The 57,671-nt window shown below is 65.5% G+C and carries 53 protein-coding genes and 1 tRNA gene (1 of these 54 running past the window's edge); 37 read left to right on the plus strand and 17 right to left on the minus strand.

Features of this window, described 5'->3' with window-relative positions; translation table 11 throughout:
- Positions 1 to 188 precede the first annotated feature (188 nt).
- Genes ACIA48_RS11115 through recN form a run of 6 tightly spaced genes read left to right on the plus strand, consistent with a single transcriptional unit; the run spans position 189 to position 5,673 of the window.
- Positions 189 to 974: a tetratricopeptide repeat protein gene (locus ACIA48_RS11115; RefSeq protein WP_396730793.1), complete on the plus strand. Its 786-nt coding sequence runs from the start codon at positions 189 to 191 to the stop codon at positions 972 to 974.
- 1 nt (position 975) lies between these two features.
- Positions 976 to 1,998, plus strand: a complete 1,023-nt coding sequence (locus tag ACIA48_RS11120; protein ID WP_396730795.1) for an HAD-IIA family hydrolase — start codon at positions 976 to 978, stop codon at positions 1,996 to 1,998.
- A gap of 8 nt (positions 1,999 to 2,006) precedes the next feature.
- The gene (locus tag ACIA48_RS11125) at positions 2,007 to 2,183 is read left to right on the plus strand and encodes a hypothetical protein (RefSeq protein WP_278221043.1); all 177 of its coding nucleotides are present in this window, start codon (positions 2,007 to 2,009) and stop codon (positions 2,181 to 2,183) included.
- A gap of 6 nt (positions 2,184 to 2,189) precedes the next feature.
- Positions 2,190 to 2,999: a TlyA family RNA methyltransferase gene (locus tag ACIA48_RS11130; RefSeq protein ID WP_396730797.1), complete on the plus strand. Its 810-nt coding sequence runs from the start codon at positions 2,190 to 2,192 to the stop codon at positions 2,997 to 2,999.
- Complete coding sequence (locus ACIA48_RS11135) at positions 2,996 to 3,919, plus strand: NAD kinase (protein ID WP_396730799.1); 924 nt, start codon at positions 2,996 to 2,998, stop codon at positions 3,917 to 3,919. Before ACIA48_RS11130 ends, ACIA48_RS11135 begins: the two co-directional genes overlap by 4 nt.
- Positions 3,919 to 5,673, plus strand: coding sequence for a DNA repair protein RecN (gene recN / locus ACIA48_RS11140; RefSeq protein WP_396732713.1), 1,755 nt, complete (start codon positions 3,919 to 3,921; stop codon positions 5,671 to 5,673). Before ACIA48_RS11135 ends, recN begins: the two co-directional genes overlap by 1 nt.
- Positions 5,674 to 5,677: 4 nt before the next feature.
- Here the strand turns inward: recN and ACIA48_RS11145 are convergent, their stop codons facing one another.
- Positions 5,678 to 6,253, minus strand: coding sequence for a TetR/AcrR family transcriptional regulator (locus ACIA48_RS11145; RefSeq protein WP_396730801.1), 576 nt, complete (start codon positions 6,251 to 6,253; stop codon positions 5,678 to 5,680).
- 31 nt (positions 6,254 to 6,284) lie between these two features.
- Here ACIA48_RS11145 and ACIA48_RS11150 point away from each other — a divergent pair, with 31 nt between their 5' ends.
- The 6 genes from ACIA48_RS11150 (at position 6,285) to xerD (ending at position 12,376) form a co-directional block, all read left to right on the plus strand.
- Complete coding sequence (locus ACIA48_RS11150; protein WP_396730803.1) at positions 6,285 to 6,665, plus strand: VOC family protein; 381 nt, start codon at positions 6,285 to 6,287, stop codon at positions 6,663 to 6,665.
- Positions 6,666 to 6,757: 92 nt separating this feature from the next.
- Positions 6,758 to 7,942, plus strand: coding sequence for a putative cytokinetic ring protein SteA (gene steA / locus ACIA48_RS11155; RefSeq protein ID WP_396730805.1), 1,185 nt, complete (start codon positions 6,758 to 6,760; stop codon positions 7,940 to 7,942).
- A 41-nt stretch (positions 7,943 to 7,983) separates the two neighbouring features.
- Positions 7,984 to 8,925, plus strand: a complete 942-nt coding sequence (locus ACIA48_RS11160) for a copper transporter (protein WP_396730807.1) — start codon at positions 7,984 to 7,986, stop codon at positions 8,923 to 8,925.
- A 160-nt stretch (positions 8,926 to 9,085) separates the two neighbouring features.
- A complete protein-coding gene (locus tag ACIA48_RS11165; RefSeq protein ID WP_396732716.1) occupies positions 9,086 to 10,819 on the plus strand; it encodes a CTP synthase in 1,734 nt (577 codons plus the stop codon).
- Positions 10,812 to 11,432 (plus strand): NUDIX domain-containing protein, encoded by a 621-nt coding sequence (locus tag ACIA48_RS11170; protein WP_396730809.1) that lies wholly within the window; start codon positions 10,812 to 10,814, stop codon positions 11,430 to 11,432. The genes ACIA48_RS11165 and ACIA48_RS11170 overlap by 8 nt, the downstream gene beginning before the upstream one ends.
- The gene (gene xerD / locus ACIA48_RS11175; RefSeq protein ID WP_396730811.1) at positions 11,429 to 12,376 is read left to right on the plus strand and encodes a site-specific tyrosine recombinase XerD; all 948 of its coding nucleotides are present in this window, start codon (positions 11,429 to 11,431) and stop codon (positions 12,374 to 12,376) included. The genes ACIA48_RS11170 and xerD overlap by 4 nt, the downstream gene beginning before the upstream one ends.
- A gap of 108 nt (positions 12,377 to 12,484) precedes the next feature.
- On the opposite strand, the gene ACIA48_RS11180 is transcribed toward xerD, so the two are convergent.
- On the minus strand, positions 12,485 to 13,240 hold the full coding sequence (locus tag ACIA48_RS11180; RefSeq protein WP_396730813.1) for an O-methyltransferase: 756 nt from the start codon (positions 13,238 to 13,240) through the stop codon (positions 12,485 to 12,487).
- A 129-nt stretch (positions 13,241 to 13,369) separates the two neighbouring features.
- Between ACIA48_RS11180 and ACIA48_RS11185 the strand changes: the two genes are divergently transcribed.
- From ACIA48_RS11185 to ACIA48_RS11220, 8 genes are all read left to right on the plus strand, one after another.
- Positions 13,370 to 14,230: a ParA family protein gene (locus ACIA48_RS11185; RefSeq protein WP_396730815.1), complete on the plus strand. Its 861-nt coding sequence runs from the start codon at positions 13,370 to 13,372 to the stop codon at positions 14,228 to 14,230.
- A complete protein-coding gene (locus ACIA48_RS11190; RefSeq protein ID WP_396730817.1) occupies positions 14,227 to 15,048 on the plus strand; it encodes a segregation/condensation protein A in 822 nt (273 codons plus the stop codon). The genes ACIA48_RS11185 and ACIA48_RS11190 overlap by 4 nt, the downstream gene beginning before the upstream one ends.
- Positions 15,038 to 15,778, plus strand: coding sequence for an SMC-Scp complex subunit ScpB (scpB, locus tag ACIA48_RS11195; protein WP_396730818.1), 741 nt, complete (start codon positions 15,038 to 15,040; stop codon positions 15,776 to 15,778). The genes ACIA48_RS11190 and scpB overlap by 11 nt, the downstream gene beginning before the upstream one ends.
- Complete coding sequence (locus ACIA48_RS11200; protein WP_396730820.1) at positions 15,771 to 16,514, plus strand: pseudouridine synthase; 744 nt, start codon at positions 15,771 to 15,773, stop codon at positions 16,512 to 16,514. The genes scpB and ACIA48_RS11200 overlap by 8 nt, the downstream gene beginning before the upstream one ends.
- Entirely contained in the window at positions 16,511 to 17,197 is a 687-nt protein-coding gene (gene cmk / locus ACIA48_RS11205) for a (d)CMP kinase (protein ID WP_396730821.1), read from the plus strand. Before ACIA48_RS11200 ends, cmk begins: the two co-directional genes overlap by 4 nt.
- Positions 17,194 to 18,615 (plus strand): ribosome biogenesis GTPase Der, encoded by a 1,422-nt coding sequence (gene der, locus ACIA48_RS11210; RefSeq protein ID WP_396730823.1) that lies wholly within the window; start codon positions 17,194 to 17,196, stop codon positions 18,613 to 18,615. The genes cmk and der overlap by 4 nt, the downstream gene beginning before the upstream one ends.
- 160 nt (positions 18,616 to 18,775) lie before the next feature.
- Entirely contained in the window at positions 18,776 to 19,705 is a 930-nt protein-coding gene (locus tag ACIA48_RS11215) for a sulfite exporter TauE/SafE family protein (RefSeq protein WP_396730825.1), read from the plus strand.
- Positions 19,706 to 19,755: 50 nt separating this feature from the next.
- Complete coding sequence (locus tag ACIA48_RS11220; RefSeq protein WP_396732718.1) at positions 19,756 to 20,523, plus strand: sulfite exporter TauE/SafE family protein; 768 nt, start codon at positions 19,756 to 19,758, stop codon at positions 20,521 to 20,523.
- Here the strand turns inward: ACIA48_RS11220 and ACIA48_RS11225 are convergent.
- Positions 20,520 to 22,007, minus strand: coding sequence for a cryptochrome/photolyase family protein (locus tag ACIA48_RS11225; protein ID WP_396730827.1), 1,488 nt, complete (start codon positions 22,005 to 22,007; stop codon positions 20,520 to 20,522). The two genes, ACIA48_RS11220 and ACIA48_RS11225, sit on opposite strands and share 4 nt — an antisense overlap.
- Positions 22,008 to 22,097: 90 nt before the next feature.
- Here ACIA48_RS11225 and ACIA48_RS11230 point away from each other — a divergent pair.
- Both ACIA48_RS11230 and ACIA48_RS11235 read left to right on the plus strand, forming a co-directional pair.
- A tRNA-Pro gene (locus tag ACIA48_RS11230) sits at positions 22,098 to 22,171 on the plus strand.
- A 662-nt stretch (positions 22,172 to 22,833) separates the two neighbouring features.
- Entirely contained in the window at positions 22,834 to 23,535 is a 702-nt protein-coding gene (locus tag ACIA48_RS11235) for a cell division protein DivIVA (RefSeq protein WP_396730829.1), read from the plus strand.
- A gap of 781 nt (positions 23,536 to 24,316) precedes the next feature.
- On the opposite strand, the gene ACIA48_RS11240 is transcribed toward ACIA48_RS11235, so the two are convergent.
- The 3 genes from ACIA48_RS11240 to ACIA48_RS11250 form a co-directional block, all read right to left on the minus strand.
- Positions 24,317 to 25,225: a DMT family transporter gene (locus ACIA48_RS11240; protein ID WP_396730831.1), complete on the minus strand. Its 909-nt coding sequence runs from the start codon at positions 25,223 to 25,225 to the stop codon at positions 24,317 to 24,319.
- Positions 25,215 to 26,084, minus strand: a complete 870-nt coding sequence (locus ACIA48_RS11245) for an SDR family oxidoreductase (RefSeq protein WP_396730833.1) — start codon at positions 26,082 to 26,084, stop codon at positions 25,215 to 25,217. Before ACIA48_RS11245 ends, ACIA48_RS11240 begins: the two co-directional genes overlap by 11 nt.
- Positions 26,085 to 26,211: 127 nt before the next feature.
- The gene (locus ACIA48_RS11250; RefSeq protein WP_396730835.1) at positions 26,212 to 27,114 is read right to left on the minus strand and encodes an IclR family transcriptional regulator; all 903 of its coding nucleotides are present in this window, start codon (positions 27,112 to 27,114) and stop codon (positions 26,212 to 26,214) included.
- 64 nt (positions 27,115 to 27,178) lie between these two features.
- Between ACIA48_RS11250 and ACIA48_RS11255 the strand changes: the two genes are divergently transcribed.
- Genes ACIA48_RS11255 through ACIA48_RS11280 form a run of 6 tightly spaced genes read left to right on the plus strand, consistent with a single transcriptional unit; the run spans position 27,179 to position 33,445 of the window.
- A complete protein-coding gene (locus tag ACIA48_RS11255; RefSeq protein ID WP_396732720.1) occupies positions 27,179 to 28,105 on the plus strand; it encodes an SDR family NAD(P)-dependent oxidoreductase in 927 nt (308 codons plus the stop codon).
- Positions 28,106 to 28,133: 28 nt separating this feature from the next.
- Positions 28,134 to 28,937 (plus strand): acetoacetate decarboxylase family protein, encoded by an 804-nt coding sequence (locus ACIA48_RS11260; protein WP_396732723.1) that lies wholly within the window; start codon positions 28,134 to 28,136, stop codon positions 28,935 to 28,937.
- 3 nt (positions 28,938 to 28,940) lie between these two features.
- Positions 28,941 to 30,155, plus strand: coding sequence for an amidohydrolase family protein (locus ACIA48_RS11265; protein WP_396730836.1), 1,215 nt, complete (start codon positions 28,941 to 28,943; stop codon positions 30,153 to 30,155).
- A 15-nt stretch (positions 30,156 to 30,170) separates the two neighbouring features.
- Entirely contained in the window at positions 30,171 to 31,439 is a 1,269-nt protein-coding gene (locus ACIA48_RS11270) for an amidohydrolase family protein (RefSeq protein WP_396730838.1), read from the plus strand.
- Between the two features lie 9 nt (positions 31,440 to 31,448).
- Positions 31,449 to 32,249, plus strand: coding sequence for an enoyl-CoA hydratase-related protein (locus ACIA48_RS11275; RefSeq protein WP_396732726.1), 801 nt, complete (start codon positions 31,449 to 31,451; stop codon positions 32,247 to 32,249).
- A gap of 2 nt (positions 32,250 to 32,251) precedes the next feature.
- On the plus strand, positions 32,252 to 33,445 hold the full coding sequence (locus ACIA48_RS11280) for a CaiB/BaiF CoA transferase family protein (RefSeq protein WP_396730840.1): 1,194 nt from the start codon (positions 32,252 to 32,254) through the stop codon (positions 33,443 to 33,445).
- Between the two features lie 10 nt (positions 33,446 to 33,455).
- Here the strand turns inward: ACIA48_RS11280 and ACIA48_RS11285 are convergent, their stop codons facing one another.
- The 4 genes from ACIA48_RS11285 to ACIA48_RS11300 all read right to left on the minus strand — a co-directional run bounded on the left by ACIA48_RS11285 (position 33,456) and on the right by ACIA48_RS11300 (position 36,834).
- Positions 33,456 to 34,676, minus strand: coding sequence for an amidohydrolase family protein (locus ACIA48_RS11285; RefSeq protein WP_396730841.1), 1,221 nt, complete (start codon positions 34,674 to 34,676; stop codon positions 33,456 to 33,458).
- A 71-nt stretch (positions 34,677 to 34,747) separates the two neighbouring features.
- A complete protein-coding gene (locus ACIA48_RS11290; protein ID WP_396730843.1) occupies positions 34,748 to 35,458 on the minus strand; it encodes a hypothetical protein in 711 nt (236 codons plus the stop codon).
- Between the two features lie 18 nt (positions 35,459 to 35,476).
- Positions 35,477 to 36,085 carry a class I SAM-dependent methyltransferase gene (locus tag ACIA48_RS11295; protein WP_396730844.1) on the minus strand — a complete coding sequence of 203 codons (609 nt, stop codon included), beginning with the start codon at positions 36,083 to 36,085 and terminating at the stop codon, positions 35,477 to 35,479.
- An 8-nt stretch (positions 36,086 to 36,093) separates the two neighbouring features.
- Positions 36,094 to 36,834: a glycosyltransferase family 2 protein gene (locus ACIA48_RS11300; protein ID WP_396730846.1), complete on the minus strand. Its 741-nt coding sequence runs from the start codon at positions 36,832 to 36,834 to the stop codon at positions 36,094 to 36,096.
- 313 nt (positions 36,835 to 37,147) lie between these two features.
- On the opposite strand from ACIA48_RS11300, the gene ACIA48_RS11305 reads away from it, so the two are divergent.
- From ACIA48_RS11305 to ACIA48_RS11330, 6 genes are all read left to right on the plus strand, one after another.
- The gene (locus ACIA48_RS11305; RefSeq protein WP_396730848.1) at positions 37,148 to 38,284 is read left to right on the plus strand and encodes an NAD(P)-dependent oxidoreductase; all 1,137 of its coding nucleotides are present in this window, start codon (positions 37,148 to 37,150) and stop codon (positions 38,282 to 38,284) included.
- 21 nt (positions 38,285 to 38,305) lie between these two features.
- Positions 38,306 to 38,962: an HD domain-containing protein gene (locus ACIA48_RS11310; protein ID WP_396730850.1), complete on the plus strand. Its 657-nt coding sequence runs from the start codon at positions 38,306 to 38,308 to the stop codon at positions 38,960 to 38,962.
- Between the two features lie 10 nt (positions 38,963 to 38,972).
- Complete coding sequence (locus tag ACIA48_RS11315) at positions 38,973 to 39,911, plus strand: phosphoribosyltransferase family protein (RefSeq protein ID WP_396730852.1); 939 nt, start codon at positions 38,973 to 38,975, stop codon at positions 39,909 to 39,911.
- Positions 39,912 to 39,914: 3 nt separating this feature from the next.
- On the plus strand, positions 39,915 to 41,009 hold the full coding sequence (locus ACIA48_RS11320; protein ID WP_396730854.1) for a fatty acid desaturase family protein: 1,095 nt from the start codon (positions 39,915 to 39,917) through the stop codon (positions 41,007 to 41,009).
- Between the two features lie 7 nt (positions 41,010 to 41,016).
- A complete protein-coding gene (locus ACIA48_RS11325) occupies positions 41,017 to 41,334 on the plus strand; it encodes a non-heme iron oxygenase ferredoxin subunit (protein ID WP_396730856.1) in 318 nt (105 codons plus the stop codon).
- Positions 41,335 to 41,417: 83 nt separating this feature from the next.
- On the plus strand, positions 41,418 to 42,779 hold the full coding sequence (locus ACIA48_RS11330; protein WP_396730858.1) for a GMC oxidoreductase: 1,362 nt from the start codon (positions 41,418 to 41,420) through the stop codon (positions 42,777 to 42,779).
- On the opposite strand, the gene ACIA48_RS11335 is transcribed toward ACIA48_RS11330, so the two are convergent.
- The 7 genes from ACIA48_RS11335 to ACIA48_RS11365 form a co-directional block, all read right to left on the minus strand.
- On the minus strand, positions 42,776 to 43,894 hold the full coding sequence (locus ACIA48_RS11335) for a class I SAM-dependent methyltransferase (protein ID WP_396730860.1): 1,119 nt from the start codon (positions 43,892 to 43,894) through the stop codon (positions 42,776 to 42,778). The two genes, ACIA48_RS11330 and ACIA48_RS11335, sit on opposite strands and share 4 nt — an antisense overlap.
- Positions 43,891 to 46,608 carry a sugar porter family MFS transporter gene (locus tag ACIA48_RS11340; RefSeq protein WP_396730862.1) on the minus strand — a complete coding sequence of 906 codons (2,718 nt, stop codon included), beginning with the start codon at positions 46,606 to 46,608 and terminating at the stop codon, positions 43,891 to 43,893. The genes ACIA48_RS11335 and ACIA48_RS11340 overlap by 4 nt, the downstream gene beginning before the upstream one ends.
- A gap of 123 nt (positions 46,609 to 46,731) precedes the next feature.
- The gene (locus ACIA48_RS11345; protein WP_396730864.1) at positions 46,732 to 49,167 is read right to left on the minus strand and encodes an FHA domain-containing protein; all 2,436 of its coding nucleotides are present in this window, start codon (positions 49,165 to 49,167) and stop codon (positions 46,732 to 46,734) included.
- Positions 49,164 to 49,808, minus strand: a complete 645-nt coding sequence (locus tag ACIA48_RS11350; RefSeq protein ID WP_396730865.1) for a LysE family translocator — start codon at positions 49,806 to 49,808, stop codon at positions 49,164 to 49,166. Before ACIA48_RS11350 ends, ACIA48_RS11345 begins: the two co-directional genes overlap by 4 nt.
- 18 nt (positions 49,809 to 49,826) lie before the next feature.
- Positions 49,827 to 52,775, minus strand: a complete 2,949-nt coding sequence (locus tag ACIA48_RS11355) for an aminotransferase class III-fold pyridoxal phosphate-dependent enzyme (RefSeq protein ID WP_396730867.1) — start codon at positions 52,773 to 52,775, stop codon at positions 49,827 to 49,829.
- Positions 52,772 to 54,343 (minus strand): sulfotransferase, encoded by a 1,572-nt coding sequence (locus ACIA48_RS11360; protein ID WP_396730869.1) that lies wholly within the window; start codon positions 54,341 to 54,343, stop codon positions 52,772 to 52,774. Before ACIA48_RS11360 ends, ACIA48_RS11355 begins: the two co-directional genes overlap by 4 nt.
- Before the next feature lie 158 nt (positions 54,344 to 54,501).
- The gene (locus ACIA48_RS11365) at positions 54,502 to 55,881 is read right to left on the minus strand and encodes a cytochrome P450 (RefSeq protein WP_396730871.1); all 1,380 of its coding nucleotides are present in this window, start codon (positions 55,879 to 55,881) and stop codon (positions 54,502 to 54,504) included.
- Between the two features lie 124 nt (positions 55,882 to 56,005).
- Between ACIA48_RS11365 and ACIA48_RS11370 the strand changes: the two genes are divergently transcribed.
- The 3 genes in view from ACIA48_RS11370 to ACIA48_RS11380 are tightly spaced (at most 13 nt apart) and all read left to right on the plus strand, a layout consistent with a single transcriptional unit that may run on beyond the window.
- On the plus strand, positions 56,006 to 56,410 hold the full coding sequence (locus ACIA48_RS11370; RefSeq protein ID WP_396732729.1) for a YciI family protein: 405 nt from the start codon (positions 56,006 to 56,008) through the stop codon (positions 56,408 to 56,410).
- Complete coding sequence (locus ACIA48_RS11375; protein WP_396730873.1) at positions 56,407 to 57,555, plus strand: RNA polymerase sigma factor; 1,149 nt, start codon at positions 56,407 to 56,409, stop codon at positions 57,553 to 57,555. Before ACIA48_RS11370 ends, ACIA48_RS11375 begins: the two co-directional genes overlap by 4 nt.
- Before the next feature lie 13 nt (positions 57,556 to 57,568).
- On the plus strand, positions 57,569 to 57,671 hold the 5' portion of the coding sequence (locus ACIA48_RS11380; RefSeq protein ID WP_396730874.1) for a Bug family tripartite tricarboxylate transporter substrate binding protein. The gene runs 860 nt beyond the window's last position; the window shows 103 of its 963 coding nt (coding positions 1-103); it begins with the start codon at positions 57,569 to 57,571; its stop codon lies off the right edge, out of view.

Here is a 57,671-nt window from a genome sequence, read left to right on the forward strand (position 1 = left end):
CCGGACCCATCCCGAACCCGGAAGCTAAGCCTGCCAGCGCCGATGATACTACCCAACACGGGTGGAAAAGTAGGACACCGCCGAACACAAATTAAGGATCACCCCCCACAATTGCGTGGGGGGTGATTCTATTTGCGACAATTGTTTTCTAATTCTCAATAGTCGCGCGATCGGGTAGAAAGGCATATGTGGCTCACGACGGAAACGGCGACAACCGCGGGCGCGGGCCCCGGCGTTCGGCGCCGCGCTCATCGGGCCCCAACCGGGCCCGCCGCGCCCAACCGCGGTCTGAGGAGCGTGCGACACCGCAGCACGACGGACCGCCCATCCCCGCTGACATCGAAGCCAAACAATTGGCACCCGAAATCCGCGGTGAGCTCACGACTTTGGACAAGACCACCGCCGATACTGTCGCACGACATCTAGTCGCGGCCGGCTTACTCCTCGATGAGGATCCCGAAACCGCACTGGCTCACGCACGCGCGGCACGCGCCCGGTCGGGCCGCATCGCCGCGGTCCGGGAAGCCGTCGGAATCGCCGCCTACCAATGCGGAGACTGGGCTCAGGCGCTGGCGGAACTACGCGCCGCCCGCCGGATGGGCAGCAAGTCCGCCCTGCTCCCGCTCATCGCTGACTGTGAACGCGGCGTGGGACGTCCCGAAAAGGCGATCGAGCTGTCCCGCAGCCCCGAAGCCGCCGAGCTCACCGGCGACGACGCCGACGAGATGCGCATCGTCGCCGCCGGCGCCCGCTCAGACCTCGGTCAGCACGAGCAGGCCATCGCCATACTGTCTACGCCCCAACTGGATAAGACGCGAACGGGTCAGACCGCCGTGCGGCTCTTCTACGTTTACGCCGAGACGCTGCTGGCGCTCGGTCGCGACGAGGAGGCGCTGCAGTGGTTCATCAGCGCTGCCGCCGCGGATGTCGAGGGGCTGACCGACGCCGAGGACCGGATCACGGAGCTGAGCTGACGTGAGCGCTCTTGTGCAGGAACATGATTGCCTGCTGCTTGACCTCGACGGCACCGTGTTTCGCGGGCATGAAGCCACCGAGGGCGCGGTCGAAACCTTATCGACCGTCAGCTCTCGCACGCTCTATGTCACCAACAACGCGTCCCGCAGCCCGGCCGAGGTCGCCCAGCACCTCAAGGACCTTGGTTTCTCCGCCACACCGGACGATGTCGTCACCAGTGCGCAGAGCGCGGCGAATCTACTCGTGGCCCAATTGCCGCCCGGCTCAGCGGTTCTCATCGTCGGCACCGATGCGTTGGCCGACGAGGTGCGAGAAGCCGGACTCAAGCCAGTACGGCAGTTCTCCGACGATCCGGTCGGCGTCGTCCAGGGCCATTCTCCGCAGACCGGTTGGTCCGACCTTTCCGAAGCGGCGTTGGCCATCCGTAACGGCGCACTCTGGGTCGCGGCCAACGTAGATCTGACGTTGCCGTCTGAGCGAGGTCTGTTGCCTGGCAACGGTTCGATGGTCGCAGCGCTGCGTGCGGCGACCAATCAGGAGCCGCAGGTCGCGGGTAAGCCCCACCCGACGTTGATGAACGATGCGCTGGCCCGCGGCACGTTCAATACGCCGCTGGTCGTGGGTGACCGCCTCGACACCGACATCGCCGGGGCCAGCGCGGCCAACCTGCCGAGTCTCATGGTCCTCACCGGTGTCAGCACGGCTGAGGACATGATCCGGGCGGAAGCCTCGGAGCGGCCCGACTATCTGGCGGCCGACCTCCGCTCGCTGTACGCCCGCGCCGACATCCTTCGCGTCGAATCGCACCCTGCCTGGCGCATCGACATCAGCTCATCCGACGTGGTCGTCCACGCCACGGGCAGGGACCGCGGTGACGCACTCTCGGTTGTACGCGCCACCGCCAGCGCGGTCTGGGGTGCGGACCTCGACGGGCGCCCGTTCACGATTTCCGCGGGCGACGACACCGCGCGACAGGCCCTGGAGCCATGGTCCGTGCTCACCCCCGCTGATCGGCTAGCGTGAACATCGACATGAGTACCGACCCGGACCAGATTCGCGCCCAGATCGCGGAGTTACTGGCAGATCTGCCGGACCCCGCACAGGAGGGTGTCGAAATCGCCGACTCCGAGATCGACGTCATCGCCGCGCGGCTCGAGGAGGCGCACGAGCTGCTGGTCCGAGCGCTCGAATCGGTCGAGAAGGGCTGAGCGCACGTGGCACGGCGGGCACGTGTTGACGCCGAGCTGGTGCGTCGCGGCCTGGCCCGCTCCCGCCAGCAGGCCGCCGAACTGATCGGTGCGGGCCGCGTCAGCATCGACGGCATGCGCGCCGCCAAACCCGCCACCGCCATCGCGATCAGCGCCGCACTCACCGTCGAAGACGCCGGTGAACGCTCCTGGGTTTCGCGCGGTGCGCACAAACTGATCGGCGCACTCGACACGTTCGGCATCGATGTCGACGGCCGGCGGTGCATGGACGCCGGAGCGTCCACGGGTGGCTTCACCGAAGTCTTACTCGATCGTGGCGCCCGCGAGGTCGTCGGAGTCGACGTCGGCTACGGCCAGTTGGCCTGGTCGCTGCGCAACGATCCGCGCGTCACTGTCATGGAGCGCACCAACGTGCGTGAACTCACGGCTGAGGCGATCGGCGGTCAGGTTGACCTGGTCGTCGCCGACCTGTCGTTCATCTCACTGTCCACAGTGCTACCGGCACTGACGTCGTGTGCCAATCCCAACGCCGATATCGTTCCCATGGTGAAGCCGCAATTCGAGGTCGGCAAGGATCGCGTGGGCGCTGGCGGCGTCGTCGCGGATCCTCAGTTGCGCGCCGAAGCGGTACTCACCGTCGCCGGCCGCGCTGCCGCACTGCAATGGCACACCGTCGCCGTCACCGCCAGCCCGCTGCCCGGTCCGTCTGGCAATGTCGAGTACTTCTTGCGGCTGCGATCGCGGACCGACAATCCGCTAGAGGGAGAATCACTCGACGAGGCGGTACGCCGAGCCGTGGCAGAGGGCCCGCAATGAGCATCGAACGCGACATCCTGCTGGTCGTCCACACCGGCCGCGACGACGCCGCCGACGTTGCACGCCGCGTCCATAAAGTGCTCGGCGACAATGGGATTCGACTGAGGGTGTTATCAGCGGAGGCCGTCGACCGCGCTCCAGAACATCTATCACCCGACGATGTGCGCGCGCTGGGATCCGGAATTGAGGTCGTCGACGCCGAAGAGAATGTCGCTGAAGGCTGCGAACTGGTACTTGTCCTCGGTGGCGACGGCAGTTTCCTGCGCGGGGCCGAGTTGGCTCGCAACGTCGAAATCCCGGTCCTAGGCGTGAATTTGGGCCGCATCGGCTTCCTCGCCGAGGCGGAAGCCGAGAACATCGACTCTGTGCTCGACCATCTCGTCAACCGTGACTACCGCGTCGAGGAGCGGATGACGCTCGACGTCGTCGTTCGCGCCGAAGGCGAGATCATCGACCGCGGTTGGGCGCTCAACGAAGCCAGCCTCGAGAAGGGGCCGCGCCTGGGAGTGCTCGGTGCCGTCCTCGAAGTCGACGGACGTCCGGTCTCCGCCTTCGGGTGCGATGGCGTGCTCGTGGCGACACCCACCGGTTCGACTGCGTGGGCGTTCTCGGCGGGCGGGCCGATCGTATGGCCCGATCTAGAGGCAATCCTGGTGGTGCCCAACAACGCTCACGCGCTGTTCGCCCGCCCGATGGTCACCAGCCCCGACGCATCCATCGCGATCGAGGTCGAGTCGACGGGTCACGACGCGCTGGTGTTCTGCGATGGTCGTCGCGAAATGGTGGTGCCCGCCGGTGGTCGCCTGGAAGTGACCCGGTGCGGCACACCGCTGAAATGGGTGCGGCTGGACAGCGCGCCGTTCACGGACCGCCTGGTGCGCAAGTTCCGGTTGCCGGTCACAGGGTGGCGCGGGCAGTAGTGCTATCCGAGATCCGTATCGAGTCGCTCGGCGCGATCAGCACCGCGACCGCCGAGTTCGACCGCGGTCTCACCGTGCTCACCGGCGAAACCGGCACCGGCAAGACGATGGTGGTCACGGGTCTGCACTTGCTCGGGGGTTCGCGCGCCGACGCTACGCGGGTGCGGTCGGGTGCCGCGCGTGCTGTCGTCGAAGGCCGGTTCACGACAAGTGAACTGGGAGAAGACGTCACGGCCCAGATCGACGAGATCCTCGATTCGTCGGGAGCGGAGCGCGACGACGACGGCAGCGTCATCGCTGCCCGGTCCGTCGCCCGCGACGGCCCCTCGCGGGCCTATCTCGGCGGACGCAGCGTGCCTGCGAAGTCGCTGGGTACGTTCACCACCGAACTGCTCACGCTGCACGGTCAGAACGATCAGCTGCGGTTGATGCGTCCCGATGAGCAGCGCGGAGCGCTGGACCGTTTCGTCGACATCGAGAAGCAACTCAAGCGGTACCGGAAGGTGCGGGAGGAATGGCTGTCCGCGCGCCGTGACCTCGTCGACCGCACCCAGCGAGCGCGTGAGCTCGCCCAGGAGGCAGACCAGCTCAAGTTCGCCCTGAACGAGATCGACACGGTCGCACCGCAACCCGGCGAGGACCACGAACTCGTCGGCGACATCCAACGGCTGTCGGAACTGGACGCGGTACGCGAAGCCGCCCAGACCGCACGGGCCGCGCTCTCTGGTGACGACGATCCGTCGCCCGAAATCCTGTCAGCATTCGGCGCTGCGGGGCAGGCGAAGTCGGCGCTGGAGGCGACCGACGATGCCGCGCTGCGCGCGCTGGCCGCACAACTCGACAGTGCACTCGCGGTGATCGGCGATGTGGCAAGTGAACTCGGCGATTATCTGGCGGCGTTGCCCAGCGATGCCAGCACGCTCGAGGCCAAGCTGTTGCGGCAGAGCGAGTTGCGCACGCTGACACGCAAGTACGCCGCCGACATCGACGGTGTGCTGCAGTGGGCGAAACAGTCAGGGGACCGGTTGACGCAGCTCGACGTGTCCGAGGAAGCGCTGGCCGAACTGGAGCGTCAGGTCGTGGCCTTGCACGACGAGGTCGTCGTCGCGGCCGACGAGCTCACCAAAGCGCGGACGAAGGCGGCCAAGGGATTGTCGAAGGCGGTGACCGCCGAACTGTCAGGCCTGGCGATGGCCGATGCCGGCTTCAGCGTGACGGTCGCGCCCATGGCCGCGCGCGTCGACGACACCGCGCCACTGACCGTCTCCCCGGGTGTGACGGCCCACGCCGGCCAATACGGAGTCGACGCGGTCGAGTTCGGCTTCGCGGCGCACCGCGGCATGGACGTGCTGCCACTCAACAAGAGCGCATCGGGCGGCGAGTTGTCGCGCGTGATGCTCGCGCTCGAGGTCGTGCTAGCAGCGTCGACCGAGGGCACGACGATGGTCTTCGACGAGGTCGACGCCGGCGTCGGTGGCCGCGCGGCGGTGCAGATCGGCCGCCGGCTGGCGAGGTTGGCCAGGACGCATCAGGTCATTGTCGTCACCCATCTGCCGCAGGTGGCCGCCTATGCCGACGTCCATCTGGTGGTCGACGGCGGCGGGAAGGGCAAGGCCAGCGGGGTGAGCCGGCTCGACGACGACGATCGCGTGGCCGAGCTGGCCCGCATGCTGGCTGGGCTCGGAGAGTCCGACAGCGGGCGAGCGCATGCCCGTGAGCTGCTCGAGGCCGCGCAACAAGAACGAGACACCTAGGGCGTCATTCCCCGAGCACGGTGTCGATCAGCTCAGCGATGAAATCGGCGTCGAGGGTGTCGGCCGTCATCAGTCGGCTATAGAACACCGCACCGGACAGTGCCTTCGAGGCCGCCTCGGCATCGACGCGCGCTGGAAACTGACCGTCGGCAACGCCGGCGGCAATGGTGTCGGTCAGGCGCTGGCGCCGCCCCGCCGAGTAGCGGTGGAAGAAGTCGCGAACGACCGTTTCGTTTGCCGTTGCATGGATCAGCGCCGGAATGCACGCCGCCACCGGCGAGTCGGTGAGCGCGCGCACGAGGTGGCTCAGCAGCAACTCGACGCGCTCCCGGGCCGTCCCGGCGACCAGCTCGCGGTTCGGGTTCGGCTGCACATTGAGGGTCTCGAGCGCATCGGCGATCAGTGCCGCCTTATCCGGCCAGTGCCGGTACAGAGTGCTGCGTCCGACGCCGGCCCGCGCGGCGACCGACTCCATCCGAAAGCCCGCATATCCGGCGGCCGCGAACTCGTCGAGCGCGGCGCGGCATATAGCCCTTCGGGAATGGCCCACCCGGGGATCGACCTGTCGTCTTTGGGACATTTATGTATCATAAAGGCTAGGAGGTGCAAAGATGACTAACATCAGCGTTCGCTACATCGTCGACGATGTCGATGCTGCAGTGGACTTCTACACATCCCTTTTGCAGTTCGAGGTGGCGATGCGACCGGGGCCGGGCTTCGCGATGCTGCGCCGTGGGGAGTTGCGGCTGCTGCTGAACTCGCCGGGCGGCGGTGGCGGCGCCGGCCAGACGCTCGCCGACGGCGGTCGACCAGAACCCGGCGGCTGGAACCGATTTCAGCTTCAGGTCGATGATCTGGACGAGGTCGTGACCGGCCTCCGAAAGTTCGGCGCGGATATCCGGGGCGACGTCATCGACGGCCGGGGTGGACGGCAGGCGCTCGTGCCGGACCCGGCGGGCAACCTGGTCGAGCTGTTCGAGCCCTACTCATAGTTGTGTTGCAGTTGTGACAAAAGTTGACTTCTGAGGCGGATGTTACGGCGCGCCTCCGACAGATACCGCGCGCCCATCGACAGAATCGCCGCATGAAGATGTCAGCGCTGCTATCTCGTAATGCCAGCTCACGCCCGGGCATCACCGGCACCGCGCGTGTAGACCGCGACATCGATCGACTGCTGAGGCGCATCAACCCCGGGGACATCGTCGTCCTCGACGCCCTGGATCTGGATCGGATCACCGCGGATGCGCTCGTCGAAGCCGGCGTCACCGCGGTCGTCAACGCGTCGCCGTCGATCTCGGGTCGCTACCCCAACTTGGGGCCTGAGGTTCTGGTCGCCAACGGGGTCACCCTGATCGACGACACCGGCGACGAGGTGTTCAAGAAGGTCAAGGACGGCTCGCGGGTGCGCCTGCATGAGGGCGGTGTCTACTCCGGTGACCGTCGCCTGATCCTCGGCGCCGAGCGCACCGACCACGAGATCCACGAGCTGATGCATGAGGCCAAGAGCGGGCTGGTCGCACATCTGGAAGCCTTCGCGGGCAACACCATCGAGTTCATCCGCAGCGAGAGCCCGCTGCTGATCGACGGCATCGGCATCCCTGACGTCGACGTCGACATGAACCGCCGCCACGTCGTCATCGTGGCCGAGGAGCCGAGTTCGGCCGCCGACCTCAAGGCCCTCAAACCGTTCATCAAGGAGTACCAACCAGTGCTCGTGGGCGTCGGCACCGGAGCCGACGTGCTTCGTAAGGCCGGCTATCGGCCGCAGCTGATCGTGGGCGACCCGGACCGGATCAGCGCCGACGCGCTGCGCTGCGGTGCGCAGGTCGTGCTGCCCGCCGACGCCGACGGTCACGCCGCGGGCCTGGAGCGCATTCAAGACCTCGGTGTCGGGGCGATGACGTTCCCGGCCGCCGGATCGGCCGCCGATCTTTCGCTGCTGCTGTGCGATCACCACGGAGCCTCGTTGATCGTGACCGCGGGACACTCCGCGAGCATCGAGGAGTTCTTCGACCGGTCGCGCCAGCAGAGCAACCCGTCGACCTTCCTCACCCGGTTGAAGGTCGGGGAGAAGCTGGTCGACGCCAAAGCCGTCGCCACGTTGTATCGCAGCCGGGTTTCCGGCGGTGCCATCGCACTGCTCGTGCTCGCGATGTTGGTTGCGGTGATCGTCGCGCTGTGGGTGTCTCGCGCAGATACGGCGCTAGTGGATTGGGTCGTTGATTACTGGAATCGGTTTGCGCTCTGGGTACAGGGCTGGGTCACATAGGTGGTGGCCGATGAGCGCCTGCGTGAAGAGGAGAATATGAAGTGATTTCCCTGCGCTCACACGCGATTTCGCTCGCGGCGGTTTTTCTTGCGTTGGCAATCGGGGTCGCGCTGGGTTCCGGTGTGCTCTCTGACACGGTCTTGTCGAGCCTGCGTGCCGACAAGACCGAACTCCAAGACCAGATCAACACGCTCACCGATGACAAGAACGCCATCAACGAAAAGCTGAGTGCCGCAGGGGAGTTCGACTCTCAGATGGCGCCCCGGATCTTGCGTGACTCCCTCAAGGGGAAGTCCGTCGTGATCTTCAGGACGCCAGATGCGGCACAAGACGACGTCGAGGGATTGACGCGCTTGGTGTCCGAGGCCGGCGGAACGGTGACCGGGACCGTGGGGCTCACGCCGGAGTTCATCAACGCCAATTCGGCCGAGAAGCTGCTGTCGGTGGTGAACTCGCCAATCGTGCCCGCCGGAAAACAGCTGAGCACCACATCGGTGGACCAGGGCTCACAGGCCGGTGACCTGCTGGGCATCAGCCTGCTGATCGACAGAGATCCGAAGGTGGCGGTCGTCGACGACACGCAGCGCGACACCGTGCTGGCGACGCTGCGCGACACCGGCTTCATCACGTATGGCAACGAGCGCATCGGCGCGGCCAACACCGCACTAATCGTGACGGGCGGCGCACTGCCCGACAACGCCGGGAACCAGGGGTCCACGGTCGCCAGGTTCGCGGCCGGGATGGCTCCGCATGGCGCAGGCACGGCGCTGGTCGGGCGTGACGGGTCTGCCTCCGGTACCGCTGCGGTGGCCGTGGTGCGGTCCGATGCCTCGCTGAGCACGGTCGTCACCACGGTCGACGACATCGACTCGGAGTCCGGTCGGATCACCTCGGTGATGGCTCTGGGTGACTTGGCCGGCGGCGGCAAGCCCGGTCAGTACGGCATCGGCCAGGGCGCCGCATCGGTAACCATCCCGCAATAATCAAACGGCGGCGCGCCAGCGACGGCTTGTCGGCGTCGGTGTTAGGGTTGGGTTCCGTGGGTCGGCAGGCCCCAGCTACTCACAGCGAGCCCCTGCCGCGTCGTCACGGAGGTTGCTCTTGCCAGCACTACGCAAGCACCCGCAAGCCCCCACCAAGCACATGTTCGTCACGGGTGGCGTCGTTTCCTCCCTCGGGAAGGGCCTCACCGCCTCCAGCCTCGGACAGTTGCTGACGGCCCGCGGCCTGCAGGTGACGATGCAGAAGCTGGACCCCTACCTCAACGTCGACCCCGGCACCATGAACCCGTTCCAGCACGGCGAGGTCTTCGTGACCGAGGACGGTGCCGAGACCGACCTCGACGTCGGCCACTACGAGCGGTTCCTCGATCGCAATCTGTACGGATCGGCGAATGTCACGACCGGACAGGTGTATTCGTCCGTGATCGCCAAGGAGCGTCGCGGCGAGTACCTCGGCGATACCGTCCAGGTCATCCCGCACATCACCGATGAGATCAAGCGGCGCATCCTGGAGATGGCCAACCCGGATCCCGCCGGAAACCGTCCCGACGTGGTGATCACCGAGATCGGGGGCACAGTCGGTGACATCGAATCGCTGCCGTTCCTGGAGGCCGCCCGGCAGGTGCGACACGAGGTCGGCCGCGAGAATTGTTTCTTCCTGCACTGCTCGCTGGTGCCCTACATGGCGCCGTCCGGCGAGTTGAAGACCAAGCCGACGCAGCACTCGGTGGCCGCCTTGCGCAGCATCGGCATCAGCCCCGACGCGCTGATCCTGCGGTGTGACCGCGACGTGCCCGAACCGCTGAAGAACAAGATCGCGCTGATGTGCGACGTGGACATCGATGGCGTGATCTCCACGCCTGACGCACCGTCGATCTACGACATCCCCAAGGTGTTGCACCGTGAGGAACTCGACGCTTACGTGGTGCGCCGGCTCAACCTGCCGTTCCGCGATGTCGACTGGACGCAGTGGAACGACCTGCTGCACCGCGTGCACGAGCCCCGCGAAACGGTGCGAATCGCGTTGGTGGGCAAGTACATCGATCTGTCCGATGCCTATCTCTCGGTCGCCGAGGCGTTGCGCGCCGGCGGCTTCGCCCACCACGCCAAGGTGGAGATGCGATGGGTCGCCTCCGACGATTGCGCAACCGACAACGGCGCGGCCGCCGCGCTCGGTGACGTCCACGGCATCTTGATTCCCGGTGGCTTCGGCATCCGCGGCATCGAGGGCAAGATCGGCGCCATCCGATACGCACGCAAACGGAACCTTCCGGTCCTGGGCCTGTGTCTGGGATTGCAGTGCATCGTCATCGAGGCGGCGCGCTCGGTTGGCATCACCGAGGCCAACTCCGCGGAGTTCGACGAGAAGACCCCAGACCCCGTGATTTCGACGATGGCCGACCAGCGCGACGCGGTGGCCGGAGATGCGGACCTCGGCGGCACCATGCGGCTGGGTGCCTACCCGGCGGTGCTGGAGGCGAATTCGATTGTGGCGCAGGCCTACGGTGCGCGGGAGGTGTCCGAGCGGCACCGGCACCGCTACGAGGTGAACAACTCCTACCGTGACCGAATCGCCGAGAGTGGGCTGCGGTTCAGCGGGACGTCGCCGGACGGCCACCTTGTCGAGTTCGTCGAGTACGGCGCCGATGTGCATCCGTTCATCGTCGGCACCCAGGCGCACCCGGAGCTGAAGAGCAGGCCGACGCGGCCGCATCCGCTGTTCGTGGCGTTCGTCGGCGCGGCGCTGAACTACAAGGCCGAGGAGCGACTCCCCGGGATGGACATTCCGGAGCACGCGAACGGATCGGAGCACGCCGACGAGCTCGGGCAACAGTTGCGCGACCCCGAGTTGCAAAAAACGGAAGCCCGTGGCTGAACACGATTTCGAGACCGTCAAATCCGAAATCCTTCATGTCGGAAGCATTTTCGCACTACGCGCCGATGAGGTGCGCATGCCGGGCGGCAACATCGCCAAGCGTGAAGTCGTCGAGCACTACGGCGCGGTGGGGATCCTTGCGCTCGATGACGAGAACAACGTCGCGATGGTCTACCAGTACCGGCATCCGATCGGCCGCCGGCTGTGGGAGCTCCCGGCCGGTCTGCTGGATTCGGACGGCGAAGCGCCTCACCTCACCGCGGCCCGCGAACTGGAAGAGGAGGCCGGCCTCGCCGCGTCGGACTGGCGCGTTCTCGCCGACCTCGTCTCGACACCGGGCTTCACCGACGAGAGCGTACGGGTCTACCTGGCGACGGGGCTGACCGACATCGGACGGCCCGACGCCCACGACGAAGAAGCCGATCTGCAACTGAAGTGGTTCCCGCTGGACGAGGCGGTGCGGATGGTGTTCGCCGGCGAGATCGTCAATTCGCTTGCGGTGGCGGGCATCCTGGCCGCGCACAGCATGGGTGATCGATCCTCGTTGCGGTCGGTGGACGCGCCGTGGACCGACCGGCCGCATGCGCTGGCGCAACGTAAGGCCGACAAATGACAACCTTTCGGTCTGCCCTCGACGGCCAGCTCCAGGGTTACCTCGATCACCTGACCATCGAGCGCGGCGTCGCGGCCAACACCTTGAGCTCCTACCGCCGGGATCTGCGGCGCTACTCCGAGCACCTCGCTCCACGCGGCATCGACGACCTCGCCAAGGTGACCGAGTCCGACGTCAGTGACTTCCTCGTCGCGCTGCGCCGCGGTGATCCCGACGCTGGGGTTGTCCCGTTGTCGGCGGTGTCGGCCGCGCGTGCGCTGATCGCGGTCCGAGGGCTGCACCGCTTCGCGGAGGCGGAAGGTCTCACCGCGCTCAATGTCGCGTCGGCCGTCAAACCGCCGACGCCGAGCCGGCGGTTGCCCAAGAGCCTGTCGATCGACGAGGTGCTCGCGCTTCTGGACGGCGCCGGCGGTGACAATGAGGCCGACGGGCCGCTCACGCTTCGCAACCGGGCCCTACTCGAACTGCTCTACTCGACCGGGGCGCGGATCTCGGAAGCCGTCGGCCTCGATGTCGACGACGTCGACACCCACGCACGCTCGGTGCTGCTGCGGGGCAAGGGCGGCAAGCAGCGGCTTGTGCCTGTCGGAAGGCCCGCGGTCACCGCGCTGGATGCGTACTTTGTGCGTGGGCGCCCCGAGCTGGCGCGCCGCGGGCGCGGGACCCCGGCGATCTTCCTCAACGCCAGGGGCGGCCGGCTCTCGCGCCAGAGTGCGTGGCAGGTGCTGCAGGACTCCGCCGAACGCGCCGGGATCACGTCGGCGGTGTCGCCGCACGTCCTGCGGCACTCGTTCGCCACGCATCTGCTCGACGGCGGCGCCGATGTTCGCGTCGTCCAGGAACTGCTCGGCCACGCGTCGGTCACCACGACGCAGATCTACACGATGGTGACGGTGACGGCCCTGCGAGAGGTGTGGGCCGGAGCGCATCCGCGGGCGCAGTGAGGTTGGCGCGGGAAAGCTGGCAGCAGGGGGTCGCGCCTCCTTGGAGCACATCGCTCAGAGCTTGGCACCAACTCACTATGGTTTGGCTGGCGCGCGTCGACCCGCGACCTAGCCGCCGAGGTATTCCGACTCGAGCACGAGGTCGGGCGCCAGCGTCTGGTACTCGCCGTGCGTCTTGTGCTCGGCGGTGGCGAACAGCTTGCCTTCCTGCTCGCGCATGTACTCGCGGTACTTGGGGGAGCCCGGAATCAGCATGTTGTCAGCGACCACGATGGACCCCTTGTGCAGCCAGCCGCGGTCCAGAATGGCGCGCAGGTCGGGCAGATAGGCAGCCTTGTCGTGGTCGACGAACAGCAGGTCCAGCGTGCCGGTGGCGAAGCCGTGCTCGGTGGCGAGCGCATCGAGGGTCGTTCCGCCGTCGCCGATCGTGCCGACTACACACGTCACCCGGTCCGCGATGCCGGCGTGCTCCCAGATACGTTGCGCTACTGCAGCGTTGGCGGCGGACAACTCGACGGAGTACACCTTGGCGGTCGGCGCGGCGCGGGCGATCCGCAGCGAGCCGTAGCCGCAGTAGGTGCCCAACTCGAGCACCAATTTGGCGTTCGCGCGGCGCACCGCGGCATCGAGCAGTTCACCTTTCTCGTCGCCGATGTTGATCAGGAAAGACTTTTCGTAAGCGAACTCGTCAACCTTAGCGATCACGTCGTCGACGTCGCCGCGGCGGGCATTGGCCACCACGTAGTCGGCCGCGGCCGCTTCTCGGCCGTCGCCGATCTGACCGGTCTTCGTGATGTTGCGGGACCCGATCGCCAGCCGCCAGAACGACCAACGCAGGAACGGAATGCGGCGCTTGAGGCTCACGTGCGCCAGCCTAGGCGGGATTACCGGAAAAAAGTTGCCCGCGGGTCTGGCAGACCAGGCAGTCACCTCCCGTTAAACTTGCCCGGATGTCTGCCATGCCTACGTCTTGCCTGACCAGCGACGGTCGGCGTGGCTGACGACGACGAAGACGGCGGCGTCGGCTTGACCGGTCGCCCACCGCGAGCCATCCCGACGCCCGAACCGAAGACTTCGCACGGTCCGGCCAAGGTCATTGCGATGTGCAACCAGAAGGGTGGGGTCGGCAAGACCACGTCGACCATCAACCTCGGTGCGAGCCTGGCGGAATACGGACGCCGGGTGCTGCTGGTCGACCTCGATCCGCAGGGTGCGCTGTCGGCGGGCCTGGGCGTGCCGCACTACGAACTCGAGCACACCGTCCACAACCTGCTGGTCGAACCGCGCGCGTCGATCGACGACGTGCTGATCAGCACCCGCGTCAAGAACCTCGACCTGGTGCCGAGCAACATCGACCTGTCGGCCGCCGAGATCCAGCTGGTCAACGAGGTGGGCCGCGAACAATCGCTGTCGCGCGCGCTGTACCCGGTACTGGACCGCTACGACTACGTCCTGATCGACTGCCAGCCGTCGCTGGGCTTGCTCACCGTCAACGGTTTGGCCTGCAGTGACGTGGTGATCATCCCGACCGAGTGCGAGTTCTTCTCGCTGCGCGGCCTGGCGCTGCTGACCGATACCGTCGACAAGGTGCACGACCGGCTGAACCCGAGGCTGTCCATCGGCGGCATCCTGATCACCCGGTACGACCCGCGCACCGTAAACTCCCGCGAAGTGATGGCCCGAGTTCTCGAGCGATTCGGCGACCTGGTGTTCGACACCGTCATCACCCGGACGGTGCGCTTCCCCGAGACCAGCGTCGCCGGTGAGCCGATCACCTCGTGGGCGCCGAAATCTGTTGGTGCCGAAGCGTATAGGTCATTGGCGCGCGAGGTCATTGACCGGTTCGGCGCGTGACTGAAGCGGTGACCGAAGAGTCGCAGCAGGCGGGGTTCCAGGTTCGGCTGAGCAACTTCGAGGGCCCGTTCGATCTTCTGTTGCAGCTGATCTTCGCGCATCGCCTCGACGTCACCGAGGTGGCGCTGCACCAGGTGACCGACGACTTCATCGCCTACACCAAGGAGATCGGCCGCCAACTAGAACTCGAAGAGACGACCACGTTCCTGGTGATCGCGGCCACACTGCTGGATCTCAAAGCAGCCCGGCTGCTGCCGGCCGGGGAGGTGCACGACGAGGACGATCTGGCGCTGCTCGAGGTGCGCGACCTGCTGTTCGCGCGACTGCTCCAATACCGGGCGTTCAAGCACGTCGCGGAGATGTTCGCTGAACTCGAGGCTGCCGCGCTGCGCAGCTACCCGCGGGCCGTGGCGCTCGAAGAGAACTATCAGGAGCTGCTGCCCGAGGTCATGATCGGCGTCGACGCCGAGACGTTCGCGCAGATCGCGGCGGCGGCGTTCACACCGCGTCCGGCGCCGACCGTCGGCCTGGAGCACCTGCACCAGGTGACGGTCTCGGTGCCCGAGCAGGTCAGTAATCTGATGGCGCTGTTGGAAGGGCGCGGCATCGGCCAGTGGGCGTCGTTCCGTGACCTGGTGGCCGACTGTGCGGCACCGATCGAGATCGTCGGCCGCTTCCTGGCGCTGCTCGAGTTGTACCGGGCCAGAGCAGTAGCATTCGAACAACCAGAACCGCTTGGTGCGCTCCAGATTTCGTGGACAGGCGAACGGCCTACCCATCAACACCTGGCGGTGGAAGAAGACCACTATGACGGATAACACTCCGACCGACGTTTCGACAGAGACGCCACCGGAGACCGAGCTCGACGAAGGGCTCGACCTCGGCATCGATGTTGCCGAGGCACCCGAGATGGGGGACTCCGAACTCGGGGCGGTATTGGAGGCGCTGCTGTTGGTGGTGGACACCCCCGCGACCGTTGAGCAGCTGGCCGCCGCGACTGGACAACCCGCCTACCGGGTCGGGGCCCGGCTGCAGACGATGGCCGCTGAACTGCGCGACCGCGACAGCGGCATCGATCTTCGCGAGGCCGGCGGCGGCTGGCGGATGTACACCCGCGCGCGGTTCGCCCCGTACGTGGAGCGGCTCCTGCTCGACGGTGCGCGATCCAAGCTGACGCGGGCGGCGCTCGAGACGCTGGCGGTGGTGGCGTACCGTCAGCCCGTCACGCGGGCGCGGGTCAGTGCCGTGCGCGGCGTCAACGTCGACGCGGTCATCCGGACGCTGCTCGCGCGCGGACTGGTCACCGAGGCGGGCGTCGACCCAGACTCGGGTGCGGTCACGTTCTCGACCACCGAACTCTTTCTGGAGCGGCTCGGACTGACATCGCTGGCGGACCTGCCGGACATCGCGCCGCTACTGCCGGATGTCGACGTGATTGACGATCTGAGCGAAACACTTGACGAGGAGCCACGTTTCATGAAGTTAAGCGGTGCGCCTGCCGCTGATGCGCCGATGTCTTTCGATGTGGACAAAGACGCCGATGGCTGAAGCGGAGGGCGTGCGCTTACAGAAAGTGTTGTCGCAGGCCGGAATTGCGTCACGGCGGGTCGCTGAGAAGATGATCCTCGACGGCCGCGTGGAGGTCGATGACCGCATCGTGACCGAGCTGGGCACCCGGGTGGATCCCGACGTTTCCGTGATCCGGGTCGACGGCGCGCGGATCACCGTCGACGACACACTGGTGCACCTGGCCATCAACAAGCCCAAGGGCATGCATTCGACGATGTCCGACGATCGGGGCCGCCCGTGTGTGGGGGATCTGGTCGAGCACCGGGTTCGCGGGAACAAGAAGCTGTTTCACGTTGGGCGCCTGGATGCCGACACCGAGGGCCTGTTGTTGTTGACCAACGACGGCGAGCTCGCGCACCGCCTGATGCATCCGTCGTATGAAGTGCCCAAGACATACCTGGCAACGGTGGAAGGCAGCGTGCCCCGCGGGCTCGGCCGCAAGCTGCGTGACGGGATCGAACTCGACGACGGTCCGGCGCGCGTCGACGACTTCGCTGTCGTGGACACCATTCCCGGAAAGACACTGGTGCGGGTCACACTGCATGAGGGACGCAAGCGGATCGTGCGGCGGCTGCTGGCCGCCGTCGGGTTTCCGGTGAAAGAGCTGGTGCGAACCGATATCGGGGCGGTGTCATTGGGGGATCAGCGGCCGGGCAGCATCCGGGTGTTGACTCAGAAGGAACTCGGCGCTTTGTACAAGGCGGTGGGAATGTGAGAGCGTCTCTGATCATCGCGATTGACGGTCCCGCCGGCACCGGAAAGTCATCGGTGTCAAGGGGTTTGGCGCGATCGCTGAATGCGCGATACCTGGATACCGGAGCGATGTACCGCATCGTCACGCTGGCCGTGGTGCGGGCCGGCGTCGACTTGGCCGATACGCCGGCGATCGAGGAGGCTGCTGCGGATGTCCCGTTGTCGGTGGGCTACGACCCCGACGAGGACAAGGCTTACCTTGACGCCGAGGATGTTTCGCACGAGATCCGCGGCGACCAGGTGACCAAGGCGGTGTCCGCCGTGTCGGCGGTACCGGCGGTGCGCGCGCGGCTGGTCGGGTTGCAGCGCGAGCTTGCGGAAGGGCCGGGCAGCGTCGTCGTCGAGGGCCGAGACATCGGGACGGTCGTGCTGCCTGACGCCGATCTCAAGATCTTCCTGACGGCGTCGGCAGAGGAGCGGGCGCGGCGTCGCAACGACCAGAACGTCGCGGGCGGACGCGTGGACGAGTACGAGGCGGTGTTGGCCGACGTGAAGCGGCGGGATCATCTGGATTCCACGCGCGCGGTGTCACCGCTGCGTGCGGCCGACGACGCGGTGGTGGTGGATACCAGTGACATGACTGAGGCCGAGGTGATCGCGCACCTGACCGAACTCGCCGAGCAGCGCGCGGGTGCGTCGACATGAGCTCATCGGATTCGGACGGCACATGGTCTGACGAGAGCGATTGGGAGCTCGGGGCAGAAGACGTCGCGGAGGCGATCGAGGAAGCCGCCGCGCCGCCACCGGTGGTGGCCGTGGTCGGTCGGCCCAACGTCGGCAAGTCGACATTGGTCAACCGCATCCTGGGCCGACGCGAGGCCGTAGTGCAGGACGTTCCCGGTGTGACGCGCGACCGGGTGTCCTACGACGCGAACTGGTTGGGACGTCGCTTCGTCGTGCAGGACACCGGCGGGTGGGAGCCCGACGCCAAGGGTCTGCAGCAGCTGGTCGCCGAGCAGGCGTCGGTGGCGATGCGCACCGCCGACGCGATCATCCTGGTGGTCGACGCCGTGGTGGGGGCGACGGCAGCCGACGAGGCCGCGGCAAAACTGTTGCAGCGATCGGGTAGGCCAGTCTTTCTGGCGGCCAACAAAGTTGACAACGAGCGCGGCGAAGCCGACGCCGCAGCCCTGTGGTCGCTAGGGCTGGGGGAGCCGCAGCCGATCAGTGCTATGCACGGCCGGGGCGTGGCTGATCTGCTCGACAAATTGATCGACCTGCTGCCACCGATATCGGAGATGGCCTCGGGCGGGGGAGGGCCGCGTCGAGTCGCTCTGGTGGGCAAGCCGAACGTCGGCAAGAGCTCACTGTTGAATCGTCTTGCGGCAGAAGAGCGTTCGGTGGTGCACGATGTCGCGGGCACGACCGTCGATCCAGTCGACTCGCTGATCGACTTGGGCGGCAAGCTGTGGCGATTCGTCGATACGGCCGGCCTGCGCCGCAAGGTGGGACAGGCCAGCGGCCACGAGTTTTATGCGTCGGTGCGCACGCACGGCGCGATCGATGCCGCCGAGGTGGCGATCGTGCTGATCGACGCGTCGGTGCCGCTCACCGAGCAGGACCAGCGGGTACTGACGATGGTGATCGAGGCGGGTCGGGCTTTGGTGCTGGCGTTCAACAAGTGGGATCTGGTCGACGAGGACCGGCGCTATCTCTTGGAAAAGGAGATCGACCGGGAGCTGGCGCAGCTGCAGTGGGCGCCGCGCGTCAACATCTCGGCGATGACCGGCCGGGCGGTGCAGAAGCTGGTGCCCGCTCTGGAGACTGCGCTGGAGTCGTGGGACACCCGCGTGCCCACGGGCCGGCTGAACACGTTCTTCAAGGAGATCGTCGCGGCCAACCCGCCGCCGGTGCGCGGCGGTAAGCAGCCGCGGATTCTGTTCGCCACCCAGGCGACGGCACGGCCGCCCACGTTTGTCCTGTTCACGACCGGATTCCTAGAGGCCGGCTACCGGCGATTCCTGGAGCGTCGGTTGCGTGAGACGTTCGGGTTCGAGGGCAGCCCGATCCGGATCAACGTGCGGGTGCGGGAGAAGCGCGGGTCGAAATCGCGCTCGCGGTAATTGTCGAATCTTCAGAATCAGGCTGATTTCAACTCTGCTGGGCATCGCTGCTGCTGGGTAGCCTCGGCACGTGCTTGACCTTTGGTGTTGTCCGCGTCCTTGATACGCGTCCGATAACCCTGGTCGCCGGTAGGCGCCTCATTCGAAAGCAGCCCAATTCATGCGTTCTCTTCTGATCTTCACCCTGGTCGGCGTCGGCGCGCAGCTGGTCGACGGTGCGCTCGGCATGGCCTTCGGCGTCACGGCGTCGACGCTTCTGGTCCTCAGCGGTGTCGCGTCGGCGCAAGCCAGCGCGGCGGTCCACCTCGCCGAGGTCGGCACCACGTTCGCGTCGGGCCTGTCGCACTGGAAGTTCATGAACATCGACTGGGCGATCGTGGCGAAGCTGGGCGCACCCGGCGCGGTCGGCGCCTTTCTGGGCGCGACGGTGCTGTCGTCGTTGTCGACGGAGGATGCGGCCCCGTTGATGGCGGCGATCCTGCTGGCCATCGGTGTCTATGTGCTGCTGCGCTTTTCGCTGCGTACTCCGCCGGCCGTCACCGGCGGCGGCAGCAAGCTCAGCGCGAAGTTCCTCACGCCACTGGGGGTCTTCGGCGGCTTCATCGACGCGTCGGGAGGCGGCGGTTGGGGTCCGGTGACGACGAGCACGCTTCTGTCGCAGGGCAAGACGGCGCCGCGGACCGTGATCGGGTCGGTCAGCGCGTCGGAGTTCCTGGTCGCGGTGTCGGCGTCGCTGGGATTCCTGATCGGGCTGCGTGAGGAGTTCCTCCACAACCTGCCGATCGTGCTCGGATTGGCGCTGGGTGGTGTGATCGCCGCACCGTTCGCGGCTTGGCTGGTGAGTCGAGTCAGCCCGGCGCTGCTCGGCACGGCCGTCGGTGGCGTGATCGTGCTGACGAACTCGCAGAAGCTGGTGAAGTACTTCGGCATCACATCGCCGTGGTCGACCCTCATCTACACCGGCATCGTGGTTGCCTGGGCGACGTTCGTGTACCTCGCGTGGAAGCTGTCGAAGGCGCCCGCCTTCGTGCCAACAGACCTCGAGGCCGAAGTCGCAGAGGCCGAGGCTCCGGCCGACGAGGCGCGCTGATAAAGCCCTGAATCGCGGGCGCTAGGCTCGCTCCGGTGCCCGTCATCGACATGATCCTGATAGCCCTGGCGGGTGTCGGGGCAGGCGCGATCAACGCGGTCGTCGGGTCAGGCACCCTCATCACGTTCCCCACGCTCGTCGCGCTGGGGTATCCGCCGGTCACCTCGACGATGTCCAACGCCGTCGGGTTGGTGGCGGGCAGTGCGTCGGGGACGTGGGGCTATCGGCGCGAGCTGCGCGGTCAGTGGAATCGGCTGAGGTGGCAGTTGCCGGCGTCGTTCGTCGGCGCAGGGCTGGGTGCGTGGCTGCTGCTGCACCTGCCAGAAAAGGTCTTTCAGCAGATCGTGCCGGTGCTGTTGATCCTCGCGCTGGTGCTGGTCGTGGTCGGGCCGCGGATTCAGAATTGGGCACGGCAGCGATCCGAGGCGGCGGGCGAATCCGCGGAGCACGTGTCACCCCGGAAGATGGTGATGCTCGTTCTTGCGACGTTCGCCGTCGGCATCTACGGCGGGTACTTCACCGCCGCGCAGGGGATCCTGCTGATCGCCGCCATGGGCGCGTTGCTACCCGAGAGCATGCAGCGGATGAATGCCGCCAAGAATTTGCTGTCACTGGTGGTGAACATCGTTGCGGCAGTGGCCTATACGGTGGTCGCCTTCGACCGAATCAGCTGGCTGGCCGCCGGCCTGATCGCACTGGGGTCGACGATCGGCGGGTTTCTCGGCGCGCACTACGGGCGGCGGCTGTCGCCGAATGCGCTGCGCGCGTTCATCGTCGTGGTCGGCCTGATCGGGCTGTGGCGGCTGCTGACTCTTTAGAAGTGCTTGCGCCCCTTTTCCTGTTCGAGCACCGCGTCAAGGTCTTTGAGTCGCTCCATCGATGACACCGCCCGCTGCGTGCGGTTGTTCTTGGCGAGCATGTCTCGATGTCGATGGACGAACGCCCAATAGCCCGCCGTGAACGGGCAGGCGTCGTCGCCGAGACGTTTCTTCGGGTCGTAATCGCAGTCGGCGCAGTGGTCGCTCATCTTGTTGATGTAGGCGCCGCCTGACGCGTAGGGCTTCGTGGCGAGCTTGCCGCCGTCGGCGTGCTGGCTCATGCCAATGACGTTGGTCGGCATGACCCAGCGGAATCCGTCGACGTAGGCGGTGGCGAACCACTCGGTGAGCTCACGCGGGTTGTAGCCGCGCTGCAGTGCGTGGTTGCCCAGCACCATGAGCCGCTGGATGTGGTGTGTCCAGCCGCGGTCGCGGACGCCCATCAGGGCGTGGCGCAGGCATTCGGCGGTGACGGAGTCGGCGTCGAGGTCCGTCCACCAGTCCGGCAGCTTGGTCCGCGCCTCGAGCTTGTTGTTGCGAGTGTAGGTCGGGCCGAAGTGCCAATAGAGATGCCACATGTATTCGCGCCAGCCGAGGATCTGGCGGATGAAGCCTTCGACGGCGGCGAGCGGAGCCTGCTGCTGGCGGTAGGCCTGTTCGGCGGCGTGGACGGCGTCGAGCGGATGCAGCACGCCGAGGTTCAAGGGGACGGACAGCAGGGAGTGCGACATGGCCCAGTCCTGGCCCATCATGGCGTCTTCGTAGCGGCCGAAGAGTTCGAGGCGGTGGTCGATGAAGCGGGTCAGCGCGCGTTTGGCTTCAGACGGCGTGACGGCGAACAGGCGCGGGCCGTCGTCGCCGACGGTGTCGATCTCCATACGGTCGAGGTCGTAGCGCACCTCGTCGTCGATGTCGTCCTCGCGGGGGCGGTACGGCTTTGGAGTGTCAAGTGTCGCTTGCTTTTTGGGCGGTGATTCGCGGTTTTCTTCGTCGTAGTTCCACCGACGGCCGACGGGATCGGAGCCGTCCATGAGGACGTCAAACCGGCGGCGCTGGTCGCGGTAGAAGTCCTCCATCCGGAATCTCGTGCGGTTGCCGGCCCACTCGGCGAAGTCGGCGCGGGGCAGTGCGAAAGTCGGCGTCGGGAGAACGTCGGCGACGAGGCCTTGTTTCTTGAGGTCGTGGACGAATCGCTCGGCCGCGAATGAGGTCGGTTCGTGCACCAGAACGGGGCGTCCGCACCGCTCCAGGGCGTCGGTATAGGAGTCGGTCCTGATGAGGGTGGCGCGGTCACCGAGGTCGCGCTTGGCGTGCCGGAGCGCGGACAGGACGAGGTGCAGCTTCTGGCGGTGGTAGCGGCGACGGCGCAGCGCGGAGGTGGCCTCGACGAGCAGGATCTCGCGATGAGCGTGTTCCCCGCCGTGAACTGCGGGGCCCAACTGGTCAGCGAAGAGCCAGAGCGGCGTGTCATCGTGCGTGGTCACAGGAGTCGAGTACCCGGGGTGAGCGATTGCAATTGTGACGGGGCGCTGCGGTAGGCTTTCGATCTGCTGCCGGCGATCCTGGCAGCACCACGGGCTGTGGCGCAGCTTGGTAGCGCACTTGACTGGGGGTCAAGTGGTCGCAGGTTCAAATCCTGTCAGCCCGACAGAAAACGAAAACCCGCCGGCGAAGCCGAGCGGGTTTCGTTTTTGTCGGGGGACATGATGCTGGGAGCCGGCGGCTCCCGTCGGCCCAGGGAGTTATCCCGGACCGCCTTTCCTCATACCCGCCGGACGTAAGTAACGCGCCGATGAGTGGCACTGTCGGCGAGTCCTGCCCATCGCGTCCGTTTAGGAAGTTCCAAGCCGGCGCCGCGAGTGTCGAGGTGGCAATCAATTTGCTTGGCGAGAGAGGTGACGCATGGTTCGGAAGTTGGAGCGGCGCCGGGTGCGGGGTGCCCTAGACAGGTTCGGGCCGCCATTGCAGAGCTGCGACATGAAGATTCTCAATGATGCAGAAGATGAGGCATCGGCCCACCCGCAGGCGACGCTGAAAGTGAAAAGGTCGTACCAAAAGGTGGCGCAGCGCCGCCTCGATGGCAGCTTGACAGCGTCACACGTTCGGTCCGCCACGGGAGCGTAGCGTCTGCACCCCGACGGTCGCGACGCCAGCCACTTTCATGGCACCCTGGTTGGCGACGTCGTCTGCGGGGCACTCTTGGATTGCTTCGCACGAGGGTGCGCCGACGCGCTCGGGTCGCCGTGCGGCCGTTGCTCGATGTTGGGTCAGTGTCGAGAGTCCGCCAGATATTTCCAGGAGGGAATTGCATTGACAATCGAACCTGTCAAGACGTTTTCCCGCACGTTCAGGGGCTACGAGCCGACTGCGGTTGATGCGTCCATCGAGGCGTTCACCACCAAACAGCAGTTCCTGCTCAACGACATTGAGAGCCTCAGGGGCCGACTCAGGGAACGCGACCGTGAAGTGAACGTCCTGCGGAATGAGCTGGCTGATCTCGTCGACACCTCGTCGTCTCCGCGTGCGATGCAGCAGCGAATGGCCAAGATGCTGCAGCGTGCGGTCGACGAGGTTTCCGAGATGCAGGCCGAGGCGCGGGCCGAGGCACAGGCGCTGATCGCGGCAGCCGCAGCCGAAGTTGAGGCCGAGCAACAAAAGCACCGAGAGTTGTTGGCGGACATGGTCGCAAAGCAAGACGCCCTATCGGCCGAGTATGAAGAAGCCAAGAAAAAACTCGACGAAGAATTGGCCGCGATGCGCGCCGAAAGCCAATCAGAAATCGAAGCGGCGCGGCAGGACGCGCAAGAGCATCGTGAGCAGCTCCTCGCCGATGCAAAGCAGGAGGCTGATTTTTATCGCGAGCAGGCCCGGCAGGAGGCGCAGGCGGCCAGAGAGCAAAGGGTCCGAGTTCTGGAGCAGCTGATGGGTGTGTATCGCGACCTGGAAGAGGTTCCAGCCACCCTCGAATCGGCATACCGAGAGGCAAAGGATTCGGCAGAGTCGAGCGCGTGATCCTCCCTGCGACGACCTCGGCAACCGTCGCTAGGACGTCTTACCGAAGTTTTCCGCAGCCGTTGTGATCTTGGCTTACGCCATGGTAAGTATTGCCCACAGCGAATTCCTGGGGGAGGCCTTTACTATGGTCAAGATCATTTCGCAAGTAACCAAGCTACTCATCGCCGGTGCTCTGGCTTACGGCTTGATCGGGGTTGCGGGTCCGGCGTCGGCGGAACCGACCTGCTGGGGGTCGATATCAGGTGGGTGGGCTCATCAACCGTTCGAGGTGGGCTCGGCGGACCAAGCCGGGTGCACTTACGCACAAGACGCAAGCGATACGAGCATGGCCGATATCGACGAGGCGGGCTCGTATCCAGGCAGTGGCCCGGAAATCTCGGCTTCGCCGTGGACGCAAGTCCCGTAGCGCTGAAAAATAGGTTCGGCCCGCCGCCCCGCAGAGCGGCAGGCCGAACAGTTGACGCCGTTAGTTCCCGAACACGCGAACGATCGCGCCTCCGGGGTAGTGCTCACGATGCGTCTCGACCGCGTCTGCAGCGCTGCAGGCGATCACGATTCGACAGGTCTGCCCCTGCGTATCGCGACTGATCACGGTGTAGTGATCGTCCAGGGGACTTGTTTGGCAAAGCGTGCGAGTCATCGGGATGTTCCTATCTTTGGGTGAAGGCGGAGACGAATACGGCGATGTGAAGGTATTTCCGTTCGAGGGTGTGGCGTGTCCGCTGATCGGGCCTTCTTCCGGGGGAATGTGGGCCCCACCGATCGGGGGAGGATGGGGCTACTCGGAACTCGTCGCCATCGACGTGGATTGCGGTTGTTTCCCCTTGGCGCGCATTGCGAGCACACCGCCCCCGATCACGAGCGCCATACCGATATAGGTAGCAATCGTCGGCCGGTGATCCCATACGATCCAGTCGATGACCGCGGTGAAGACGATCACGGTGTAAATGAACGGACCCACCTTTTCCGCGGAGGCGTACCGGTAGGCCACCACGATCAACGCTTGCGAAAACAGTTGGGCGAAGCCGAGACCGATGAGCCACGGCCATCCTGGCGATGCGATCGGTTGCCAGTCGGCGATCGCAATCGGGACGGACATCACGGTCGACAGCAGAAAGTAGTAGAAGAGGATTCTGGTGACGGGTTCCGTGGCGCCGAGCCAGCGGACCGACATCATCGCCACGGCCAGCAGTACGGCTCCCGCCAGCGCCGACAGCTCGCCCGCGGAGAACCCGTGCCCCTGCGGCTGCAGCACCAAAAGTATTCCGACGAAGCCGATCCCGGCACCCAGCCACGTCGGCACCGCAACCGATTGCCGGGTCACCGCCCACGCGATCAGCGGCATCCACAGTGGGGCGCTGTACGTCAGCAGCGTCGCGTTGGCCAACGGAATCAAGGTGATCGCGACGAACAGCGCGTACCAGCATCCCGTTCCGGTAGCTGCGCGCAGCACGTGCAGGCCAATCCGTTTCGTGCGGAGCGCCGCAAACCCGCCCCGCCAGACAATCGGGACGATGAACAGCAAACAGATCGCGTTTTGGAATAGCAGCAGCACGCCGGTCGAGGTGTACTGTCCTGACACCTTTGCGAGCGTGCCGACCAACGCCACGCAGAAGAACGCCGCGGTGGTGAGAAGCGCTCCTATGCCGAGGTTTTCGTCCCGGTAGCCGACGGACTCAGTGCTCACCGGCGACAGGTTCCAACTGTGGTGTCGAGCGCTTCATCACACCGTTGAGCAGACGCGGCGACACCAGGTCGAGCGCACGCAGCGGAAGCATCTTCCGAGGTGCTATGCGCACCGGTCGAGTACGTGCCGCGACCACCATCCACTCGGCGGCCTCCTTGGCGCTCAGCGCGGCCAGCCCGTCGTAGGCGCGGGTGGGGGCGATCATCGGGGTGGCCACCAACGGGTAGTAGATGGTGGTCGACTGCACGCCAGATTCGGCGAGCTCGTTGTCGATGACCCGGCTGACCGCGCTCAGTGCGGCCTTGGAGGCGTTGTAGACACCGAACAGCGGCGACGACTCGGGCATCACGCGCCAGCTCGAGATGTTGATGATGTGGCCGTCGCCGCGTTCGACCATGCCCGGCGCCAGTCCGCCGATCAACCGCAGCGGTGCATAGTAGTTCAGCGTGATGGTGCGTTCGACGTCGTGCCACCGGTCCAGTGACTGGAGCAGCGGGCGGCGAATCGATCGGGCCGCGTTGTTGATCAGGATGTCCACCGGGCCGACTGCGCGCACGAGCTCATCGACGGCGTCTAGATCGGCAAGGGTGGTGGGCATGGAGATCGCCTGGCCGCCGCGCGCCGTGATCCGGTCCACAACAGCGGCCAGCAGATGTTCGCGTCGTGCCACGACGATTACCGTCGCGCCGTACGCCGCGAGCTTCTCGGCGGCGACCTCCCCGATGCCCGACGACGCCCCTGTCAGCAGAATCCGCTTGCCGTGCAAATCAATTGGGGAACGAGCAGGCACGCGGGGGAGCGGTCGCATACCCGCCAGACGTAGCGCGCGCCGAGCACTACCGATAGGCATGCGCGTCAAGTCGTCTCCCTCACCGGCGCTCCCTCCGCGATGCGCATGGAATCTGAACAGGCCAGCGCCTACATCGATTGTGATTCATCCGATGGGCAAACGGACGCGAACGGGGTTGATCCACGTTGCCCCATGTTCATTGGTGCGCTGAATCGTCAGACTTTCCAGCCAAGGCAGCTGTGAGTCGGCGCGTTGCCGAGGCGAGTTGCGATCCCATTCGCATGAGATCTGCTCCGCTGATTGGCTCGGCGGGCGGAACCAGGCTCAGCATCAGCACGACGCGGGACCCCGGGCCGAGGATGGGCGAGTCGATATGGCTCACCTCGTAGGAACGGTCCGGGTCGAGGCTGCCGGGGAACCAATCCTCCTGGTGAACGAGTTCGTCGGTCAATTCCTGTGCCAGCTGGCTCAGTCGGCTCGAACGTATCTCTGCGCTACGGACGATCAGCGCCAACTCTTGCAGACGTAGATCCGGCAGGATGTGAAGTCCGACAGCGTATCCGCGCTCGTTCGCCGCAGTGATGGCTGTGCGATAGCGATCACGCACGTCCTCGGGCAGCGTCGTCAACCAACGCTCCCGGACGTCTGATCCGGCCCACGCGACTGTCGACGCCCCATACGGCGGGCGATGCGGGAACTGCGTACCGATCGGCATCGGGTGACCCCCACCGTGCACGCTTCGAACCTGATCGACGACCGTCGAATAGTCCTCGTCCACCGAGAACGCTACGCAATGCGCGCCCGTCGCCACCGACAACTCGGTCATTGCCGAGCGGGCCAGCACCAGCGCCGGGTAGCGGTCGGCTGCTTCCCGCCCGAGTCGAACCAGGGCGGGCCCGAGGTGGTAGGTCTTGCGCACCGGATCGCGCAGCAGCCACCCGGCCCGCAGCAATTCCGACAGCATCGAGTGGCAGCTCGCCTTATGGACGCTCAAATGCCGCGATACCTCCGCCAACGTGACCCCGCGGGTGCCGTCTTCTGCCAAGTGCTCGAACAGATTCACGACCCGCTCGGTCTGAGGTGACGGACGGGGCGCCATAGGTCGATGGTCGCATAGTGCGACTGCTTGCGGTGTCATAAGCGACCATGTGACGATGGCCACAATGAACGACCTACGAGGCAAAGTGGCCGTCGTGACCGGGGGCGCCGGTGGGATCGGGCGAGCGATGGGCAGGCGTTTCGGCCAGGAGGGTATGAAGGTCGTCCTCGCCGATGTGCTCGCTGAACCTCTCGACGAAGCAACGCGAGCACTGGTGGACGAAGGCATCGAGGCACTGGGCGTGGTCACCGACGTCACCGACTATTCGTCGGTCGAATCGCTCGCCAAGGAGGCCCTCGACCGTTTCGGCGCGGTGCACGTAATGTGCAACAACGCCGGCACCGGCGCGGTGTCCGAGGGCTACATGTGGGAACACGACCTTGCCGACTGGCGCTGGGGAATCGACGTCAACGTGCTCGGCGTCATTCATGGCATCAAGGCGTTTGTGCCCCACCTGCTGGAGCAGGGTGAGGGGCATGTAATCAACACCTGCTCGGGAAACGGCGGGTTCGCGCCGATTGCCCGGGGTGCGATGGGAGGGGCCGCCACGGCGGTCTACCCGATGACCAAAGCTGCGGTGCTGTGCTTGACCGAAAGCCTCTACACGCACTTGGAGATGACAGGAACAGGGGTGCGTGCGCACGCCCTCTTTCCCGGGGGCTTCTTGAACACCGGCATCTGGGAGTCGTGGCGGAACCGGCCGTCGCAGTACGCCGCGACGCAGGAACGCCACACTCCAGACACGACGCTCGAGAAGGTCGTCGACCGCTTCGAATCTGCCGGCGTGCACATCGAATTCACGCCCTTGGAGACGGTCGCCGACCAGGTCATTGAAGGAATCCGGGCGGACACCTTCTGGATGATGGGCCCACCTGCGCCATCCGATCAGGTCGTCAGCAAGAAGGCGGCATCGATCCTGGCTCGCGGCGAGCCCGACTACCTCGTGGACGTCCTCAGCAATGCAGCCGATTCTGAAGGAGGAAATCGTTGATGAGCGCTCGCGCGAAGAGGAGAAGATGTTGAGCACCAACACCGTTCGTTATGGTCCCCGCGAACCCGAGGCGCGTGTCGACCACGAGATCGACGCCACCAAGGCGCCCATCGCCACCGAAGCCGTCACCGTCACCTACCGCACCGACCCGGAGATCGTCGCGGCAGTCCTGCCCAAGCCGCTGGAGCCGGCTGACGAACCGCTGGTGCGTATCTCGTTCCAGCGAGTCCAGATCGAAGGCAGGCCACCGTTCGGTTCGGCGGTGTTCTCGGTGGCCGCCCGTCACGGCGACCTGGCCGGTGACTATCCGCTCTTCATGCCGCAATCGACCGAGCAGTCGGTCACCGGCGGCCGCGAGACCTTCGGTGAGCCAAAGAAACTGGCCGATATCGCGGTCGACCGCGACGGAAACAGCGTGACGGCCTCCGTTGCTCGGCTGGGATACCCGCTCATCACCATGAGCGGCCGCATCAGCGGGCCGGCGGAGTTGCCGCCCGATCAGGTGAACACCGAGTTCTACTTCAAGTTCCTGCGCGCACCCGACGGCGGCGGCATCACCGACCCCCACCTGGTCTACGGCGAATACCACCGACATTACGAATTGCTGGAGAACATCGACGGCACCGTCGAATTGGGCGAGTCGCCGCTGGACCCGGTGGCCGACATCGTCGTCCGCGAAATCAGCTCGATCACGTGGTGTCGTCGGCGCACCATTCAGGTAGGCCGGATTGCGCAACAGGTGCCGCAGGACTGGCTGTTGCCCTACGTCCACCAGCGCTACGACGACGTGGCACTGCTCGCCGCGCCCAGGCCCGAGCCGACGACGGTATAGCGCATGGATCGCTACACCGTGATTTCGGCAGACTGCCATGCCGGCGCTGATCTGCTCGACTACCGCGAGTATCTGGACCCCGTCTTCAGGGACGAATTCGACAGCTGGGCAGCGACATACGTCAACCCATTCGCCGACCTCGCCGACGCGGACGCCGAACGCAACTGGGACAGTGACCGGCGCAACGCGGACTTGGACGCAGAAGGTGTCGCAGGGGAAGTCATCTACCCCAACACCATTCCGCCGTTCTTCCCTTCGTCGAGCCTGGCGGCGACGCCACCGGAAACTTCCAGTGAGCTCGAGCTGCGCTGCGCTGGTCTGCGAGCGCACAACCGCTGGCTGGCCGACTTCTGCTCGCTGTCGCCCGAGCGGCGTGCCGGGGTGGGACAAGTCATGCTCCAAGACCTCGACGACGCCATCGCCGAGATCAAGCAGATCGCCAAACTCGGACTGCGCGGCGGCGTTCTGTTGCCCGGGATCCCGCCTGGGTCGGCCATCCCGCAGCTCTACGCCGAACACTGGGAACCGCTGTGGGCGGCGTGCGACGACGCCGGCCTCGTGGTCAACCACCACGGCGGCAACGCCGGACCCAGCCCGCTCGACGGATGGGGCAGCTCGTTCGCGATTTGGGTGTACGAGACGCATTGGTTCGCCCACCGCGCGCTGTGGCACCTGATCTTCAGTGGCGTCATGGATCGCCACCCTGACCTAACCGTGGTCTTCACCGAGCAGGGAGCCGGCTGGATCCCCGCCACCCTCGACTCGCTCGACGTCGCGGCAACCCGCTACGCGCGGGAGGGCTCGGCGATTTCCCGCTTCGCCGGCCCCACCGCGGGCTCGTTGTCGCTCAAGCCCAGCGAGTTCTGGGCCCGCCAGTGCTACGTCGGCGCGAGTTTCATGCGGCCCGTCGAGTGCGCCGAGCGCCACGACATCGGCGTCGACCGGATCATGTGGGGAAGTGACTACCCGCATCTTGAGGGAACGGGCTTCTTCACCCGAGAAGCGTTGCGTTACACGTTCAGCGGCGTTCCCGCCGAAGAGGTCGCAGCCATCCTCGGCGGAAACGCGGCGGCCGTCTACGGCTTTGACTTGGCGGCGCTGCAGCCGTTGACCGACCGGATCGGCCCCACGGTGACCGAGGTTGCCGAGCCCCTCGCCGCAGTCCCGGAAGGTGCGAGCAGCACCGTCTTCGAGCCCGACCCCATTCGTACCTGGTAGCGAAAGGACCAGCCCATGGACCCTTACCTGATCATCTCGGCCGACACGCACGCCGAGCTCCCGACTGAGCAGTACCGCGAATACGTCGACCCCGAATATCGGGAAGACTTCGAGGCCTACCTCGCCGAGAAGCAAGCCGCCGCGCAGGCCGGTGGCTTCATTGACGAAGAGTTCGCCGAACAGTGGTTCGAGGAGCACGGCGAGGGCATCTCCGGCGGATGGGATGTCGCGCAACGAGATAAAGAGCTCGACGGTGATGGCGTCGTCGGCGAGGTGATCTTTCCCGACGCCGATGCCGTGACAGGGGTCGCCGGCGCGCCCTTCGGTGCCGGCCTGGGTCAATCCGGCGACATGGATCCCGGCCGCGCGATGGCCGGGGCTCGGGCTCACAACCGCTGGTTAGCGGAATTGTGCAGCCACAGTCCCGAGCGGCGCGCAGGCGTCGCGGTGGTCCCGGTCCTCGCGGACGTTGACGCCGCGGTCGCGGAGATCAAGCGGGCTGCAGAGTCGGGGCTGCGGGGCGGAATTCTGATCCCGGTGCTCTGGGGCGACTACCCGCCGTATCACGATCGTCGGTACGACAAGGTGTGGGCGATCTGCCAAGACCTGGAGATGCCGGTGCACACTCACGTCGGTCCGGCGCCTAGTGCGGAGTACGGAGAGCACCTGGGCATCTACACCACCGAGGTGCGGTGGTGGGGTGCCCGTCCCCTGTGGTTCGCGTTGTGGTCCGGCGTATTCGAGCGTTTCCCCACACTGCGCTGGGGTGCAACTGAGTGCGGCGCCTTCTGGGCCAACGACCTGCTCTGGTTGATGGACACCCGCTTCCTGCGTGAGCACTCGGCGAAGAAGATGAGCCGATTGCTCGAAGGCCAGCTGACGATGCCGCCCTCGGCGTACTTCGACCGGAACTGCTTCATCGGGGCCACCACGACCGAGCGCAGAGAGTTGGCTCGTCGCTACGAGATCGGCGTCTCGAACATGCTGTGGGGCAACGATTACCCCCATCCGGAAGGAACCTGGCCAAACACCCGCAAATGGCTTCGCCACGCATTCTGGGACATTCCCATCGACGAGACGAGACAGATGCTCGGCTTGGCCGCGGCTGAAATCTACAAATTCGACCTCGAGGCTCTCGCGCCACTCGTCCAGCGCATCGGTCCCACGCCCGCGGAGCTCGGCCAGGACGACTCCGTGAGCATCCCCAAGTGGGAAACGGCCCGCGAGGCCGGACGCTCCTGGTTGACGGAATCGGAGCCCATGCCCGACCTCGTGCAGAGCTGAGTGGCGTTGGTGGACGAGCCGCACTTGAAGTTCGAGCGCGACGGCGATGTCGTCGTGCTCACGATGAACAATCCGCAGAAGCGAAACGCGCTGACGCCATCGATGATCGAGTTGATGGCGCAGGCGTGGGACGAGATCGACGGTAACGCCGACATCCGCGTCGCGATTCTCACCGGCGAGGGCTCGTCGTACTGCGTCGGCGGTGATCTGGCCGACGGCTGGATGGTGCGCAAGTCGTCAGACGGCGACGCCAAGCCGCAGCAAGAACGCAAGGGCAGCGTCATCACCGACGGACTCCTGCTGAGTCGGTCGTTGGCCAAGCCGCTGATCGCCGCTGTCAACGGCGCCTGTCTCGGTGGCGGCTGTGAGATGTTGCAGCAGACGGATATCCGGATCGCCGAGGAGCAGGCGGTCTTCGGATTGCCCGAGGCGAAGTGGGGGATGATCGCCGGTGCCGGGTCGACGGTTCGCCTCAAACGCCAGATTCCCTACACCAAGGCCATGGAGATGATCCTGACCGGCGAACCGCTTACCGCGGCCGAGGCATATCACTTCGGCTTGGTCGGACACATCGTCCCGCAAGGCAAGTCGCTGGAGAAGGCGCGCGAGATTGCGGCCGTCGTCGCGGCCAACGGGCCGCTCGCTGTGCGCAATGCGAAGGCGTCGATCCTTGCGAGTGGGTGGCTCGATGAGGAGGACGCCCGAAAGATCGAACAGCGCTTTGTTGTAGAAGTCATGCGGTCCGACGACGCCAAAGAGGGGTTGGCGGCCTTTAGTGGTAAGCGCGCTCCGCGATTCACGGGAAGCTAGGCATGGAACACACTGGGCCGCTGAGCGGCGTTCGCGTTCTCGAACTATCTATTGCCCTCACCGGGCCGTACATCGGCGCCCTGTTCGCCGACCAGGGCGCGAGCGTCGTGAAGGTGGAGCGCCCCGATATCGGCGACATCATGCGGTGGATCGGTCCGAGCGTCAACGGGTTGAGTGCTGTCTTCCGAGTCTGCAACCGCGGCAAGCAATCGATCGCCATCGACATCCGCACGGACGTCGGACGAGAGATCGTCCTGGAATTGGCCGAGCGGGCTGATGTCGTCATGCAGAACTTCCGGCCAGGGGTCGCGGAGCGGCTCGGAGTCGGGTACGAGGACATTCGCAAGATCAACCCAGACGTTATCTACCTGTCGCAGACAGGATTTGGCGAGGTCGGGCCCTATCGAGATCGCAGTGCATACGACACGGTGATCCAGGCCTACGCCGGGGTCGCGTCCAGCCAGGCAGCAAAGGACGGCGAGCCGAAGTTCCTTCAGCAGGTGATCGCGGACAAGGTGTCGGCGCTGTATGCGAGCCAGGCTGTCACCGCAGCGCTGTACGCCCGTGCGATGGGACGCGGCGGTCAGCACCTCCATGTATCGATGGTCGACGCGGTGGTGTCGTTCCTGTGGGCCGACGCCGCGGGCAATGAAGTCTTGCTCGACACCGATGGTTCCCAGCCGTCGAGCTTCACGATCGGGCTCCGGCCATTCCCCTTCATCGACGGATGGGGCGTGGTGACGCCGATTTCGGACTCTGACTTCACCGGGATGTGCCGCGCCTTGGGCGCTTCCGGCGCCGACGATCCGCGACTTCAGACGGCGGAGCTTCGCAATCAGCACCGGCCCTTGATGGCCGAGGTCATGGAGTCCTGCTACCAGGGCGCAGCGGAACTCACTGTCGAACAGGCGACGGCGCGATTCGATGCCGAGGACGTGCCATACGCCATGATCGTCTCTGCACCGGAACTTCCCGACGATCCGCACGCCGTCGCCATGGGACTGTTCGTGGAGGCCGACGATCCAGTCGTCGGGCGCACCCGCATTCCGCGGCATCCAGCCCTGTTCGACGCGACGCCCGCCCAACTAGCCGGTCCCGCACCGGCATTGGGGGAGCACACCAGCGACGTGCTGGCCTCCCTGGGCCGTGCCGATCAGGAAGCTGACCTTCGGAAGGCGGGCATCATCGCGGGGTGACTCAGTAGGACTACGGCATCAGTAGTTGCGCGTTGGTGACGAAGAACTTCTCGATCACCTCGGGGCCGAACCGAGCGAGCTTCTCCGCGTACTGCGCGCTCGGGTCTTGGCCGCCCTCGTAGTGGGGGTAGTCACTGCCGTACACCAAAACATCCTGCAGCCAGGGGAACTGGTCCACGTACACGTCCAGCGGTTCCCACAGAAATCCGGAGACCCGTACATTTCGCTGGAAATATTCCTCGGGAGTGAGCGTCAGATGGCTTGTGAGACGACGGAACTGCGACCCGACGTTGCGCATGTTCTCGGCCACCGGACCGACCCAATGCGCGCTCAACTCGATGCAACCCATCCGCAGGGTGGGGAAGCGTTCGAACGCACCTCCGAATATCATCGCCGAGATGAAGGCCTGCGCACCGAGATGCATCGTGGACCAGGTGAAAGGCTCAAGCACACCTTCGGGTGTCTCGAGTGCCCTGCCGACACCGTTGTTGTGCCCGTAGTCGGCCCACGCCGGCGAGGCCAGGATGCCGGGGTCGTGGCCTGCGTGGAACAACACCGGCAGATCGTGGCGGACGATGGTGTCCCACAACGGATCCGCATCGGGATGCCCCGGCGAGATGCCGCCCGGCGGAATTCCCTGCGGAATGGACACCGCGCGGATCCCGTTGGCCGCAACACGGCCGATCTCGGCGACGGCCAGTTCGAGGTCGGTCGTGTCGATGAACGCCACCGGCCGTAGCCGCGGGCTGATTGTCGCCGTCTCGATGCACCAGTCGTTGTACCCGATCAACATGGCGCGGCCGCACTCCAGCAGCTGTTCTTGTGTCATGGTCGCCTCGCCCATCATCCATCGGACGCGCTCCGGTGGAACCTGGATGAACGTGGCGCCGAGGACACCGGGACCACTCGCGAAGACGAACGTTTGATCGACGCCGTAGGTGTCGAGGACATCAAGGCGACGCCCCATGTTGATCGCGCCGGGTGCGAACGACCCAACCAGTGGGCGTTTGGTTTCCCAGCCCTGCTCGATGAGCTTCCTGCTCACCGGCCCCGCGTCCTCATAGACCGGAGCGGCATAGGTCTCGAGCCCGTTGGGGTCGTGCAAGTTCATGAACAAGTCGGCGACGAATCTCGAGGCCTCCCCGAACTGTTCAGCCCACATGTGGGCTGGTACGAATTCGTGGTTGTCGGTGTCGAGTATCCGACCGGACACAGCCGCCAAGGCGGTCATGCCAGAAGGTTTGCTGTGCACTTGATTCACCAGTGCAAGATACAGCATTTGACGCCCGCGTGGATACCCTCTTATCGGCGCAGATCTTCGTTGATCTTGACGAGTTCCTGGGTCAACCATGCTTTGTCATCGGCGTTGCTGTAGCGCTCGAGTAGCTCAGGATCGCGACGGTTGCGGTACTGCTCGAACAGCTCCTTGTTGCGGCCGTAATCTCGACTCCACCCGGGCGTATCGGCGCTGCCGTCGGGGTTGTTGTGCTCGAACGAGTACGTGACGCCCGGCATTCTGCGGAACGTCGACAGCGTGAGCACGCCCAGATGGAATGTGGTGTCCTCGTATCCCCAGCCCTCGAACTCCTCCGGCTGCCCGCCCAGCCGCCAGTACTCGGTCGCGGTCGTCACGATGGCCCCGCAGAAGCTGTTCGTAAACTCCTTCAACACCGGTGCATTCGGAAACTCGACGAGAGGCTTGGAGGCCCATTCGGCGGGGATGAGCCGCCAGGTGTCGTGCAGGTAGGTGACTCCTACCGGGTTGGCGACGGCGGCGAGCACGTTGTCCATCGGGGGGAAGGTGTCGGCGTCGCAGAGGATGACGGTCTCCGTCTCTGCCTGTCGCACAGCGTTGTTGCGCGCCTTGGCTGCCGAGAAGATCTCGGTGTCGGAGTCGGCGGTGACGATCGGCCAGCCCGTCTGCCGCCAAAACTCCATGACACGGCGGAACGGCGCCATCCGCGACGGCGATGGCCGCCAGGGGATGCACACGGTGACGCCAGTAGAAGTCATGTTCCTCGATTCACCACATCAGTCGAAGCGGTAGCGGCCCAGACCCCAGCTTCGTTCTCCCGGAGGCGCGATCTCGTCCACGAGCTGCCCGTCCTTGTACATCTCGACGGGGTCGATCGCTCCCTGCGCGATCGCTTCGGTCCACGCCCTCGTTGGGCCCTCGCCCCACCAGAACCAGGGCGTCAGATCGTCGAGGACGACCCACGTGCCGGGATGGCTCAACGCCTTCATGTTCGCGATGTCGTCTCGCGCCTGCTCATATTCATGTCCGCCGTCGATGAACACGACGTCGAAAGCTGTTGCGGGATGATCTTTTCCGTAGTTGGGAACCGTCAACGCCGAGTCGCCTATGATGAGTTCGTGCCGCCCCGGGTACTGCGCGTCCACGAACTCCTTGGCATGGCCCACGACATCATGGCAGCCGATATCGAACGAGACGACCTTCACGTCCGCATTGGCACTCAGAAAGCCCAAACTGGAAAACCCTGCGTTGAAACCGATCTCGCCAACCAGCAGCGCGCCTGACCGCTCGACGAGGCGCCGGAGGTAGTCCTGCTGCTCGGGCGACGAAGAGCCTTCAGTGGGGAGGTGCCCGCGATCCTCGAGGAAGCTGATGATGTCGTCCATATGCGCCGTCACTTGGGGGCCGCCGCGGACAGGCCCGAATAGAACGTGCGCGCGCCGGTTTCCATCTCGGGTTCGGGCACGATCTCCCAGCCGTCCGTGCCGGCGTATTCGCCGCACTCCATCTCCCAGGCATTGGCGCCGTGGCGGATGTAGATGAACAGCCCCTCCGCGTCGATCGACTGCAGCCGCGAGCCCATGTCCAACGCCTGCTGAAGGAAGATCGCGTCTTCGGCCAGCGACTGGTCGGGGAACCTGGCTTTTTCCCAGATCCGGCGCCGGTACGTCATGGTCGCCCCGTGCACGTCGCCGATGTAGAAGATGCGGCGATGCAAATCGGGCTGCGTGCGCCAAAAGCGCCAGGTCGCAAGATCGAGCATCACGCTGTCGCGCAGCGCGGTGAGGTCGGCGTCGCCCGAGCGGATGGGTTCGACCTGGCGGGTCAGGCGTTCGGGGCCGTACCAATCGTCGTCGTCCCAGTGGGCGACGATCTCGCCGCGGGCGAGTTCGCACGCCTCGTTGCGCATCGCCCCGATACTGCGCAACGGCTTGCGAGTGGCGACGTAGCGGACGCGGGGGTCGTCGGGCATCCGTCCCTCCAGGGAGGGCGTGCCGTCCTCGATCACCACCATCTCCTTGTTCGGATAGTCCTGATCGCAGAAGTAGCGGACGGCCTGCAGGGCGAACTCCGGTCGCTCGCGCGTCGGCATGATCGCCGTCACCAGCGGCGGTTCGGACTCGGGGGCAGCCATAGCGGATACCGTAAACCATTTGCCCGAAGCTTGGCGGACCCACGCGCCAAGCGTTTGCTCTTGCCGCGGCGCCACTCGCCGTTCATCGAACGCTCCGATGCGCGGTCGCCACGTGACAACAGGGCTCCGCTCCAGCGCAAACGTGGACCCCGACCGGAGCTGGGGACCTCCTGGGAGGCCGCTTGCAGCTCGCTTCCGCCAACACGATTTCTCGTTGCACAACCGTGGCGTCAATTATTGTGTATTGTTTGCTAGTGTCCACGTCGTTCAAGATCAAAAGAGAGGCGGCTTCGGTGAGAAGCCAGGTCACACATTGTTCAAAGAGGTAACCCGGGACGGGTCGGCGACGTTCCCGGTGGACCTGCCTGTGCTGGCACACCACGTCGAGGAGTATCCCTGCAAGCCAGCGTCGGTCGTCTTCGTGACGCACGTCCTCGACACCGCGGTGCGCTTCGTCGAACTCGTCGCCTCGACCGCCGACATAGCGGGCATCGTCGCGATTCCGTATTCGACTACCGTCGCAGCACGCGACAAGCTCTGTAGCCAGTTTGATTTGCTCGAGCCCGTCACCGCGCCCGAGATGATGCTTGCTGTGAACGATGCGGTCCGCACTGCGCTCACGCAGTCGGCCGAGCGGAACGTGATCGTCCAAGAGATCGGCGGGTACTGCTCGTCGCAGATCGCGCAACTCGCCCGTCGTACGAACTTCGGCGGGGTCGTCGAGGACACCATGCAAGGGCACTGGCGATACCAAGCAATCGGGAACCTCGCATGTCCCGTGCTGACCATCGCGGAGAGCCCGCTCAAGGCGCTGGAGAACCGTCAGGTAGGTCGCGCCATCGCCTACTCGCTCGAGACAATCCTGCGATCTCGCTTCTTCCGCATACCGGTCGAGACCAGGATCGGCGTCCTGGGCTATGGCGGCATCGGAGAGGGCACTGCTGCGAGCCTCTCGGGCATGGGCGCCCGTGTTTCCATCTACGACCCGGATCCCATTCGCATGGCACGTGCGTTCGTCGAGGGTCTCGACGCTCCGGACCGCGAAACGGTCCTGCGCAAATCGGACGTGCTGATCGGTGTGTCGGGACAGCGCTCGATATCCGTCGACGACGTCCCTCTGCTGAAGGACGGCGCGATTCTCGGCAGCGGGAGCTCGAAGCGTGTCGAGATCGACGTCGACGGCCTCTATACCGCAGCTGACGATGTGGCCACCGACTCCGGGCTCACCCGTCTAATGATCGGCGGCAAGACCCTCTGGCTGCTGAATGACGGAACCCCAATCAATTTCGCCGACCAGGGCGTGCTCGGCCACGTGCTGGATTTGGTGTACACCGAGTTGTACATGTGCATCCGCAAGTTGTCCGAAGGCGCATGCGAGCCCGGACTGCAGACTCTGGACGTCATCGAACAGCAAGCCATCGCCAACGTGTGGCGTCAGATCTACTCGTAGGCATTCAAGGGGGACTTACTCGTGAAGACAACGACAGACCTGATCAACGAGACGGCCGAGTACGTGAAGCAGACCATGCTGGGCGATGCCACGGGACACGACTGGTGGCATGTGTATCGGGTGTGGCAGATGGCGACGCGTATCGCAGAGGAGACCGGCGCCGACATGACGGTGGTGCAGCTGGGAGCGCTTCTGCACGACATCGCCGACTGGAAATTCCACGACGGCGATACGGAGATTGGCCCGAAGGTGGCGCGGCAATGGCTGACCTCCTGCGGCGCCGACAGCGAAACGATCGACCACGTCTGCTACATCGTCTCGTCGGGGTCCTTTAAGGGTGCCGGCGTCGCGGATGTGCACGCGACGCTGGAGTCTCAGGTCGTTCAGGACGCCGACCGTCTCGATGCCATTGGCGCACTGGGAATTGCGCGGGCTTTTGCCTTCGGCGGAGCGATCGGCCAGGCGATGCACGACCCGGGCATCGAACACCAGTTTCACGACTCACCAGAGGCCTACTTCAGCGGTGCTTCGACGACGGTCAACCACTTTCACGAAAAGCTACTGCTGCTCAAGGAGCGGATGAACACCGAGTCCGGCCGGCGGATCGCCGACGAACGACACCGGTACATGGAGAACTTCCTCGAGCAGTTCCACGCCGAGTGGAACGGCAAGCGGTAGTAGGGCTGAATTGGTCATCAGAGATCTGTCCCAGCAGGGACCGTGCAACGGGGGCGGCAGGTACGTCACCGCCTATCACCACGACACCGCACCGGGTGGACACGTGCTGTTCGTCTCGGGGCCGGCGGGTGCCATCACTCAGTTACAGCTTGCAGATCCCACCTACACGCTCAAAAGCTCTATGGGACAGAGCTATTCCTTGCGCGGCGCTGGACCTCAGCCGACCCTTGAGACGGCGACCCTGCTGGAGCTGTTGACCGGTGTCCTCACGGTTCCCTGTGGAAGCTCGATTGACTTCGCCATCGCGCTCGACTGGTTCAACAAGGTCGTCGAGGGCGCGGCGGGCGACCTGACCGATCTCGCCGACCACGTGCACCGGGCCAAGCACCTGTACACGCCACTCGGCGACGTCGAGAACTTGAAGCAGGTCGGCAGGGCCGTCGTCGACGAGATCGCCGAGTTCGTCGGACAGCATCCGCTTCTGCAGAGCGTGGACACGATCGCTTCTCCTCCGGGGCATGATCCGACGGTGCTCAGCTTTGGATCGCGGGTCGCTGCGGGTGTTGCGCAGCGGCGCCGTATCCCGCTGGTCCGCTGCACGGCACCGGACGAACGGGCGCCGGCCAGGAGTCTGGCGTTCTCCGATCGTGCGGGAGCCCTCGGCGGGCAATTCCGTTGTCCGGACGATGTTTCCGGCCGGCGCATATTGATCGTCGACGACGTGTACGCCAGCGGAGCGACAGCGGAAGAAACGGCCCGCGCCCTCCGCGCCGCCGGAGCCCGCCAGGTGATGAGTATCGCGGCCATCAGGACGATGGAGTTCGAACTCGACCACGTCACGAAGGAGTTGGCCGAAGCGCTTCTTCGCGCCGATCGAGCACTCGCCCGGGCCGCAGTGAGCTCACGGCCGCTCGAAACCCGTAACGACGATGACGACTGGGCCTTCTGAACGATGATCAACAAGCAGCGGCGAGAGCTTTACGGCTTGCACAGTCCGGCGAGCGACTTCGCCCGGGAGCAGGGCCTGGCCGGCGCCGACTGGTATCTCTGCGACATTCCGCGCAAGCAGATGAAAGAGCTGATGCGGCGCACGGACATGCCCGCGATCCGCGACACGATCCTGTGGCTCGGCCTCGCCATCGGTTTTGCGACCGCCGGTGTGCTCCTGTGGGGAACCTGGTGGGCGGTACCCTGCTTCATCGCGTACGGCGTGCTCTACGGATCGTCATCTGACTCGCGTTGGCACGAAACGGGTCACGGCACGGCGTTCAAGACCCGCTGGATGAACGAGACGGTCTATCAGATCGCCTCGTTCTGCATGATGCGTAACCCCACCCCGTGGCGGTACCAACACACTCTGCACCACACCGACACGCTGATCGTCGGAATCGACCCCGAGGTCCTCGCGATGCGGCCGGCACGGATGGTCGCAATTGCCGCCAACTTGTTTGGGCTGCTTGATGTCCCGGGCGGCCTCTACCAGATCTTGGTGCATGCGAGCGGCCGCCTGACCGAAGCCGAGAAAGACTGGGTTCCCGTCGAGGAGCGCCCCAAGACATATCGCATCGCACGGATCTGGGTCGCCATCTATGCGACGACCATCGGTGTCGCCATCGTGACGCAGAGCTGGATTCCAATCGTGCTCATCGGCGGCCCGCGGGCGTACGGGTCGTTCATGCACGTGCTCTACGCCCTGACCCAGCACGCCGGCATGGGGGAGAACGTGCTGGATCACCGCCTCAACACCCGAACGGTGTTGATGAACCCGGTGAACCGGTTCCTCTACTGGAACATGAACTACCACCTGGAACATCACATGTTCGCCGCCGTGCCGTACCACAAGTTGCCCGCCCTGCACGAAGCCATCAAGGACGACGTGCCAGCCCCGTACCCGTCGATGTGGGCAGCGCTGAAGGACGTCTTCCAGACCCTGTGGCGCCAGCGGAACGACCAGACGTACTGCCTCAAGAAAGAGCTTCCGTCAACCGCGAAGCCCTACAACGGACCCGTCGACGGCCTGCTGCCCGACGCGGCCGCCCCGCGATGAGGCTCGAATGACAACGTGGGTCAGGGCTTGTGCGACCGAGGAAGTCGAAGAAGACGACGTGATCGCCGTCGACATCGGTGGGAAGTCCTACGCGATCTATCAGTCCGAAGACCGAGAGTTCTACGCCAGCGACGGCACCTGTACGCACGGACGAGCCCGCCTCTGCGACGGTCTGGTGATGGACGGCGTCATCGAATGCCCAAAGCACAACGGCCGCTTCGACTATCGCACCGGAAAGGCGCTGGGGGCCCCGGTGATCGAAGACCTGCGGACCTACCAGACCAAGGTCGAGGGCGACGGCGTCTACATTCAGCTCGGCGAATAGTCAGGCGACGATGTGGACAGTTGGTCGGCGACTTTCGAAAGTCCGCTTCGACAGGTCGCTAGGGTGGTGACGATCTCGACTGCGTGGTCATCGGCAGCGGCACGGCGGGAGTGAGCACGGCGCTGTCGCTCGCCCAATCCGGTTTGCGAGTCGTCATTCTGGAGGCCGGGCCGTTCAGCATGCCGTCTCACCTAGCCAATGCTCGGCTTGGCCCAGGTCTAGCCGCGAAAATCACTGACAGCGCGACGATTCCGGTCACCTGGTCGAGTAGCGACGGGGCGCCCGGCTGGCCGGTCCCGGCGTGGGTCGGGGTGGGCGGGCGAACCCTGTTCTGGCATGGCGTGACGCCTCGCTACCAGTCGTGGGAGTTCGATGACTGGCCGATCGATGCCGACGATATGGCTGACTTCTACGGTCAGGCAGAGTCATTGATCAGAGTGAGCGGGACGGGCGATGCACAGCGGCCGCCATTTCATCAGTCAGCGAGGCAGCGCACGGCCATCGAACAGTTGGTTGCGGCGGGCTGGCCGGCCCGCCCTACACCGTTGGCCATCGATACCGCTGCGGACCGACGCCTGGGCTCCGGGTATGACAGCTCCATAGCGCGACTCGTGGCCAGTGAGCATCTGGGAGGTTTCGACGATGGCGCGCTCGTATCGCTGATCGCTCACGCTGAGGCGACGCGGCTGGTGCTCGAGGGGGACAGGGTCACCGGCGTTGAGGTGCTCGACCGGCGCAGCGAATCCCGTGTCGTCCTGCGGGCGCGTCATGTGGTGTTGGCCGGTGGGGCGGTGCAGTCCACACGGCTCGCGCTGCGTTCAGGTCTTGCCGCACTCAGTCCGGCTGTCGGGCATTACATCGGCGATCACCTCTTCGTGGAGGCGAGCGTCGAGTTCGACGAGGCTCAGCCCCATGAAGCCGTGAGTGTGCTGATCGACCCGTCCCCGGATCGCCCGTTTGGACTGCAGATCCAGGGCTGTCTCGACCACGCCAACGCCTCAGTGGTGTTGGTGGCCTTCGGTGTTGCCTCGGTGAGGAAACAGAACCGTGTCACGCTGAGCGGCGACGGCGACGGCGACTCGACCCACGGCGACATGCAGAGCCTGCGCGTGATCTGTGAGCGCAGCGTCGATGACGAAAAGTGCTTGGCCGCAATGCAGGAGGCTGCAGGCGAAGCAGCAGCTGTGCTTGGCGCCCGGCTGGGGAGCCCGCTCGTTCATCTGCCCGGTGTGGCCCTGCATGAGGTCGGCGGGTTGCGGATGAGTGCCGACGCCCGGTCTGGCGTCACCGACACCTACGGTCAGTTCTGGCGGGTGCAGAACCTGTCGGCGGCGGATGCCAGCGTGTTCCCCTCGCAGGGAGCAGCCAATCCGTACCTGACCATCACCGCGTGGTCCCTACGCCACGCCGACGCGCTGGCCCGCCGATTGGGTGGCCGCACCTAGTCCTTGTGCCAGTGCGACCGGTCGAGGACCTTCAGCCACTCCGGAGATCCCTGTTCGGTGTTGAACCCTTTTTCGATCAAGACGAGATTGTGATAGACGTGCACACCGGTGACCATCGATTCGGTCATCGACGGTTGGTTGTCGGCACTCCCGATCCGCTCCTGATGATGCAGGCCGTCCAGCAGGTCCTTGATCAACTGCATGGACCCGTACTGAGCCGACGGGTCGGGACCGCCGCCCCAGCCCGGCCAGTACGCCATCGCGAGATCCTCCACCACATAGAGACCACCGGGCCGCACGTGGGGGAACAGGGCGTCGAAGGACGTAATGATGTGGTGGGCAATGTGACTGCCGTCGTCGATGACGATGTCGAAGGGCCCCAGTTCGCGGGCCATCGAGTCGAGGAATTTCGCATCGCCCTGGTCACCTTTCAGAACGCGCAGCCGGCTCTCTTCGATGCCGGTCTTCGCGACGATGTCCAGCCCGTAGATCAGACCCCGCCGAAAATAGTGCTTCCACATGCGCAGCGATTCGCCGCCGGCGTCAGGCGATTCATAGCCGCCGACGCCGATCTCGAGCACCTTGACCGCTAGCTCCCGGAAGGGCTCAAAGTGCTTCTGGTAGTGCGGTGTATACCAACGTCCGCCCCATTTGTCTGAGCCGAACCGCGCGGCAAGCTCGGACAGATCCTTCGGTCGCTGCGACATCGCACCGACCACCGGCCACAATCCGGCGGCAGTTGATGCGGAATAGTCCGTCTCCGAGTAGTCCCTTGTGAACAGCTCGCGGGTGGCACCATGCGTTCCTGTCGGACCGAAGAGCTCGCACAGTAGGTCGAGAAGATCCTGACGCACAGTCGCGACAGCTCTAGAGTTCCAACCCTTTTCGACATGGGAGGTGCCGTTGTGCAACGTCAGGTGGTACCCCAGACGGTCTTCGCCGAAGCCCAGGTCGAACTGAATGACGAACTTGTCGCTCGAGATGGTCAGCAGAGCTGCCCGGCAAGCCACCTCGGTCACCAGTTCGTTGGCGACGTGATCCGGGCCGATGTTGCTCACTCGAGCCGAAATCTCCGCATCGGGCGCACCGGCCGCCGTGAGAATGCTCTCGATCACTGCGGATTCCTCATTTGCGCTGAAACCTCGTCCGGGCGGCGCTCCCTCGCGCGGCGGTTCCAGAACTCGGTGATCTCCTCGAGGCTTTGGGCTTTAGTTTCGGGAAGCGTACGCGCGAGATACAGCGCCCCCACGACGCCGATTGCCGCGTAAATGATCAGCGTGATCGTTAATCCCAGCCCCTCGAGCATGATCGGGAAGGTCAACGTGAACACGATCGCGCACACGCCATGCATGACCGAGGTGAGGCTGATGCTCCGGCCGCGGATCGCCTGCGGGAATATTTCGTTGATCACGATTCCGCTGACCGGACCCACGCTCAACCAGAAGGCCGCGACGAATACCGCAAGGCAGGCCACCTGGCCCCAGCGCACGACCGCGAGCGTCTGTGGCGCCGCGGTGAGGACGGCCATCACAACCAGGGCGGCGGCCAGCACGAACAGGCCGGTGATCATCAGCGGTTTGCGCCCGCGTTTGTCGATCACGGCAGACGCAATCAGGGTCGCGATGAAACTGACCGCTGCGAGCCCCAAGGTGGTGGCGAATGCCACGGCGGTGTTGGTGAAGCCGATCTGCTCCAAAATGGTTGGCGCGTAGAACACCACCATGCTCTCGCCGGAAAACACGCCGACGAATACCACTATGAGCCCGACCACGAGCACCGGTCGATACGCGGGTCCCCACAGCCGCGTCCGCGTGCCTTCGGTTCCATCGTGGTCAGAATCGGGGCCCGCGCGCTCGGCGGTGATCTCGGCCAGCTCGCGATCGGCGTCACTGCCGGCGAGCCGCCGCAAGGAGCGCAGCGCCGCGTTGGGTTGTCCTACCGCGAGCAGCCAGCGAGGCGACTCCATCAGCGGCAGCAGGGCCAGGCCGTACATCGCCGCCGGCACCGCGATGAAGCCGAACATCAGGCGCCACCCTTCGTTCTCATTCACCAGCGCGAGGCCCACGCAGTAAGCCAGCATCACGCCGAGTGTGTTCGCGACGAGTTGTATGGAAACCAACCTGCCCCGGATGACGGGCGGCGCCACCTCGGCCACGTAGATCCCCGCCGTCGGCGTCGACACGCCGATGGCGAATCCGGCAGCGGCGCGCGCAACGATCAGCCAGCCCAAAGTCGGGGCCAGCGCAGCGCCGAAACCGGTGGCGACAAACAGCGCGGCCATCGACATCAGGGTGTAGCGCCGACCGAAGCGATCCGACAGCAGCCCAGCGACGGACGCGCCAACCGCCCCTCCGGCCACCACGGCACTGGCCAGCAGACCCTGTTCGAACCCGCTGAGATCCCATTCGTCGTCGACGAGCACCAGGGTGACCGCGGTGATCGCCAGGTTGTACCCGGCAAGCACGCCCGACAGTGAACCCAGAACCCCCACCGCGTAGTGAGCGAAGCGGGTCTGTCGCACTCGTGCGGCCCACGAGGTGAAGTAGCGATCGATCGCCGCCAGCGATCGGTCCTTTGTCTCCGGAAAACGTCGGCGGAACACGACGAACCCGGCGATCGCCGTGCACATGTAGACCATGAGCAGCACGTAGAGGCCGAGCTGGCCGCCCAGCAACAGGCCCGTCGGGGCAGCCACCGCGTCGAACAGCCAATGCGATGCGACCACCACGCCCATCGCGATCCCGCGCACCCGGATCGGCAACAATTCCGCCGCGGCGACCCAGGCGATCGGACCGAGTCCTATCGCGAACGAAAACGTGAAGAGGTACAGGCCGGCGACAGAAAAGACATGACCGGTATCCATGGAATGCAAGGCGGCACCCACTGCCATCGAGGCGCAGCTGACAGCGACCCCGACGAGGCTCACCAGCAGCAGCGGTCGACGCCCGATCCGATCGACGAGCATGACGGCGACGACCGTTGCCGCGACCATGATCGCCGCGAGCGTCACTCCGGTCGAGCTGGCTACACCGAAATCCCACGCGGTGTCCGCCAGTTTCGGCAGGTTTGCAGACGAGTAATAAAGCACGGCGTTGATGCCGACGAACTGCTGCACGAAGAACAACCCGATGCCGATGAAGATTGCGCCGCGACCCGCCAGTGAGAACACCGCTGACAAACCGTCCAACCGAGGATCGCGCGCAGGCGGGATGATCTCGTGAAGCTGCTCGTGCGAACTGTCGAGACCCAGCCGGGCCTCGACCACCGCCGCCGTCTCGCGATCGCCCATGAGTGCCAACCACACCGGCGATTCCACCAACAGCAGAGCCAGCCCGCTCAAAACCAGGCTGGGGAACGCGCCGGCGCCCAACAGGTACTTCCACTCGCCGTCTTCCGGGAACATCACCAGACCGATGTAGGCGATCAGGATGCCGATCGTGATCATCAGCTGGAAGATGCAGATCAGCCGGCCGCGGCTGGCGATGGGCGCGATCTCGGCGATATACAGCGGGGCCGCAACCGAAATGGCCCCCACACCAATTCCGACGACCAGCGCTCCAATCAGGACCACCAGCTCCGACGGCGCGATGGCGCACACGAACGCGCCGAAGGTCAACAGCGCGGCGGTGGCCATGATGACGTCGCGACGTCCGACCAGATCGGCGATGCGACCGGCGGCCAACGCACCGATCATCGCGCCGATCAGCGTGGCCGTGCTCAGCCAGGAGGAGTGGCCTCGCTCCAACGCCCCGGCTGTGATGCCGGTCTGGTAGCCGAAGATAAGCCCGCCGAGTGAGGCGATGCCGACCATGAGGTAGCGCTGGCCCATTACTCGGGCCCCGCCATTTCTTCGCTCAGGCCGTGAAGATCGGGCACTAGGAGACCGTACCGGTGCAATCGTCGGCGCAGTCAATTTGCCGTCACGTTGTCAGCACGCGCGCGGCGGAAGGCTCTACTTGCGGCTGGTCCGCCGTTGGTCGTGGGTAGGTAACCGCAGTCGGTACCGAACAAGGATGGTGAACGCCGCGGCGAGCACCACGAGCATCGCCATATCGAACAGCCACCAGCCGCCCTTGTGGGTCCATAGCGTGTCTTCGATCGGCAGCAGTGGCGAGACCGTCATCAGGTCGACCGTCGAGGCCGACGCGGCAAATCCCCAACGCCCCGGCAGCAGCCACGAGATCTGGTCCAGCACCAGCCGGCCGTTGATCTGAATGAGCCCGTTGCAGAACACCATCGACATCATGATCACCACGACGACCATCGGGAGGATCTGCTCGGGTGACCTCGCGAGCGAGGACAGCGCGAGGCCGGCGATCGCCGACACCACGGCCGTCCCGGCCAGCGTCAGATACAGCTCGATGCTGGCGTTGCCCAACAGGACTGAGCCCTGCGTGGGTCCGTCCTTGCCGATGACGACGATCGTCGTGAGGATCGCCGCCTGAATCGCGGCGGCCACGCTGAAGACGATGATCTTGGCCGCGAGATACGCCGACGCCGACAAACCCACCGCTTGTTCACGACGGAAGATCGCCCGTTCACCGACGAGATCGCGGATGGTCAACGCCGTGCCCATGAACACCGCGGAGATGTTGATCAGGATCAACAGTTGCGTGGGTTCGTTCGGAGTCTTGCCCGCTGGATCGGCGGGGCCGAAACCCACATTCCCCGGCACCACGAGCGCCAACACGCCGACGACGAACGGAAGCGCCGCGAGGAAGATGAAGTATCCGCGGTCGGCGACGGTCAACCGCACCTGGCGGCGCGCGACGGTGGAGATCTGACGCCACAGGCTGGTCTGCGTCGGCTCGCCGGGTGGCCCGGTCGATGTCGCGGACGGCTGCGCCGGCGGTTCAGAGATGTTGTGGCGGGCCAGAAAAGCTTGATGGGCCCCTTCCGGGTCGGTGCTCACCCAGGCGAAGATGTCGGCCCAGTCGTCGGAATTCATCGCCTGCCAGACCTCCGCGGGCGAGCCGACGAACGCAGTCCTGCCGCCGGACGCCAGCAGCAGCACCTGGTCGCACAGCTTCAGGTAGGCAAGCGAATGCGTTACCACTATGACGACCCGGCCTGCGTCGGCCAGCTGGCGGAGCATCGTCATCACCTGCCGATCCAGCGACGGATCGAGGCCCGACGTCGGCTCGTCGAGGATCAGCAGCGAGGGACCGGTCAGCAGCTCCATGGCCACCGAGGCGCGCTTGCGCTGCCCGCCGGAGAGTTTGTCGACGCGCGTCGCGCGATGCGCGGTCAACTCGAGTTCGTCGAGGACCCGCGCGACGACGGCGCGCCGGTCGGCGGCCGTGGTGTCCGGCGGGAGCCTCAGCTCAGCGGCGTAGTCAAGAGCCTGCTCGACGGTGAGCTGACGGTGGACGACGTCATCCTGCGGAACGATCCCGATCCGCGACCGCAGCGAGGCGTATTCGCCGTGCACGTCGCTGCCATCAAAGCTGACCCATCCGAAGCTGGGTTGCGTTGCCCCGCCGAGTAATCGGATAAGCGTTGACTTGCCGGCACCCGACGGGCCGATCACTGCGGTGACCGTGCCGGGGCGCGCCGTGAACGAAATGTCGGTCAACAAGTTCCGGCCGTCGATGACGAAGCCCAGCCCGTAGGCCTCCAGTCCGCCGGTGGCGGCATCCACAGCGGCGGAGCGCGGTTCTAGGCGATCACCGGCGACGGTGAAGTCGGAGTTGCCGACCGTCACCACGTCGCCCGAGCGCAGGAGCGTCTGGGTGACGAGTCGGCCGTTGACGAATGTGCCGTTGCCGCTGCGGTTGTCGCGGATCTCCAGGCCCGACGATGTGGGCACCAGGATCGCGTGGACGCGCGAAACCAGTGCGTCATCCACCACGATCTCGTTCTGCGGTCCCCTTCCTATCGATGTGGCACCCGGCGGCATCGGCGGTGGGCGCTGCGGTAGAAGGTTCCTGGCGATCCCAGTCGGGGGCCTGGCGGCCGAGGCGACGGGTGGCGGCCGTCGTGGGGGTGGCCTCCGCGGCGGCGGTCTCAATGACGGGGGAGCGGCCATGGCGGTCGGCGCGCGTGACGCGAGCGACCGTCGCGGTGGATGCGCAGTTGACACCCGGAACACCAGCCGTGGTCCGCCCGGGTCGCCGATTGTGATGTGGGCGCCGTCGCGGATGTCCACCATCTCGACCCGCTTGCCGTCGACGAAGATGCCGTTCTGGCTCTTGTCGATGGCAAACCAGCGTCCCTGGTCGACACGCAGGAGCACATGCGTGCGAGACACCAACCCCAGACCGGGTCCGTCGAGGTGAATGTCGGAGTCCACAGAACGGCCCACGGTGACGTCGCGGTCAGCGGGAAAGGTGTAGACCGCCGATCCGAGGGTCACCGTCAACGGTGGACCGCCCATGGGATTCGTCATTGGCTCACCACCTGAACAACGTGCCACGCCGCCAAGGCAATCAGGAGGACGCCCAACCCCTGCAACACTCTTCGCACCGCGGGTCCCTCCATTTGTCCCTTACGGCGATCGATGAACCGGACGAGGAGCACGTAGCCCAGCGTGACGCCCAACGCGGCCGCGAACGGAAAGATGACCCGATCCAGCATCGACGGCTGCACCCCGGCGACCGACACTGCGATCGCCACGATCGCCGACCACGAGAACAGGTACTGCGGGTTGAGCGCCCCGACGATGAATCCTGCGGTGAAGCCCCACTTGTTCCTTCGCGGCGCTGCCGCGTCGGCGCTCGACGGGGGCGGGCCTGTTCGGGCCACCAGCAGCCACCCACCGACGGCCAGGAACATCACGATGGCCAGCACCTCGATGCCGGTCCGCACCGCGGGAAAGCGTTCGAGCAGGGCGACCGTGCCGAACGTCGCCAGCGCGCAGTAGATCATCTCTGCAGGGACACGGCCGAGTCCGAACCGCAACGCTCCCGAGGGATCGCCTGCGAGCGTTCGATGCACGACGAGGACCGTCACCGGGCCCATCGGCAGAACGGCACTGAGGAATCCGAGGAAACTTCCGATCGCGACCACCGCGATGGTGCTCCCCGACATGTAGTGCCCCTAACCCGGCTATCGCCCGTACCGCGATACCAGTGCCTCCGCCTGGCGGTGCGCAAGGGCCATCGCGGTCAGCATCGGATTGGCCGACGGGCTCGACGGGAAAACCCCTGTATCGCAAACATATACGTCGTTGAGGTTGTACACCGCACCCGAGGAGTCGATGACGTGCCGCCGTGGATCCGAGCCCATCGCCGTCGACCCGAAGACATGATTGGCGACGATGCGGAAGTCCTGCGGGGCCAGCTTCGCTGAGCGAATCGCATCCGCGGCGTCAGCGGACTCGTAACGCGGCGCCAGCCCGTGTATGCCGGGTAGGACAGCACGTGCGCCGGCCGCCGCATACATCTCGGCCAGCCGCGCGGCACCCTCCTGCATGCGGGCGGCGTCCCCCGCGCCGAGGTCGTAGCGCAGGTTGAACACGCCACCGGGCATCGCACGAACTCGTCCGACAGAATCGTGTCCGTTCACCCACGCGGTCCAGGTCGCCACCTGTCCGTAGTCGGCCAGCGATCGCACGAAGTCCTCGCCGATACCGGGGTTCATCATGCCGAGCACCGACGGCATCGCCCAGACCGATTCGAGCTTGATGCCCTCCTCGAGGAATCCGGTGATGTGATAACCCTGTGTCGCACCGTCCCACGGTGAGACCTGCTCGTCGAAGAGCCCCAATACGACGACGCCGGGATGCATTCGGACGTTGCGTCCCACAGGATCCGCGCCGTGCCCGCTGCGTTGCAAGATCTGCGGTGACGCCAGCGCGCCCGCGGCGAGCACCGTGCATTTCGCCTCGACGCGCACTCGATGCGTGCGACGGCCCGTCACGGGATCGACAACTGCGCCGCGCACTCCACGAATGTGATTGCCTCGTCGCAGAAGACCGTCGACGTGTACCGAGGTGTACACGCGACCTCCCGATTGCAGCAATTCGGGGATGCCACGACGGTCCATCGACTGCTTCGCCCCGGACGGGCATCCGGTCATGCACTGACCCGAGCCGCGGCAGTTGTGCTCGTTGCGCCGCAACGGTTCTACCCGATAGCCGAGCGCCTCGCCACCGGACCGGAACAGATCGTTGCGTCGGCCCTGCACCTCCGGTTGGACTGCGCGCACACCCATGAACTGCTCGACCGCGTCATAGTGCCGGCCCATCTCACCCGGTGTCACCCCGTCGACGCCGTGTTCCGTTGCCCACTTGTCGAACACGAAGTCGGGCGCACGCATGCAAATGCCCGAATTGATCACCGAACCGCCGCCCAGACATCGCGCCTGCAGCGTCGGCACGGCGACGTTGCCGCGGGTGGTGCGCATACCTTCATCCCAGAACCACCGGGCGAGTGTTTCACCCGCCTCAGCGCCCCTGTCGCGCTGGAGCATCGCCGCGCCGGCCTCGATGACGACGACATCCAAGCCCTCGGTCGCCAGCTGATGCGCAAGTACCGTGCCCGCCGGCCCAGAGCCGACCACGCACACGTCGCAGTCGAGCGCCAGCGCGCGGTCGTAGTCGGCATGTCCCTGTATGCGCCTGTGCCCGTTGGTCTTCGGGCCGCCATTGGTCGCCGGCCTACGGACCTCGATTCGGGTCCGCGCCTCCTTCAATACATGCCTCGTTGCGCCGGCCATCAACCCTAGGGCCGGGCCGGATGTGGGTCGACGATAGCCGGCGAGCACCTCCTCGAACGCGCTCAGGAACCAGCGCACATCGTCATCGGTGAGAATGACCGGCGGCAAGATCTTGATCATGTCGAGGTTGAAGCCCGGAATTTGCACCAGGATCCCGCGGCGATGCAAATCGATGTGCACCGCTGCCGCCATTGCTCCCGGATCAATAACGCCCATCACCTTCTGCTGCACACGCAGCGCGAGGTTCGCGGACGGTTTGAAGGAGACGCCGATGATGAGGCCGGCGCCGGTGATGCGGTCGATCGCGTCGTAGCGATCGGCGAGATCCTGTAGCCCGGAACGGATCTTGTCCGACAGTTCGCGAGCCCGGTTGGGTGCGTCGAGTTCTTCGAGCACGTCGAGTGTGGCGAGGCCCGCGGCCATGGCGAGGTTGTTCTCCGCGAATGTCGAAATGTAGATCGGCCCGGCCTTGAATGCCGCGTATACGCGGTCGTAGATGTCCTGGGTCAGCACTACTGCACTCACCGGCGCCTGGCCACCGGACAATGTCTTGCTGATGGTGAGCATGTCCGGTTGGACCCCGGCACCATGGCAACCGAACCAGTGCCCGAGTCGTCCCAGACCAGTCTGCACCTCGTCCATGACCAGCGCCGTGCCGTGTTGCGCGCATAGCCGCTGCGCCTCGCGAAGGTATTCGGCCGATACGACTTCGCACGTCATGCCTTGTACGGGCTCTACGACGAAGGCGGCGACGTCGCCGTAGGCCAGCTCACGACGCAGTGTGTCGATGTCGTTGCGCGGCACCGGTGTACACGTCGGCATGAGTGGATCGGCGTTGATCTTCATTTCGTCGAAGCCGCACAGCGAAATCGCGGCATATGTGCGGCCGTGAAACGCGCCGTCCAGATACAGATATCGGCGTCGGCCGGTGGCCTGGCGGGCGAATCGGACGCAGATCTCCGTGGCCTCTGCGCCGGAGTTCGCGAATACCACCTTCTGGAACTGCGGACCCGCCAGGGAGATCAACCGTTCGGCCAGCAGGCCGCCCAGCACCGACGCGTTGGCGATGGTCAGATTGGGCAGATCCATGTCGACGACGTCATGCAGAGCCGCGCGTACCCGCGGATGATTGCGCCCGATGAAGTGGACACCCCCGCCGCTCAGGAAATCCAGGAAGCGGCGACCGTCTTCGGTCCACAGGTAGGCGCCGTCGGCCCGGGTAAAAACTGCGTCCATGCCAGCGATCTCGTACATGTGCAGCAGCTTCGGATGCACATGGCGCTTGGCCAGATGCGTGCTCGAGTGCAGGTGCTCCTCCACGAATTCCCCGAAAGTCATGATCGATGCTCCGACGAGTAGCCGTACTCGTCGAACACTGACTTCCAGTGCACGCGAACCAATTCGGCGAGTTCATCGTCGATGCTCAACCTGTTGGTCTGATATGTGCGCAGGCCGTCCAGGTAGCCGCCGATCGTCGCGTCGTACTGCTCGCCCTGCGGAATGTCGAGGTGACGATAGATGCCGTCGAGCACGTCTCGCGGGCGGGCCACCAGGTCGGTATAGGCCACCTCGATGAGATTCTCCGGCGGGATGAGTGCGCGGTCCTCGAAGTAGCGCTCGAAGAGCCGTTGGCCTACGACTGCCACCTGCGTCGGCCGGTTGAGAATGAACTCCGACTCGGGCACCTGCAGGAAATTCTCCCAGTCCGTCTGCTTGCGCATGTGGATCGTCGACGAGGCGACCGTGAACGGATTGCGGTGAATGTGAACGAATTTGGCGTCCGGAAAAACATCGAGCAGCATGCGGATCCGGGACATGTGCGCGCAGCTCTTGATGACGGGGCGCCGTCCACCCGAATGCAGGCGGACCTTGCCGACGAACCAGCGCAGCGCGGTCTTCCACTCGTCGCGCTCCGCCTCGCGGGCCTGTAAGAAGTCGAAGTAGCGTTCGTAGCGGGGGAGCAGGTCAGGCAGCATGAAGGCGATATACGGCGAGAGGCCGGTCAGCTTGGCCAGCGCGATCTCGTCTTCGGCGGCCTCGTCCCAGCCCTGCGCGACGTTGTCGTATCCGCGGGTTTCCGCCAGTGCGCCGGCGGTCAACCGCGGAACCGTGCTGCTGGTGGTCATGAATGCCGTCGGGAAAATCACCTGGTACACGGTGGGATACGTGTTGTCGGGATCGCGGCCGAGCAGATTGTGGAGATGGGTTGTGCCGCTGCGCCAGTGGCCGAGGATGAAGATCGGGGGCGGGTCGATAGGGGTCGACGCGATACGCCGGTCGTAGCGTCGCCGTTCGATCGCGCCGACGGTGGTGGCGCCGACACTCCATCCGGTGATCCAAACAATCCGGTGCAGGTAGCGGGCGCTGAACCTAAAGCGCGCGCCAAGCAGCATGCGGAACCACTGGGGGATTTCGATGCCCATGATCAGCTGATCAGTGCTGAAGCGCCGCTCGACTCGCTTCACCCGCTGGCCACGACGAAGCCTCGGCGGTCGGCCGGGCCGCCTCAGCCGGGCCGGCGGACGTGGACCGGTCTCCGGTATGCCGATCTTTCGCTGCACCTGTGGGTCGGCGAGATAGGCGAGCGTGAAAAGCCAACGCAGCGCCGAGAACGACGCGCGCTGAAGGTACAGGTCGGCGTCCTCCCACGACTGGAGCCGGGTGACCCGTTCGTCCAGGGGGGCGGCCGAGAACAGCCGTCCACGGTGTGTAATCGCCGTGCCGATCTCGAAGAGGAGCAGAAGACCACGCAACTGGATGCGCTGCGGGAGCGCGGCGCGGGCCACCAGGGTGTCGACGTAGGCCACGGTGCCCGCGGCGTCACCCCCGATGCCGATCGGCTCACAGGCAGGGAAGAACGCTTCGGCGATCGCCGCGACGACCGTACTTTCCCTGCTGGTCAGCACCTGCAATGGGATCCCCTTTGGTTGCTGAAAGACTGTATCGCGGAACAGTGAGCCCCGATGGGTGGAATGCGACGTCATTCGCTGCGTGGACGGATCCCCGAAAGCGGACGGCGTTGGCTGTCCGTCGCCGCGTACCCGCCAAGTTAGCTCCGGCCCGCCTATGCCGGTTCCGTTTGTGGCTGCCGCTCGGCGGCCGCAGTTCGCCGGTAGACGACCGCCAGGCCGCTCAGGCCGGGTGCGAAGACCACGCCGTGGTCGTGCGCGCGTTCACCCGGGGCGCCGGTGGGCACGAGCCGAAACTCCCGCAGCATCGTGCGCAGCGTGACGTCCATCGCCATGTTCGCGTACGTCGCGCCAATGCACCGCTGGAAGCCGCCGCCGAAGGGAATCCAGCCCACGGGCTTGTGGGAGGCGCCGATGAATCGCCCTGGATCGAACGAGTCGGGTTCCGGGAAGTTGGCTTCTGACGCGTGCGCCAGCCGAACGTTGATCATCAACGTGGTGCCCTCGGGTATAACCCAGTCGCCCAACCGGATTCGGGTCATGGCCCGGCGCTGCACGATGTCGCCCACCGGGCGGGCGCGTTGCACTTCCCAGATCGTGGCCTGTCGCCACTGCGAACCGCCCGCATCGGCCTCAGCGGTCAACTGCGACAACAAGTCTGGACTTCGACGCAGCCGTTCCACGGCCCAGGCGAGCGAAGCGGCAGTCGTTTCGTAGCCGGCCGCCAGCAGACCGAGCAGTTCGTCGGCGATGTAGGCATCCGGCATCGCCTCCCCGTTGTCGTAGCGAGCCTGCAACAAGATAGTGAGAAGGTCGGTTCGTTCGGCGAAGGCGGGGTCGGCGCGCGCCGTCGCCATCATCGCGAAAACCGCTGCGTCGAATTCGGATCGGTAGCGCAGCAGCCGCGCACCTGGACTCCATGCGCCATAGTCCTTCCGTACGAGCGCTGGCAGCAGGCCGATCCGCGCGCCGAGCGACACGGCGCTAGGCAGCAGCGCAGAAAGTTCGTCCACCGCGGGGCCGTCTGCGCCGAGCATGGCGCGCAGGAGTCCGCGAAGAACGATCCGGGTCATCGCGGGCAGCGTCTCGAACTCCTGACCTTCTGGCCAGTTCGCGGTTTCGCGAAGCACCTCTTCTTCGAAGATCAGCCGATGCTGTGCAACGTGCTTGGAGTGGAACGGCGGGGCCAGCAGCCTTCGCCGGCTCAGGTGTTCGTCGCCGTTGAGGTTGAACAACGATCCAGGACCGAAGACCTTGCCGAGGTTGAGCCGCGAGCGGCCCAACAAATCCCTGCTGGCGCCGAACAGGTCGTTGATCAGGTTGGGCTCGCCGACCACCACCGTGCGCCCGAAGCCCGGCAGGTCGAGGGTGAACATATTGCCGTGCCGACGGGCCATAGCGTCGACCAGGCGGCGCCGGGCCGTCAGGAATGCGACACCCTGCACCGCCTTGGGCAGCCGCAGCGCCGGCGGTAGGCGTATCGCTTCAGTTGTGGCCGTCGCCATGATCGCTACCTCGATACCAGCGGTCATCATGTGATGACGCCGTTTTATCGAACCACGCGACCCGCGGCGTTGTTCGAGTGTCGAGAATGTGGTGCTGGCTCCGTCCTAGGTATGAGTGGCCGCCAAGGGCTACGTGACGAAGGAGGAGAACGACATGAAGTACCTGCTGCTGAAGCATTACCGCGGCGCCCCAGCCTCGGTCAACGACGTCCCGATGGACCAGTGGACGCCGGAGGAGGTCGACGCGCACGTGCAGTACATGCGTGACTTCGCCGTCCGCCTGCAGGGGACCGGAGAGTTCGTCGACAGCCAGGCACTGACGCCGGGCGGCGCATGGGTGCAATCCGGAGGCGAGGGCCGGCCGCCGGTGACCGACGGACCGTTCGCAGAAACCAAGGACCTCATCGCCGGCTGGATGATCATCGACGTCGAGTCGTGGGAACGTGCGGTCGAGCTGGCGGGGGAGCTGTCCGCCGCGCCGGGCGCCGATGGCAAGCCGATCCACGAATGGCTCGAGGTGCGGCCGTTCCTCACCGAGACGTCCAAGTTCACCGAGTGAACGAATCACTGCTGCGGGAGCTCGTGCCCGCGGTGATCGGTGTCCTCGTCCGACGCGGAGCCGACTTCGCGTCGGCCGAGGACGCCGTGCAGGAGGCTCTCATTCGGGCGCTGGGAACCTGGCACGAGGACCTGCCGCACGATCCGAAGGCGTGGCTCGTCGCGGTCGCGTGGCGCAAGTTCATCGATACCGCCCGTGCCGAAACATCTCGGCGGGGAAGGGAACTCGTCGTGCAGGTCGAGCCGCCAGCCGGCGAGGTGCCCGCCATCGACGACACGTTGCGGCTGTACTTCCTGTGCGCGCATCCCAGCCTGGCCGAGTCGTCGGCCGTCGCGTTGACGTTGCGCGCGGTCGGCGGCCTGACCACGCGGCAGATCGCGACGGCACACCTCATCCCCGAAGCGACCATGGCGCAGCGGATCAGCCGGGCCAAGCGGAAGATCGCCGGGCTGCCGCTCGACCAGCCCGGTGATATGTCAACAGTGCTGCGGGTTTTGTACCTCGTCTTCAACGAGGGTTATGGCGGGGACATCGATCTGGCCGCCGAGGCGATCCGCCTCACCCGCCAGCTCGTCGCGCTGACCGACGAGCCCGAGGTCAGCGGACTGCTCGCGCTCATGCTGCTGCACCATGCGCGCCGCGCGTCTCGCACCGGCCCAGATGGCCAGCTGGTGCCGCTCGCCGAACAGGACCGATCATGTTGGGACACAACACTTATCGCCGAAGGGGTGGCGATTCTGCAGGTCGCGCTGGCCCGTGACCGGCTCGGCGAATACCAGGCACAGGCTGCGATCGCCGCCCTGCATGCGGATGCGCGAAGCGCCGCCGAGACGGATTGGGTGCAGATTGTTGAGTGGTACGACGAACTGCTGCAGATCACCGGCAGTCCGGTGGTGCAGCTCAACCGGGCTGTGGCGGTCGGCCAGGCCGACGGACCGCAGGCGGGCATGGAAGCGCTGGCAGACGTGAGTCCCGACGTGCCCCGGTTTGCCGCGGTGACGGCGTACCTGCACGAGCGCGCCGGTGATCTCGAGCTCGCCGCTGAGTTGTATGCCGAGGCGTCCCGCGCCGCCGTGAGCGTCCCCGAGCGCGACCATCTCACCCGGCAAGCGGCGCGGGTGCGGCAATTGATGCGCCCGCATTGATATAAACGGCCCCGTGTTCAGATCCGTACTCAGCGTCCTGCTTGCCGCTTCGCTCGTCCTGACCGGGTGTCAGAAATCCGAGCAGGCAACCGACGAACAGGCATATCCGAGCGGAC

Source organism: Mycobacterium sp. NPDC051804 (assembly GCF_044452905.1).
In the GTDB taxonomy this organism is placed as follows: Bacteria; Actinomycetota; Actinomycetes; order Mycobacteriales; family Mycobacteriaceae; genus Mycobacterium.

Coding starts and splice junctions, on each gene's coding strand:
- ACIA48_RS11125 (WP_278221043.1), top strand. CDS start 2,007: ATGAGTACCGACCCGGACCAGATTCGCGCCCAGATCGCGGAGTTACTG.
- ACIA48_RS11135 (WP_396730799.1), top strand. CDS start 2,996: ATGAGCATCGAACGCGACATCCTGCTGGTCGTCCACACCGGCCGCGAC.
- ACIA48_RS11145 (WP_396730801.1), bottom strand. CDS start 6,253: ATGTCCCAAAGACGACAGGTCGATCCCCGGGTGGGCCATTCCCGAAGG.
- ACIA48_RS11150 (WP_396730803.1), top strand. CDS start 6,285: ATGACTAACATCAGCGTTCGCTACATCGTCGACGATGTCGATGCTGCA.
- steA (WP_396730805.1), top strand. CDS start 6,758: ATGAAGATGTCAGCGCTGCTATCTCGTAATGCCAGCTCACGCCCGGGC.
- ACIA48_RS11165 (WP_396732716.1), top strand. CDS start 9,086: ATGTTCGTCACGGGTGGCGTCGTTTCCTCCCTCGGGAAGGGCCTCACC.
- xerD (WP_396730811.1), top strand. CDS start 11,429: ATGACAACCTTTCGGTCTGCCCTCGACGGCCAGCTCCAGGGTTACCTC.
- scpB (WP_396730818.1), top strand. CDS start 15,038: ATGACGGATAACACTCCGACCGACGTTTCGACAGAGACGCCACCGGAG.
- ACIA48_RS11200 (WP_396730820.1), top strand. CDS start 15,771: ATGGCTGAAGCGGAGGGCGTGCGCTTACAGAAAGTGTTGTCGCAGGCC.
- der (WP_396730823.1), top strand. CDS start 17,194: ATGAGCTCATCGGATTCGGACGGCACATGGTCTGACGAGAGCGATTGG.
- ACIA48_RS11215 (WP_396730825.1), top strand. CDS start 18,776: ATGCGTTCTCTTCTGATCTTCACCCTGGTCGGCGTCGGCGCGCAGCTG.
- ACIA48_RS11220 (WP_396732718.1), top strand. CDS start 19,756: ATGATCCTGATAGCCCTGGCGGGTGTCGGGGCAGGCGCGATCAACGCG.
- ACIA48_RS11250 (WP_396730835.1), bottom strand. CDS start 27,114: ATGGCGCCCCGTCCGTCACCTCAGACCGAGCGGGTCGTGAATCTGTTC.
- ACIA48_RS11255 (WP_396732720.1), top strand. CDS start 27,179: ATGAACGACCTACGAGGCAAAGTGGCCGTCGTGACCGGGGGCGCCGGT.
- ACIA48_RS11265 (WP_396730836.1), top strand. CDS start 28,941: ATGGATCGCTACACCGTGATTTCGGCAGACTGCCATGCCGGCGCTGAT.
- ACIA48_RS11270 (WP_396730838.1), top strand. CDS start 30,171: ATGGACCCTTACCTGATCATCTCGGCCGACACGCACGCCGAGCTCCCG.
- ACIA48_RS11280 (WP_396730840.1), top strand. CDS start 32,252: ATGGAACACACTGGGCCGCTGAGCGGCGTTCGCGTTCTCGAACTATCT.
- ACIA48_RS11285 (WP_396730841.1), bottom strand. CDS start 34,676: ATGACCGCCTTGGCGGCTGTGTCCGGTCGGATACTCGACACCGACAAC.
- ACIA48_RS11290 (WP_396730843.1), bottom strand. CDS start 35,458: ATGACTTCTACTGGCGTCACCGTGTGCATCCCCTGGCGGCCATCGCCG.
- ACIA48_RS11295 (WP_396730844.1), bottom strand. CDS start 36,085: ATGGACGACATCATCAGCTTCCTCGAGGATCGCGGGCACCTCCCCACT.
- ACIA48_RS11300 (WP_396730846.1), bottom strand. CDS start 36,834: ATGGCTGCCCCCGAGTCCGAACCGCCGCTGGTGACGGCGATCATGCCG.
- ACIA48_RS11320 (WP_396730854.1), top strand. CDS start 39,915: ATGATCAACAAGCAGCGGCGAGAGCTTTACGGCTTGCACAGTCCGGCG.
- ACIA48_RS11325 (WP_396730856.1), top strand. CDS start 41,017: ATGACAACGTGGGTCAGGGCTTGTGCGACCGAGGAAGTCGAAGAAGAC.
- ACIA48_RS11340 (WP_396730862.1), bottom strand. CDS start 46,608: ATGGGCCAGCGCTACCTCATGGTCGGCATCGCCTCACTCGGCGGGCTT.
- ACIA48_RS11345 (WP_396730864.1), bottom strand. CDS start 49,167: ATGACGAATCCCATGGGCGGTCCACCGTTGACGGTGACCCTCGGATCG.
- ACIA48_RS11350 (WP_396730865.1), bottom strand. CDS start 49,808: ATGTCGGGGAGCACCATCGCGGTGGTCGCGATCGGAAGTTTCCTCGGA.
- ACIA48_RS11355 (WP_396730867.1), bottom strand. CDS start 52,775: ATGACTTTCGGGGAATTCGTGGAGGAGCACCTGCACTCGAGCACGCAT.
- ACIA48_RS11365 (WP_396730871.1), bottom strand. CDS start 55,881: ATGATGACCGCTGGTATCGAGGTAGCGATCATGGCGACGGCCACAACT.
- ACIA48_RS11370 (WP_396732729.1), top strand. CDS start 56,006: ATGAAGTACCTGCTGCTGAAGCATTACCGCGGCGCCCCAGCCTCGGTC.